This is a genomic window from Candidatus Leptofilum sp., assembly GCF_965223525.1.
GTDB lineage: Bacteria > Chloroflexota > Anaerolineae > Promineifilales > Promineifilaceae > Leptofilum.
Genome location: NZ_CBDCWX010000004.1, coordinates 1,209,529 through 1,267,199, shown reverse-complemented (window position 1 = coordinate 1,267,199; position 57,671 = coordinate 1,209,529). Strand labels below are relative to the sequence as shown.

Annotated in this window: 49 protein-coding genes, 1 tRNA gene and 1 other annotated feature (2 of these 51 only partly in view); of the genes, 28 read left to right on the top strand and 22 right to left on the bottom strand. The window is 51.2% G+C overall.

Annotated elements, in window-relative coordinates; all coding sequences use genetic code 11:
- From ACOQPM_RS05510 to ACOQPM_RS05500, 3 genes are all read left to right on the top strand, one after another.
- Nucleotides 1–776, top strand: partial view of a glycosyltransferase family 4 protein gene (locus tag ACOQPM_RS05510; protein ID WP_420628229.1) — the 3' portion only. Its footprint begins 373 nt before the window's first position; the window shows 776 of its 1,149 coding nt (coding positions 374–1,149); its start codon lies off the left edge, out of view; it ends in the stop codon at nt 774–776.
- 367 nt (nt 777–1,143) lie between these two features.
- A complete protein-coding gene (locus ACOQPM_RS05505) occupies nt 1,144–5,331 on the top strand; it encodes a phosphotransferase (RefSeq protein ID WP_420628228.1) in 4,188 nt (1,395 codons plus the stop codon).
- A 100-nt stretch (nt 5,332–5,431) separates the two neighbouring features.
- A complete protein-coding gene (locus ACOQPM_RS05500) occupies nt 5,432–6,727 on the top strand; it encodes an AAA family ATPase (protein ID WP_420628227.1) in 1,296 nt (431 codons plus the stop codon).
- A 58-nt stretch (nt 6,728–6,785) separates the two neighbouring features.
- On the opposite strand, the gene ACOQPM_RS05495 is transcribed toward ACOQPM_RS05500, so the two are convergent.
- Nucleotides 6,786–7,862 (bottom strand): TIGR00341 family protein, encoded by a 1,077-nt coding sequence (locus ACOQPM_RS05495; protein ID WP_420628226.1) that lies wholly within the window; start codon nt 7,860–7,862, stop codon nt 6,786–6,788.
- Between the two features lie 143 nt (nt 7,863–8,005).
- Between ACOQPM_RS05495 and ACOQPM_RS05490 the strand changes: the two genes are divergently transcribed.
- From ACOQPM_RS05490 to ACOQPM_RS05475, 4 genes are all read left to right on the top strand, one after another.
- Nucleotides 8,006–8,377, top strand: coding sequence for a 4-fold beta flower protein (locus ACOQPM_RS05490; RefSeq protein WP_420628225.1), 372 nt, complete (start codon nt 8,006–8,008; stop codon nt 8,375–8,377).
- Nucleotides 8,378–8,511: 134 nt separating this feature from the next.
- Complete coding sequence (locus tag ACOQPM_RS05485; RefSeq protein ID WP_420628224.1) at nt 8,512–8,988, top strand: acyl-CoA thioesterase; 477 nt, start codon at nt 8,512–8,514, stop codon at nt 8,986–8,988.
- The gene (locus ACOQPM_RS05480; RefSeq protein ID WP_420628223.1) at nt 8,985–10,115 is read left to right on the top strand and encodes an ATP-binding protein; all 1,131 of its coding nucleotides are present in this window, start codon (nt 8,985–8,987) and stop codon (nt 10,113–10,115) included. Before ACOQPM_RS05485 ends, ACOQPM_RS05480 begins: the two co-directional genes overlap by 4 nt.
- Before the next feature lie 57 nt (nt 10,116–10,172).
- Nucleotides 10,173–10,802 (top strand): hypothetical protein, encoded by a 630-nt coding sequence (locus tag ACOQPM_RS05475; protein ID WP_420628222.1) that lies wholly within the window; start codon nt 10,173–10,175, stop codon nt 10,800–10,802.
- Nucleotides 10,803–10,866: 64 nt separating this feature from the next.
- Here ACOQPM_RS05475 and ACOQPM_RS05470 read toward each other — a convergent pair whose 3' ends face one another.
- Nucleotides 10,867–11,106, bottom strand: a complete 240-nt coding sequence (locus ACOQPM_RS05470) for an acyl carrier protein (protein WP_420628221.1) — start codon at nt 11,104–11,106, stop codon at nt 10,867–10,869.
- Between the two features lie 204 nt (nt 11,107–11,310).
- Entirely contained in the window at nt 11,311–14,454 is a 3,144-nt protein-coding gene (locus ACOQPM_RS05465; RefSeq protein ID WP_420628220.1) for an O-antigen ligase family protein, read from the bottom strand.
- 139 nt (nt 14,455–14,593) lie between these two features.
- Between ACOQPM_RS05465 and ACOQPM_RS05460 the strand changes: the two genes are divergently transcribed.
- From ACOQPM_RS05460 to ACOQPM_RS05425, 8 genes are all read left to right on the top strand, one after another.
- Entirely contained in the window at nt 14,594–15,238 is a 645-nt protein-coding gene (locus ACOQPM_RS05460; protein WP_420628219.1) for a hypothetical protein, read from the top strand.
- 132 nt (nt 15,239–15,370) lie between these two features.
- Nucleotides 15,371–16,039 (top strand): AAA family ATPase, encoded by a 669-nt coding sequence (locus ACOQPM_RS05455; protein WP_420628218.1) that lies wholly within the window; start codon nt 15,371–15,373, stop codon nt 16,037–16,039.
- Complete coding sequence (locus tag ACOQPM_RS05450; RefSeq protein ID WP_420628217.1) at nt 16,023–16,931, top strand: diacylglycerol/lipid kinase family protein; 909 nt, start codon at nt 16,023–16,025, stop codon at nt 16,929–16,931. The genes ACOQPM_RS05455 and ACOQPM_RS05450 overlap by 17 nt, the downstream gene beginning before the upstream one ends.
- Nucleotides 16,932–17,109: 178 nt before the next feature.
- Nucleotides 17,110–18,168: a hypothetical protein gene (locus ACOQPM_RS05445; RefSeq protein WP_420628216.1), complete on the top strand. Its 1,059-nt coding sequence runs from the start codon at nt 17,110–17,112 to the stop codon at nt 18,166–18,168.
- 125 nt (nt 18,169–18,293) lie between these two features.
- A complete protein-coding gene (gene ltaE, locus ACOQPM_RS05440) occupies nt 18,294–19,358 on the top strand; it encodes a low-specificity L-threonine aldolase (RefSeq protein ID WP_420628215.1) in 1,065 nt (354 codons plus the stop codon).
- Nucleotides 19,343–22,627, top strand: a complete 3,285-nt coding sequence (locus ACOQPM_RS05435; protein WP_420628214.1) for a protein kinase domain-containing protein — start codon at nt 19,343–19,345, stop codon at nt 22,625–22,627. The genes ltaE and ACOQPM_RS05435 overlap by 16 nt, the downstream gene beginning before the upstream one ends.
- 77 nt (nt 22,628–22,704) lie before the next feature.
- Nucleotides 22,705–23,319, top strand: coding sequence for a DinB family protein (locus ACOQPM_RS05430; protein ID WP_420628213.1), 615 nt, complete (start codon nt 22,705–22,707; stop codon nt 23,317–23,319).
- A gap of 26 nt (nt 23,320–23,345) precedes the next feature.
- Entirely contained in the window at nt 23,346–23,972 is a 627-nt protein-coding gene (locus ACOQPM_RS05425; protein WP_420628212.1) for a hypothetical protein, read from the top strand.
- A 63-nt stretch (nt 23,973–24,035) separates the two neighbouring features.
- On the opposite strand, the gene ACOQPM_RS05420 is transcribed toward ACOQPM_RS05425, so the two are convergent.
- The gene (locus ACOQPM_RS05420; RefSeq protein ID WP_420628211.1) at nt 24,036–24,707 is read right to left on the bottom strand and encodes a winged helix-turn-helix transcriptional regulator; all 672 of its coding nucleotides are present in this window, start codon (nt 24,705–24,707) and stop codon (nt 24,036–24,038) included.
- 266 nt (nt 24,708–24,973) lie between these two features.
- On the opposite strand from ACOQPM_RS05420, the gene ACOQPM_RS05415 reads away from it, so the two are divergent.
- On the top strand, nt 24,974–25,792 hold the full coding sequence (locus tag ACOQPM_RS05415; RefSeq protein ID WP_420628210.1) for an alpha/beta fold hydrolase: 819 nt from the start codon (nt 24,974–24,976) through the stop codon (nt 25,790–25,792).
- Nucleotides 25,793–25,963: 171 nt separating this feature from the next.
- Here ACOQPM_RS05415 and ACOQPM_RS05410 read toward each other — a convergent pair whose 3' ends face one another.
- The 4 genes from ACOQPM_RS05410 to ACOQPM_RS05395 form a co-directional block, all read right to left on the bottom strand.
- A complete protein-coding gene (locus ACOQPM_RS05410) occupies nt 25,964–26,206 on the bottom strand; it encodes a sarcosine oxidase subunit delta (RefSeq protein WP_420628209.1) in 243 nt (80 codons plus the stop codon).
- A gap of 83 nt (nt 26,207–26,289) precedes the next feature.
- Nucleotides 26,290–27,498, bottom strand: coding sequence for an FAD-dependent oxidoreductase (locus ACOQPM_RS05405; RefSeq protein ID WP_420628208.1), 1,209 nt, complete (start codon nt 27,496–27,498; stop codon nt 26,290–26,292).
- The gene (locus ACOQPM_RS05400) at nt 27,491–27,895 is read right to left on the bottom strand and encodes a hypothetical protein (RefSeq protein ID WP_420628207.1); all 405 of its coding nucleotides are present in this window, start codon (nt 27,893–27,895) and stop codon (nt 27,491–27,493) included. Before ACOQPM_RS05400 ends, ACOQPM_RS05405 begins: the two co-directional genes overlap by 8 nt.
- Entirely contained in the window at nt 27,882–30,083 is a 2,202-nt protein-coding gene (locus ACOQPM_RS05395) for a glycine cleavage T C-terminal barrel domain-containing protein (protein ID WP_420628206.1), read from the bottom strand. The genes ACOQPM_RS05400 and ACOQPM_RS05395 overlap by 14 nt, the downstream gene beginning before the upstream one ends.
- Nucleotides 30,084–30,346: 263 nt before the next feature.
- On the opposite strand from ACOQPM_RS05395, the gene ACOQPM_RS05390 reads away from it, so the two are divergent.
- The gene (locus ACOQPM_RS05390; protein WP_420628205.1) at nt 30,347–30,934 is read left to right on the top strand and encodes a GNAT family N-acetyltransferase; all 588 of its coding nucleotides are present in this window, start codon (nt 30,347–30,349) and stop codon (nt 30,932–30,934) included.
- A 236-nt stretch (nt 30,935–31,170) separates the two neighbouring features.
- Here the strand turns inward: ACOQPM_RS05390 and ACOQPM_RS05385 are convergent, their stop codons facing one another.
- From ACOQPM_RS05385 to ACOQPM_RS05370, 4 genes are all read right to left on the bottom strand, one after another.
- Nucleotides 31,171–33,270, bottom strand: a complete 2,100-nt coding sequence (locus ACOQPM_RS05385) for a hypothetical protein (RefSeq protein WP_420628204.1) — start codon at nt 33,268–33,270, stop codon at nt 31,171–31,173.
- Between the two features lie 521 nt (nt 33,271–33,791).
- Nucleotides 33,792–34,754: an aldo/keto reductase gene (locus tag ACOQPM_RS05380; RefSeq protein WP_420628203.1), complete on the bottom strand. Its 963-nt coding sequence runs from the start codon at nt 34,752–34,754 to the stop codon at nt 33,792–33,794.
- Nucleotides 34,741–35,130 carry a MerR family transcriptional regulator gene (locus tag ACOQPM_RS05375; protein WP_420628202.1) on the bottom strand — a complete coding sequence of 130 codons (390 nt, stop codon included), beginning with the start codon at nt 35,128–35,130 and terminating at the stop codon, nt 34,741–34,743. The genes ACOQPM_RS05380 and ACOQPM_RS05375 overlap by 14 nt, the downstream gene beginning before the upstream one ends.
- A 197-nt stretch (nt 35,131–35,327) precedes the next feature.
- A complete protein-coding gene (locus tag ACOQPM_RS05370; protein WP_420628201.1) occupies nt 35,328–35,837 on the bottom strand; it encodes a hypothetical protein in 510 nt (169 codons plus the stop codon).
- Nucleotides 35,838–36,029: 192 nt separating this feature from the next.
- Between ACOQPM_RS05370 and ACOQPM_RS05365 the strand changes: the two genes are divergently transcribed.
- The 7 genes from ACOQPM_RS05365 (at nt 36,030) to ACOQPM_RS05335 (ending at nt 45,945) form a co-directional block, all read left to right on the top strand.
- On the top strand, nt 36,030–38,555 hold the full coding sequence (locus tag ACOQPM_RS05365; RefSeq protein WP_420628200.1) for a hypothetical protein: 2,526 nt from the start codon (nt 36,030–36,032) through the stop codon (nt 38,553–38,555).
- Between the two features lie 93 nt (nt 38,556–38,648).
- A complete protein-coding gene (locus tag ACOQPM_RS05360) occupies nt 38,649–39,398 on the top strand; it encodes a peptidylprolyl isomerase (RefSeq protein ID WP_420628199.1) in 750 nt (249 codons plus the stop codon).
- A gap of 6 nt (nt 39,399–39,404) precedes the next feature.
- Nucleotides 39,405–40,028: a class I SAM-dependent methyltransferase gene (locus tag ACOQPM_RS05355; protein ID WP_420628198.1), complete on the top strand. Its 624-nt coding sequence runs from the start codon at nt 39,405–39,407 to the stop codon at nt 40,026–40,028.
- Between the two features lie 81 nt (nt 40,029–40,109).
- Nucleotides 40,110–40,469, top strand: a complete 360-nt coding sequence (locus ACOQPM_RS05350; protein ID WP_420628197.1) for a YbaN family protein — start codon at nt 40,110–40,112, stop codon at nt 40,467–40,469.
- Between the two features lie 54 nt (nt 40,470–40,523).
- Nucleotides 40,524–40,800: a binding site (T-box leader), on the top strand.
- A 136-nt stretch (nt 40,801–40,936) separates the two neighbouring features.
- Nucleotides 40,937–43,618: a valine--tRNA ligase gene (locus ACOQPM_RS05345; protein WP_420628196.1), complete on the top strand. Its 2,682-nt coding sequence runs from the start codon at nt 40,937–40,939 to the stop codon at nt 43,616–43,618.
- A 148-nt stretch (nt 43,619–43,766) separates the two neighbouring features.
- On the top strand, nt 43,767–45,614 hold the full coding sequence (locus ACOQPM_RS05340) for a hypothetical protein (RefSeq protein ID WP_420628195.1): 1,848 nt from the start codon (nt 43,767–43,769) through the stop codon (nt 45,612–45,614).
- A 4-nt stretch (nt 45,615–45,618) separates the two neighbouring features.
- A complete protein-coding gene (locus ACOQPM_RS05335; protein ID WP_420628194.1) occupies nt 45,619–45,945 on the top strand; it encodes a gamma-butyrobetaine hydroxylase-like domain-containing protein in 327 nt (108 codons plus the stop codon).
- 64 nt (nt 45,946–46,009) lie between these two features.
- Here the strand turns inward: ACOQPM_RS05335 and ACOQPM_RS05330 are convergent, their stop codons facing one another.
- The 4 genes from ACOQPM_RS05330 to ACOQPM_RS05315 form a co-directional block, all read right to left on the bottom strand.
- Nucleotides 46,010–46,621: a CDP-alcohol phosphatidyltransferase family protein gene (locus ACOQPM_RS05330; protein WP_420628193.1), complete on the bottom strand. Its 612-nt coding sequence runs from the start codon at nt 46,619–46,621 to the stop codon at nt 46,010–46,012.
- Nucleotides 46,599–47,366 (bottom strand): SGNH/GDSL hydrolase family protein, encoded by a 768-nt coding sequence (locus ACOQPM_RS05325; protein ID WP_420628192.1) that lies wholly within the window; start codon nt 47,364–47,366, stop codon nt 46,599–46,601. The genes ACOQPM_RS05330 and ACOQPM_RS05325 overlap by 23 nt, the downstream gene beginning before the upstream one ends.
- 136 nt (nt 47,367–47,502) lie before the next feature.
- On the bottom strand, nt 47,503–48,774 hold the full coding sequence (gene lysA / locus ACOQPM_RS05320; protein ID WP_420628191.1) for a diaminopimelate decarboxylase: 1,272 nt from the start codon (nt 48,772–48,774) through the stop codon (nt 47,503–47,505).
- Nucleotides 48,761–49,285 carry a pentapeptide repeat-containing protein gene (locus ACOQPM_RS05315; protein ID WP_420628190.1) on the bottom strand — a complete coding sequence of 175 codons (525 nt, stop codon included), beginning with the start codon at nt 49,283–49,285 and terminating at the stop codon, nt 48,761–48,763. Before ACOQPM_RS05315 ends, lysA begins: the two co-directional genes overlap by 14 nt.
- 117 nt (nt 49,286–49,402) lie before the next feature.
- Here ACOQPM_RS05315 and ACOQPM_RS05310 point away from each other — a divergent pair.
- Nucleotides 49,403–49,475, top strand: a tRNA-Thr gene (locus ACOQPM_RS05310).
- 60 nt (nt 49,476–49,535) lie between these two features.
- Here ACOQPM_RS05310 and ACOQPM_RS05305 read toward each other — a convergent pair.
- From ACOQPM_RS05305 to ACOQPM_RS05285, 5 genes are all read right to left on the bottom strand, one after another.
- Nucleotides 49,536–50,006, bottom strand: a complete 471-nt coding sequence (locus tag ACOQPM_RS05305) for a DJ-1/PfpI family protein (RefSeq protein ID WP_420628189.1) — start codon at nt 50,004–50,006, stop codon at nt 49,536–49,538.
- Nucleotides 50,007–50,041: 35 nt separating this feature from the next.
- Nucleotides 50,042–50,557, bottom strand: a complete 516-nt coding sequence (locus ACOQPM_RS05300) for a hypothetical protein (RefSeq protein ID WP_420628188.1) — start codon at nt 50,555–50,557, stop codon at nt 50,042–50,044.
- A gap of 66 nt (nt 50,558–50,623) precedes the next feature.
- Nucleotides 50,624–52,090, bottom strand: coding sequence for a hypothetical protein (locus ACOQPM_RS05295; protein ID WP_420628187.1), 1,467 nt, complete (start codon nt 52,088–52,090; stop codon nt 50,624–50,626).
- 72 nt (nt 52,091–52,162) lie between these two features.
- Nucleotides 52,163–52,534 (bottom strand): hypothetical protein, encoded by a 372-nt coding sequence (locus ACOQPM_RS05290; RefSeq protein ID WP_420628186.1) that lies wholly within the window; start codon nt 52,532–52,534, stop codon nt 52,163–52,165.
- Between the two features lie 138 nt (nt 52,535–52,672).
- Complete coding sequence (locus tag ACOQPM_RS05285) at nt 52,673–53,269, bottom strand: hypothetical protein (RefSeq protein ID WP_420628185.1); 597 nt, start codon at nt 53,267–53,269, stop codon at nt 52,673–52,675.
- A 202-nt stretch (nt 53,270–53,471) separates the two neighbouring features.
- Here ACOQPM_RS05285 and ACOQPM_RS05280 point away from each other — a divergent pair, with 202 nt between their 5' ends.
- Nucleotides 53,472–54,878 carry an NB-ARC domain-containing protein gene (locus tag ACOQPM_RS05280; protein WP_420628184.1) on the top strand — a complete coding sequence of 469 codons (1,407 nt, stop codon included), beginning with the start codon at nt 53,472–53,474 and terminating at the stop codon, nt 54,876–54,878.
- Between the two features lie 122 nt (nt 54,879–55,000).
- Complete coding sequence (locus ACOQPM_RS05275) at nt 55,001–56,071, top strand: tetratricopeptide repeat protein (protein WP_420628183.1); 1,071 nt, start codon at nt 55,001–55,003, stop codon at nt 56,069–56,071.
- A 51-nt stretch (nt 56,072–56,122) separates the two neighbouring features.
- Here the strand turns inward: ACOQPM_RS05275 and ACOQPM_RS05270 are convergent, their stop codons facing one another.
- Nucleotides 56,123–56,272 carry a hypothetical protein gene (locus tag ACOQPM_RS05270; RefSeq protein ID WP_420628182.1) on the bottom strand — a complete coding sequence of 50 codons (150 nt, stop codon included), beginning with the start codon at nt 56,270–56,272 and terminating at the stop codon, nt 56,123–56,125.
- Nucleotides 56,273–56,511: 239 nt separating this feature from the next.
- Here ACOQPM_RS05270 and ACOQPM_RS05265 point away from each other — a divergent pair, with 239 nt between their 5' ends.
- On the top strand, nt 56,512–57,671 hold the start of the coding sequence (locus ACOQPM_RS05265) for a hypothetical protein (protein WP_420628181.1). 3,001 nt of this gene lie beyond the right edge of the window; 1,160 of the gene's 4,161 nt are visible here — the first part of the coding sequence; it begins with the start codon at nt 56,512–56,514; its stop codon lies off the right edge, out of view.

The window sequence follows — 57,671 nt, the reverse complement described above, 5'->3', positions numbered from 1 at the left end:
ACGTCTTCCCAGAAAAATTGGTGCGCTATCTCAACCAGGTGGTTCCCTGGTCTATTGGTCGCGCCAGCCACATTTTGGCTGATTCTGAGGCCACGCGGCAGGATTTGCTCACTATTTGGCAAGTGTCGGCAGAAAAAGTGACGGTGCTGTACAGTGGCGTGCATGAGCGGTTTCAGCCAGTGGCGGATGGAGCGAGGGTAACGGCCGTTCGCCAAAAATATCAGCTTGATGACTTTCCCTACATTCTCAGCGTCGGCACGCTCCAGCCCCGCAAAAATTACCAGATGCTCATCCGCGCCTTTGCGCCGCTTGCCCAGCAACTGCCCCACCACCTGGTCATTTCCGGCGGCAAAGGGTGGCTGTACGATGAAATGTTGGCCGAAGTTGAGCGGCAAGGGCTGACCGGGCGAGTGCATTTTGTTGGCTTTGTAGATGATGATGATTTACCAACGCTCTACAGTGCCGCCGAGCTATTTGTATTCCCTAGCTTGTACGAAGGCTTTGGCCTACCTTTGTTAGAGGCGATGGGGTGCGGAACGGCCGTGCTTACCTCCAATAGCTCCTCATTGCCAGAAGTTGCCGGAACGGCCGCTCTGCAGCTACCCCCAAACGATCAGGCTGGTTGGACAAATGCAATGCACACCTTGCTCACAGATGATGCCCAACGCGCCAAACTCGTAAAGGCTGGATTTGAGCAAGCCAAACGATTTTCATGGGAAAAATCGGCCCAGCAACTGCTAAAAATTTACCATCAAATGTTGGCACACGTTAGCTGAGTTTTTACATTTTAATATGCACCTTTTTTGTGCAGATTCGTGCAGCTTTTCACTTTTGCTGCCCAGAAAATCCAACACCCCAATCTGTAAAACGGTTAACACTTTGCCAAAATTGGTACCCTTTACCCATGTCCTCTGAACTGGATTAGTACCAACTTCTTATTATGTGAACTATGCAACTACAATAGTACCGTGCATAATGAGAACCAATATTAAGGTTTGCTCACCTTGAAGTACCTAACAGAATAGAGGGTTCCACAAATCCGCTGGCAAATCAGCTTTTGCCAGGTGGCGCGTCACAATAAACTGGTTCTGCATGCCAGCGTGACACGCAGGTACGACGGTGACCAGATTAGGAGGATACACAATGACATCTGGACTATTCCGTGGTGTCATGAAACTCAAAACACTTTGCGTTGCCGGTGCGTTTTCGCAGCCGCAAACAGATCGTCCACTCCCGACCTTTCCGACCAATGTTTTGGTTCATACACACATCTTCAAATATTACGTAGAAAGTGCTTTCGACAAAGCGCTAGACGTTGTTAACCTCAACCGAGATATTGATCTCATCTTCATTGATGCCGATCAAGACTCATTGCCTGAGATTGTCATGTTTATGACCCAGGCGCGTGAAATACGGCCGAAACTCCCCATCGTTGTTTTCACTAGCCAGGCCGATGACCGGATGCGAAACCTCATGCGTGCCGGAGCCACTTGGCACTTCCTAAAAGATTCTTCGCAAGTGGATGATCTGGTGCAGCAAGTGCAAAAACATGTGTTTTCGGCTACAAAATGGCACGAACTGTTTGAGCAGTACGCCAGCGAAACGGTTAAGCCACGCATTGAACCCGGTTTAAGCTACACTGATTTGGAAGCGTTGACCCAAAATCCAGAAGAGCGGTATATCATCAAGCGGCTGTTTGCTGGCAGCGACGTCGTGCAAATCTTCCGCATGGATGAGGGATTTAGCGGCTCCCGCATTTACACGGTTAAACCAGCACACCAGCTCAAGCGCATCCTCAAAATTGACGTGGCCGACAGGCTGGAAGCTGTGCAAGAAAAGCAAGAACGGCTCATTCAGCCACGCCTAAATCGGCAGGTGGGGCAAATTCAGGGCAAGATGATTCGGGGTGAGCATTTAGCCGGGGCCTGCTACACGCTGGCTGGCTCCAACAAAGATGCCATTACCCTCACCCAATTTTTGCGCGACCAAAACAGGGTGCGGAAAGAGCTAATTGACAAGGTGCTGGGGCAGCTGCGCCACAGCCTGGAACAGCTATACGCGGGCAGCTCAGACACAGAGCTGCGTTATTGGGCACCGCTGTATGCCCGTGTGCTGCCACCCGCGCTTACGCTGGATGACGCCGAGCTGGTTGATCCGGAAGCCAACGGGGCTGATTTTGTTATTGGGGCAGAAGAGCTAACGACGCTTTCGGCGGTGCCGGGCAATCCTGCCTTGCACCAAATTCATGAAGCGGTGCGGAAAGGCGAAACGCCCACCGTTGCCCTGCGCGGTTTTGAAGTTGCCGAGCTGGATACGCAGGAAGGCGTCATTTATGTGCATGATGATTTGATCTCTCGCTACCCAATCTCTAACTTGCTAAAGGATAAAAATCATCCAATTTTGCGCTTCAAAATTCGCTTAAAAGAGTCGCAGCGGCAAATGTTGACGCACCCGGTTTTCCGGCGAGGCAAGCGCATTAGCGTGCGCGGCCGTGTTTCTGCCACGGATGAGACGATTTTGGCGGAGAACATTGAGAAAATTACGGGGCGCGAATTTGATTTTGAGGATGATGCTTTTGAATTTGCCTCTGGCCGCTTTTTATCGCCAATTACGAATGTGCGTTGCTTGCTGTGGGAAATTGGGCGCGAGGACATGATTGTGCCAATTCCGCAAGTGTCGCCAGTGGTGCATGGCGATTTGAACACCAGCAACATTTTGGTTGAAGTGAGTGATGAGATGCCGGTCTGGTTCATTGATTTTTCAGATGCGCGACCAGGGCATGTGTATTTTGATCTGGCCAAGCTGGAGGTGGAGTTCCGCACGCATATTATGTTCCGGCTGTACAAAGAGATGGTGGACGAAGGGCTGTGGGATGAACACACGGCCACTCAGTTTGCTTTGCTTGTGGAAAATGTGCTGCTGCAAACGGCCGAATTCACCTTCGACGATTTCCTTTCAAACCTGCGTGATTTCCAGCCAGATTGGTACGACAATTTGTACACGCATTTCCCCATGTATTCGGAAAACTTGCTCTACTTTCTCTTCTCGCTGCGGCAGATTGCGGAAACCCATAGCCCGGAGCGATTCAAGTACCATTTTCCGGTGGCAGTCTTTTTCCACAGTATGGCGGCCTTGAAGTTCAAGGGGTTGGATGACGCGCCCTGGGCCAAGCGGTTGGCGCTCTGCTGTGCGTTGGTTTCTGGTAAGCAGGCCATTGAGGGTGGGGAACGGCCGTCTGAAATCACCGAAGTCCTGAGCAACCTGCGCCAGCGTAGCTCCTTCGCTGCCATCACCATTGGCAGTGGCGAAGAGCGCAAATATTTACTGCAATGGAACAGCAACTGGGGCATGTTTAACCTAGTGGGCGGCAAGGTAGATAACCACAAAGGCGACCGTGACTCCTTTGCCAGAACCATCCAGCGTGAGCTACAAGAAGAACTCAGCATTCGCAATCCCAAAGATTACCGCATTGTGCGTGAGTTTAAGCCCGTCAATCGGCGTCAATTTTCTCGTCGGGAATACGTATTTAAAGATTACGAATTCCGCATTTTCCAAATTGAGCTGCTGCCGCGCCACCCGCTAACCCGTGAAGAGTTCGATTGGTACGCACAGAGGTTTTCCACGGACCGCGAAAACGTGCTGGTAACACGCGCCGAAATTGAGCGGCTCCGCACCATTGACAACCGCCCCATTTCTGAAACCACCCGCATGATTTTGCAAGAGCTGGGCGAAATCACCTCCGTTGCCGGCTCAGATTTGATGATGTCGCTTGATTTTGAGCTGGAAAGCGAGGATGTCGTCGTGAGCCGGGGACGGGCAAACGTTTTGGCTCGACTCATCAACCCCCTGTTTGGCAGCCTGGTAGAAAACGTGACGCTAGAGGTGCTGCCTTCCAATGGGTATGAGACGGAGCGCGATTCGGCCGTTTTGCCAGTAGGTACGCTGGATGCGGGGCAGGAATTCCCGGTGTCAATTTGGCTACAGCCGCGAGAAAAGCAAACCAGCCTGACCCTGCGTGCCACTTATTACGATGTGCGCGGTCACGAATATCGTCAGCTCATCGAAAAACCGATTAACTTCCAGGCTCAGGAACGCTCACTCTTCCACATTGATAACCCTTACGTGGTGGGCAAGCCACTCACGCCCGCCTCTGAAGATTTGTACCAGGGGCGCGAAGATGTGTTCATGTGGATTGAGGAAAATTTGCTGGGCAAAACACAACCACACACGCTCATTTTGTATGGCCAGCGGCGCATGGGCAAAACCTCCACGCTGTACCAGTTGGTTGGTGGTCGCCGGGGCAAAACCATCAGGGAATATCCAGGCTACCCAATTTACCCGGTGTATATTGATTTGCAGCGGCTGGCAGGCTGCGAAATGCCAGAATTTTTTGCCCGCCTCAGCCAGCATATTATTCGCAATTTGCACAAGCGTGGCATTGTCATTGAGCCACGCGAAAATTGGTCTACAAATGGCACTTTGTTTAGCGAATTCGACGAATTTTTGGACGGAATTGAAGAGCGGTTGCCGCCGAACGGTTTGCTTGTGCTCATCATTGATGAGTTGGAGCAGTTGCAAGAAAGTGTTGAGCGGGGGCGGCTATCTCATGACATTTTCCCGTATTTGCGTTCGCTGATGCAGCATCGGTCACGCATCACGTTTATTTTGGCGGGAACGAATCAACTGGTTGAGGATTATTGGAGCATCATTTTCCATGTGGGCATTAGCCGGGAGATAGATTCATTAAGTCGTGAAGAGACGGAGACGTTAATTCGTGAGCCGGTGGCACCAATGATTCAGTATGATGATTTGGCGGTGGATCGCATCTGGCTGACGACACGCGGACATCCGTATTTTAGCCAGCTTATTTGCCATCGCTTGGTAAGTTCAACAAACTTGGAAGGACGACGCAGTAAGCTGATTACGATTGGGGACGTGCGTGAAACAATCAATCTAGTAATTGAAGAGGATGACAGCCATTTGCAGCATCTTTGGAACGAGAGTACGGCCGTCGAACGATTCGTAATGGCTTCATTAGCTGGTACGCACGACATTGGCGAGGAAAACGTATCACGAGCCGAAATCTCGTCGCGGCTGCGCGAAACCAGCTACTCTGAAGATGCCATCAATATGGCGCTAAAGCAGCTAGAGGTGCGCCGCTTGCTCACGCGCGTGCCGGTTGAGCGGCAAATTCAGCGGCGATTGGCACAGCACAACGGCTGGGAACCAACGCTCATTAGCAAAGATTACGCTTATGCCATCTCCTTCGACTTGCTGCGCCGTTGGGTGGCGCGTAAACATCCGTTGGGATCACTTTTATCCACGACCTGAAGACTGTAACTGAGTAATTAGGTAATTAAAGCGATCAATTACTTAATTACATTATTTGTCAGTTTGGGGCGATTTTACAATTTGGTGGAGCTTTACTTTTATGTCTTACATTGTTGGACATCCTATCAAACATCCGGCTGATTTTTACGGCCGTCATGAACAAACCACACGCTTCTTTGAGATCATTGGTGGCCGCCAGGCGCAGTCCGTGAGCGTGTTGGGGGTGCGCCGGGCGGGCAAGACCTCTTTTTTGCAATACGTGGCTCACCCTGCCACCATGTCTCACTATTTAGCCGACGCCGATGCGTACACAATGGTCTATTTGGATATGACCTCTTGCAAAACGCCGAGTGATTTTTACTATCGGCTATTGCAACGGTTGAAGATGAAATTAGGCAGCGTCAAGACAGACTTTTTATGGAAGGAATCCCCTCGGGGTCAAACCAAACTGTACGACGTGGAGGCATACCTGTGCCAATTTCCAGAAACGCGCATTGTGCTGCTGCTAGACGAGTTTGATCATTTGCGAACCGAGGCGTTTACGCACGACTTTCTGACTGAGCTGCGGGCCATGACCGGTGTGCTGGAATATGATTTGGCCTGCGTAACGGCCTCTTACTGGGATTTGTACACGCTGGGAACGCGGCTGGGGCTGCCGCCTACGTCTCCTTTCTACAACATTTTTTACCCGACGCCAATTTACATGTCTTCACTTGAGCCAGCGGAGGCAACCTCGCTGATTGATACGCCCGCGGCCAAAGGTGGGGTGCGATTCACAGAAGATGAAGTACGCAAAATTCAGGCACTGGCTGGCTCTTTGCCATTTTTTGTACAGGCAACGGCCGCAAAATGGTTTCGGCATAAGCGAGCAGGCAGCGTGCCTGATTCGGAAGCTGCCCGGCAGCAGTTGGCGGCTGATTTGGCTCCTTATTTTGACCAGTGGTGGCACAACTTCAGCCAAAATGAGCGGACTATTTTATTGGCGGTGGCGGGAGAACGGCCGTTAACCGACCTCGATGTCTCGCCATTAGAATTAGAAGGTGTTGTGCGTCGCCTGCACAGCTACGGGTTGCTGCGTCAAGCAGATGAACTGTGTGTTAACGGCCGTGTTTTCCACACTTGGTTGCGACAATATGCCCAGTTACAAGCCACCACACCGGCTATTGCCAAGCCAATCTCAGGGGCAGAACTGGCTCGCATTCGTCACGCGCTTGTAGATTCATTTGATCTGGATGAACTGCGAACCCTTTGTTTTGATTTGGGCATGGATTTTGAATCGTTGCCAGGAGAGAGCAAGCCAGCTAAAGCCCGCGAAATGGTAAACTATTGGCGCAATCGCCATAACCTAACCCAACTAACCCAGGCTATTCGTACTGAGCGTGGTAATATTATTTGATACTGCACCTCAGAAGTTCAACTTTTAGCAAAAGTTGAACTTCTGACGATTTTGGTAATTAAGGCTCGCTGTTGGGAATCATGAGCGGCTGCACCTCCTGAATTTTCAAGCTGGGGTTCTCAAAAATACTCAGGGTGGCTGGAATAACCTGGGCGCGCACAGTCACGGGTCCTTCAACTGCACTTTCTAACTGGCGGCGTATATCTTCTACTGCAGCTTGTTGGGCTGCTTCATCCCCAACTAGCTCCGGCTGGTAAAAATAGACCGTCATCCCCACCACAAAGCCATCCTCAATAGCTTCAACCACAACATCTTCTATTTGAGCAATGTTCGGATTGACCTCCTCTTCAAGAATACCCTTAACGGCCGCAAGCCTGCGCGACTGTGTAGTTTCCTGAAGCGTGTAAAAGGTCAGAGGAATGGTAACCAATAGCACAGCAAATAATGAAAAGTAGGTTGTTGCTTGAAACAATCTTTGACTTCTGGCTGAAGTGGGTCGGAAGCCAACTGCCCAAAACATAAAAATACTGGCGACAACAATGCTAGCTAGATTGGTCGTGAAGAGCAGTAGAGCTTCTAGGGCAATGCGCTCATTGCCCCGCCCAATCCCAAAACCTACCACACAGAGAGGTGGCACCAGTGAGGCCGCGATAGCTACACCCGGCAACGAGGCCGATACCTCTTTGCGACACAAGGCATACGCCCCCGCCAAACCGGAAATCAAGGCGATAAAAAGATCGAGCAGATTTGGATTGGTGCGCGCCAGAATCTCGTCTGTTACCGATTGGATGGGCAGGATGTAAGTGACCAAAGCTGTTAGACCCACCGCCAGTGAAATTCCGATGAGTGTGGCAACGGCCGCTTGCCTAAAAAGGGTCAGGCTACCTTTCACAATGCCGTAGCCCATTGCCATCATCGGGCTCATCAAAGGAGCCACAAGCATAGCGCCAATGATGACAGCCGAACTGTCCTGCTGCAAACCAAAGTAGGCAATCCCTGCTGAAAGTAAAATGAGCAGATTAAAATCAATATTGGCAATTGCATTTTTCCGCATGTCACTATCAACAACAGCTTGTTCATCCTTTGTTAATTTAGGCAGTAAACTGTCTCGTCTGTGCAAAATTTGTTGTATCATTTTTTGCCCTACGGTTTTCTATGTTGACTTTTTAATTAGCTCTCTCTCTATTTTGGTGGAGATTCTTGATTCTCCCTGTCCCCACAACTATAATGCAAACGGTGAATAAATTTAAGATAAAGGCTGCGTCCGTGTAAACGGCCGTGCATTACAAGGACAGCGTTATGATACCAATTTATCGTACAGATGGTGAATGGGTGGGCGTCTACACAAAAGGCAATCTTTTTAATGTGGATGGCGAATGGATTGGTTTTGCCGTAGGGCGAGACGTGTACGATACCGGCGGACTCTATTTAGGCTTTTTGAGCGATGACAAGCGATTGCTGCGTAAACGCACCCGCCCAACTGAAAAACTTCGTTTGGAACCGCCGCCTCGCCCGGAACGGCCGAAAATCCCCGCCAGTATGCCCCTGGCTCCCCTGCTGCGTTCGCTGCCGCACCAAATTATTGATATGTTTGAAGAGTATCCTGAGCGGCTCATTTATGTTTCTGAAACCCGCCCGGATATGGAATAGTAATTGCAATCTTACCAACGTGTCATGCCCGCGCAGGCGGGTATCTATCTTGTTTGCTTGAGTGGATTCCCGCGAATGCGGGAATAACAATTGCAAACATATTTGAGTAAAACGAGTAAAAGAGGAAGAAAAAGTTGGAAGGAAAACGGTCGTCTGACTCACAAATTACACTCACCCAACTAATGGGGCCAACCAATGCCAACACCCTGGGCAACGTGCATGGTGGCCTCATCATGAAGCTGTGCGATGAAGCAGGCGGCATGGCGGCTACCAAACACGCCCGCCGCCCCGCCGTCACCGTCACGGTGGATTCGATGAACTTCCATTCGGCTGTGAACATTGGTAATTTAATGACGGTACGTGCCGAGGTGACCTGGGTAGGGCGTACTTCTATGGAAACCCGCGTCGTGGTAACGGCCGAAAATGTGATCACGGGAAAAGTAACGCACACCAACACCGCCTATTTTGTGTATGTTGCTTTAGATACGAACGGCCGTCCTGCCCCCGTCCCGCCGCTCATTTTGGAAACTGATGAGCAAAAAGCCCGCTTTGAGCGTGCTGCCCAGCGGCAAGCAGTGCGGCTGCAAAGACGCCAGCAGGAAAACCTATGATCGAACGCCAATCCAAGCTGCTGGACATATTGCGCCAGGCATCTGCCACCACAATTACCGAACTGCCCGAAGTAGATTTGGGTCGTGCCGAGGGGGAACCATTCCCCTTTTTGGCGATTGTGGGGCAGGTAGAGATGAAGCTAGCGCTCACCCTGTCGCTGATTAACCCGGAAGTTGGTGGCGTGCTGCTCATTGGCCCACGCGGTACGGCAAAGACAACGGCCGTTCGTTCCCTCACCGATTTGCTACCCACCGTGCGCCACAGCCTGTGCGTTCATGGCTGTACCGAAGAGATGATCGAGCAGCTAGGCATGGACGGCGTTTGTAACGATTGTGCTACTAAATTTGGGCACGGCGAGCCATTAACGACGCTAGACAAGGCGCGGATTTTTGAGCTGCCGCTGAATGCCCGGCTGGATGATGTGGTTGGCGGCATCAACGAGCGGGTGGCGCTGGAGCAAAATCGGGTGCGGTTAGAGCGCGGCATTTTGGGCCATGCAGATCGGCACATTTTGTACATGGATGAAGTAAATTTGCTTGATGACGCGATTACGGACGCCATTTTAGACGCCGCGGCACAGGGGCATTACACCGTGCGGCGTGGCCCGCTGAAGATGACCTACAATGCGCGGCTGATGCTCATTGGCTCGATGAACCCGGAAGAAGGGCGACTACGGCCGCAGCTGATGGATCGCTTTGGTTTGCGGGCAGTGGTGCGTGGCTTGGATGACCTTGCACTACGTTACCAGGCTTACGAACGAGCCATGGCCTACAAGCGACAGCCAGAACTGTTTGCCGCCAGTTTTGCAGATGGCACGCTGGCTTTGGCAGAAGAAATCCAGCAGGCACGGGATCGCTTACCCACCGTCACGGTGAGCGACGCTGCGCGTGAACTGGGTTTGGCGTTGGTAGAAAAGCTGGCAATTGATTCAAACCGAGCCGAAATCACATTGTTTGAGGCAGCCCGTGCCCACGCTGCCGCCGATGAGCGAGAAGAGACGCTGCCAGAGGATGTGCAGGCGGTGGCTTTGTTGGCGTTGCGCCAGCGGCAGAGCCCGGAGCTTGCCCAGTTTTTTGCCAATCAAGCAGAAGAGGATGGAGTGTTGACGGCCGTATTCAAAGATTAACCCCCTCTCCCAGCGGGAGAGTTGGAGAGGGCTAAATTTCCACAAAAAGCATTTCCCATGACGAAACCCAAAACGCAAACATTGTTTCTGCTCAGCTTTACCATTATTTTGGTGGGCTACTTTTTGGTGTGGCTGCCGGGGCCAGCGGCCGGGCTGCAATTTTGGGGGCTTGAGATGGGGGAGTGGACTAAATTTTTGGGTCTGGGCGTTAAGCGCAACTGGTTTTATTTGCCGCCAATCACTTTAGCTCTGTGCCTGCTTTTTTTTACGGTGGGATGGGCAAACGGCCGTACCCAAACCTGGCTCTTTCGTGGTGTAGCCGTGGCGGTGAGCCTGCTGGCTTTCCCAGCGTTGGAAGATTTAACCGGGCCAAGCCAAAGCGAATATTTGTCGCGCATAGCGGGAATTGGCCTAGTCATGTTGGTTGCTGGTTTGCTCACGCTGATTGGTGGGCAGAAACGGCCGTACCTATCCCAGATTCGCTGGGGGGTGATAGCTGTCGCTGGCTTGGTCGGCCTCATTTTGCCGACGCTGATTTATTTGGAAGTACGGCCGTTTGCCAGCGACCTAATGCGCTTGCAGCTAGGGTACGGCCCTGGCTTTTGGCTCAATTTGGTGGGGCATACGGCCGTTACGCTGCTGGCAGCTTGGCAACTGGCAAAAAAAAGCACCCCCAACATGCGGTAGTTGGTGAGGTGCTTGGAAGATTTGTAATTAGGTAATTCAATTACCTAATTACTCAATAACGTTTTTATGCACGCATGTGCGTGTCAATGTAGCTCACAGCTTCCCCAACGGTGGTGATTTTCTGTGCTTCTTCGTCCGAAATTTCACCGTCAAACTTTTCTTCAAAAGCCATGATTAGCTCAACCAAATCCAACGAATCCGCTTCCAAATCTTCCCGAAAACGTGCTGCTGGAACAATCTGATCTTCCTCAACGCCTAACAAATCAACAATAATATCGGTTACCTGTGCTTGGGTATCGCTCATCCTAATCTCCTTCAAGGTTAAAGTTTCAATTTTATTTGGCGGGGCAATTGTAGATTTTCACCACGAATTGTCAAGCAATTACCGCTTGGAACTTGCCGTTTAGCAGGCTGCCCGTGCCACAGTAAAAAACACCGCTCATTTGGGGAAGTTACGCTAATTTTCCTCGAATTGCAGACCTGTCAGGTTTATTCGAGATGGAGATGTTTACTCTTGAAAACCGGATGGGTCTCTAAAGGCATTTTCTTGCAGCCAAACGGCCGTTCCCAGCAGCAAATAAAAGGCAAAGGCCAAATCTACCAGGAAGAAACTGTGATCTACCAGCCCGTGAAATACCATGTCTGCTAAAGCGGCAGCTAGGCCAACAACCACTGGCAGCCACTCTCCCGAGATGCGCGGGCGCAGTTGCCACAGCACCCGCGCCAACGTGCCAATAAGCCACAGCCCAATGAGCAGCCCCGGCAGGCCAAGGCGCGTAGCAAAATCCAGAAAGAGGTTGTGCGGATGGCTCAGATTGGGGTCGCGCCAGGCGGACTCTAAAATGTAGCGGCCACGATATTCATACAGGAAATTGTCTAATCCCACGCCAAACCAGGGGTGGTCAGCGATTATGTTGAGGCTGGCTTGCCACAGGCTTAGGCGAAAGACGCCTGTTTCCCCGGTGAGGCTGAGGCGGCCAGCCAACGCGGGAATTTGCTCGATGGCTAGCAGCCCGGCGACCCCCGTTGCCCCAAAAGCCAGCAGCCACGGCCAGGTTTTACGGCCATTCACCCGCTGCCATTGCCAAAAAATAACCACAAATGCGGCGGGCAGCCCCAAGAATAAGCCACCCTTGCTGAAGGTGAGCAAAAAGGCCAGCAGGGTGGGGATGAGAACGGCCGTATAGAGCCACCACCTTTTGCCGTGAACCTGCTTACTGCCGAGCAGCGTCATCGCGCCCAACAGCGGCACAAGTCGCCCCAGGTAAAGCGCGACATTGTTGGGCGAGCCATAGATAGATTTCAGGCGCAGCAGGCCACCCTCGGCGGTGATGAGCTGGTCGCGGGCAAACCCGATTTGCCACAGGCCATATGCGGCAACGACCAACCCACCCAGCACAAAGCCATCCAGGATGCGCCACATTTCGCTGGCTTTGGGCCTGGTTCCGCGCAGCACCCAGTAAAACAGGGCCGGTTCCAAAATGACCACGCGCCATTCGTTGCTGGCGACGTCCAGGCGGTTGGTGAAGAAGAGGGTGGCGGTAGCAATGGTTGTGAGTGCGATGACGCCGTAATCAGTGATCAGTATTCGGTAATCAGTAATTGGTAAACGGTTGTGTTGTTTGAAGCGTTGCAGGTAAGTGGTGAAGCGGTTGAAGGCGTAGGCGGCGAAGGTGACGAGGGTGAACACCTCAATCGGTGAAAAGCGGTAGTTGAGGATGGGTTTGGGCAGGGGTGGCACGTAGAACGGGAAGCAAAAGGCGATGAGCACCAATCCCCAAACAGGTCGCCAGTAGAGCAGTACGAATAAAACAACAAGGGCGGTGGTGTAAATAAAAAATGTTGGCGTGACGTAATAAATGGAGGCGACGGCCGCAGTTAGGGCCAGTTGGCTGCCATCTCCCAGGCGGCGGTAGAGGCCGCCCATCTGCTCGGCCCAAGTAAACCAGCCTGCCAGCAAAACGAGGGCGGCAGTAACGGCCGTTACTCCCAATTGCCAGCTTGCATTCAAAGCGGTAAATCGCTCTCGCTGGCGGCGAAACCAGGCGGGCCAACCTGCCCGCCATCCAATTCGTATAGCCAGTATGAATGAGAGAACGGCCGTACCCAGCAAAATCCCCATTCCCCAGCGATACCAGGCATCCGCGGGCTGGTAGCCCACGCTGAAACCGTTCAGCGCCCACTGGTCCCAGCCACGCGAGGCGACAATTTCGGCAGTATGTACGCCGGGCGGCAGGTTGCGGGCAACCCATTCGGTGGCGATGTAGTCGTCGCTTTTTACCGCTGAGGTGAGGATGAGCATCGCGCCGTTTTCGTCGCGGGGCAGGGCGTTAGCGGGTTGTCCATCTATGGTGATGTAGAAGCGGGCGCGAAAGTTGGCGCGGCGCACTCGCAGCCCCAAATCGGTGCCGTAAAAGGTAAAGGTCACTTTGTCGCCCAGCAGCACACCGTCTGGCTGCTGGCCAATGTCTGCACCAAATTCGGGCGAGAATTCCCAGTTGCCTTCGTAAATTTGGGCAGGATGGTTCGGTTGGGCAAGGTGGAAGCCGGGCTGGGCAACCGCTGGGTTTTGGGTGTTGAGGTGGTTTTGCAGGGCAACGGCCGTTTCTGACCCAGCCACGCTAAAGCCCCAAATTGGATCATCGGCTGGGGCATCTGGCTGCCAATTTTCTAAAAAGGCAACGCCCAGCCAGGGCCACTCCAGGCGGGCGCGTTCCAGGGCGGCGATGGTGTAATCTGCCTGCTGCGCCGCACTCACGTCTCCCCAGATGGAAGGATTGCCCGGCCAAGCGGCAGGCAGGCTGTTCCAGCCCCAATTGCCTGCCCAAATTGCTTTACGGCCGTCGCCGTTGCGTGTCATCACCTCCCGCAGCAAAATGACCCGGCTGAAGTTTAGTGTCTCATTATTCACAGTGCGATCATCTGGCGAACTGTCGAAGCCGTAGGGCTTGGCAGCGACAATGTCAAAAGCGTCGGCCACGCCCGTTTCGTATAGCTGTTGCAAGAAAAGGTGGTCGGCTAGGTTGTTGGGGCCGGTTTCTGTGGTGGGAGCCAGCGGCGCAGCCACAATCACGGCGTCGCTGTCCGCGCTGCGGATGGCGTTGGCAGCGGCGCTCAGGAGTGCGCCATAGTCGTCGGGATTGGGTGGCTGATTGCCCCAGTGGCTGGCCAGATTAGGTTCATCCCAGATGATGTAGAACTGGATGGCGTCACCGTAACGCTGGGCAAATTCGTTGGCAAACTGGGCGAAAACGGCCGTTTCCATCGGTGCAAAATCAGCAGCGGGGTTGCCGTCTAGCAGGGGGACGAGGGTGAGGTTGTGTTGGGAAACGGCCGTAACTAACCGATCCGCTTTCTCCCAATCAAAATCCTCGCTGAAATAAAAAGGCTGCTTCACAAACTGGATGCCCAAATCAGAAATTTGCTGCAGATTTTCGGCCAGAGCCGCATCGTCGTACTGGTTCAGGTAAACATTCAGGCCAGGCTGCACGCCGCCGTAGTTAATAGGCTCTGGCAGATCAGCAGTTAGCCCCCGCGTAAGAAAATTGTGCCGTAGCTGCAAGCCCCCCACCGACAGGAGGGCGACAAACCCCAAAAGGAGCCAGAACAAGGTAAGCCATCGGGCGCGTTGCGGATTTTGCACACTGTTCATGCGCCTGATTTTGCCATGCCTCTAATTTAGTGCAACTATGTTGCCTCAACGTTTTGGCTACGGGAACTTTAGCCTGCTTTGGCAAAATTCAACTTTCTCTACTAAACTTGTGTCACGTCAACTCGTAGAGTTCAGGCTTATGTATCCAGAAGATCACGTCTTGGTTGTGTATGTGCCACAGTCAGCAGACTTTGAAATTATACAAACCAGCGGATGGTATCGAATTCCTCAGAAGCACGCACCTAAAGGGCTTCATGCGGAATATTTTGCTTTTTACTTTGGACGGCGGTTTGGGCAGGAAAAGTGGGCCATCCATTATTTTGCGCCGCAGCTTGGCAACGAGCTAACCACGCGCCTGGCGCTCTTTCCAGATCAGCCAGACCATCCGCGCGCGCAAGAGATGTATTACAAAGTGCAGCTTGGGCCGTTGCAAAAGTTGCCGCAGCCCATCGTCAGCTTGCGCTGGCGTCGGATTACTTTTTTGCACAGTACCTGGGATAGATTTCAGGATGCGACTGAAATAAATGATCTGTTTGTAGATGGTGAGCCGTATGTAGATCGGCTGTACGCAACACTTAAAGAGAAGGGCATCCAGGCGGAGCGCAACTACACCATCCGTGAACGGGGGGTGCAGTATGTGCTGCCGCTGGTAGTATTTTGTAAGAACGGCCGTATTGACCTCACCCAGGCGCAAATTCAACAAAAACAAGACGATCCGGCACAACTTGCCCAGGAAATTGCCAATTTTGTTTCGGCTGTCGAAGATGAAGACCCGCTTCTATAACTGTAATAATCATCTTAATAGTTGCAATTCACTATTGAGGCATCGTTTAGCTACCCACAAAAAGCTTTATAATGTAGCGAATTACAGAAAAATCACACTTCTTTATTCTAAGCAGTTCTGTCTATAACCTTCATGTATTTACACAGCATCGTAAGCGATATTGACGATTTATTACCTGAGTCTCCCTTTGTGCGGGATGGCGGCAGCTTGTTGATGATGGTTGGCTTGCCCGGCACCGGAAAATCATCTGTGGTTGAGGGGTTGGCTCAATTTATGCCCTTTGTTGTGGTAAGCACAGACGGTATCCGCCTCCATTTACGCAATCAGCCAACCTATACGGCCGCTGAGATGATGCTTGTTTATGAAGTCTGTTACGCCATTATCGAGTCTCGTCTGCGCGAAGGGCAGCGGGTCATTTTTGACGGCTCCAACTATCTGGCGGCCCGCCGTGAACATTTGCTGAAGATCGGCAATCGGGCTGGGGCACCGGTGGCTGTTTGCTACGTGCAGGCGGCGCAGGAAACTATCCGGGAGCGGCTTTTTCGGCGGAACAGCGGCCAGCGGCGAGAATCCGATTTGTCAGATGCGGATTGGTCTGTGTATAAATGGATGGTAGAAGCTCAGGAACCTGTGGTGGGTGAGCATCTTATTTTAGATACAACCGATACGCCGCCGAACGTATTGGCGGAAAAATTATTTTACTACTGGCTGAAGTGTGAAGAGACCGGCGCAAGCGACCCTGATATACAATCCTCTAGCTGGGCCCGCCAATTTAGCAGCGCCGATGGCCTTGGTCGCTGACCTGTGGCAGGCGCGTGGCTGGCGCGTCAACATCCAGCCAACCCAAGCCCCCGGACACGCAACTGAATTAGCCCAACAAGCCGCTGCCGCTGGTGAGCAGCTCGTTTTTGCTGCGGGTGGCGACGGCACTCTGGGGGAGGTTGCCAATGGGTTAGCCGGTACAGACACGGCGATGGCACCATTGCCGGTAGGAACGGCCAACTCCTTTGCGCGGGAGCTAAATATGCCACTGCCGCTGTTTCGGGGGCGGCATCAGTTGCTCAAGGGAGCCAGCTTATTGCTAAACGGCCGTATTCACCGCATGGATCTAGGCTACACAACCAACGGCAAGGGAAACGGCCGTTACTGGCTGTTGTGGTCCGGGGCGGGGGCAGATGGCTATTTGGTGGAACATATCGAGCCGCGCCCCAAATGGTCCAAAAAGCTAGGGCGGGTGGGCTACATGCTGCAAGGCATTGCCCTCAGCCGCAAAGTGCCTGCCGTAGAAGCCAGGGTGGAGATAGACGGCCGTCTCTTCAAAGATCATTATTTGTTGGCGCTGGTTAGCAACTGTCGCCTGTATGCAGGTGGAGGTATCACCTTGAGTCCACAGGCCAAGCTGGATGATGGTTTATTTGAAGTGTGGCTCTTCCAGGGGGAGCGCATTTACAAAATGTTTCAGTATGGGGCACTGATGAAGGCTGGGCGGCGGGATTATCCGGGGATGGAAATGGTGTACGGCCGTTCCATCACCATTCACACCACGCCTACCATGCCTTGCCAAACTGATGGTGAACCGAGTGGCTATACGCCCATTACTTGCACCCTCAAGCCGGGTGCGCTGCGCCTTTTAGTGCCAGCTTCTGCCCCGCACGACTTATTCCAGCAGCCGGGCATTCCCCTAAAACTGTAAACAGTATTTGTGTCTACCACAGCATCACTGAAGAAGTTCAACTTTTAACAAAAGTTGAACTTCTGGTTTTCTACACTCTTTTTGTGCCAATTGCTTTACAAAACATAGACAGTATTGTAATATATTGACAATACCAAAACAAACGAAAGCAATTGTTCACTTGGTAAGGAGCAAGTTTGTGACTACAAACGTACAATCAAATAAAAAAACAACTGAAACTAAAGTGATGACTAGTTCCAAAGCCTTATGGGCTGGGGTCATTTTTAGCTTCCTATTTACTGGCCTAATCTGGCTGTTACGTGGTGCTTTGCCCCAAGTAGATTTTCTACCAGATACAGGGTTTGAACATTATTATTGGAAGCTCCCTGAGCCGACCTTTTGGACACGCGCAACCGCCTGGGGGGGCTATTTGCTGCATCAGGTAGCTATGTGGGGACTCATCTACTACGCTCAAAAGAACAAAGCAAAATACACAAGTGGCCTTCACGGTTTTAACGTGATAGCACTAGGTGTAAACGCTCTTTTCATTATGGTACATCTGTTTCAGACTATTTTCTTCTATGATGGTTTAGCACAAGACGTATCCATAGTAAGCTCTCAAGGGTCGGTTATTCTGATGCTCGTCATGGTTTTGCTAATGGAAAACCAACGCCGAGGTCTTTTCTTTGGTAAGAAAATTGGTTTTCTTAAGGAATCTGCTCGTGTTGCCAGAAAGTATCATGGTTATATTTTTACTTGGGCGGTCATTTACACCTTTTGGTACCACCCCATGGAATCTACGCTGGGTCACTTATTAGGCTTTATTTACACCTTTTTTCTGATGGTGCAGGGTAGCTTGATGTTCACTCGTGCACACCTGAATAAATGGTGGACATTTATGCTGGAATTTTCTGTTTTGGTACACGGAACGCTTGTTGCCGTGCAAACCAACACGATATGGCCCATGTTTTTCTTTGGTTTTGCCGCATTATTTGTGGTAACGCAAATGTATGGCTTGGGCTTCAACAAGTATTGGCGCTGGGGATTTATTGCGGCATACATTGCAGGAGTTGTGATTGTTTACAGCAGCCGGGGGTGGGCTAATGTGAGTGAGATCATACGGATTCCGGTTGTAGAATATTTGCTAGTCTTTGTGCTGGCGGGGATTATTTGGCTCATTATGCGATTGGTTGGCTTGTTTACGGGTCGCGTGCGGAACCAACGTATTTCGAGTCAAGCGACAGCTTCTGGCGATTAACCTTTAGCCGCTGCTGCCGAAAGTTTGCTGACGGCCGTTTTCTACACATTTGGGAAGCGGCCGTTTTTTCTTGCCACAACTCGTCTGCTGTTTGCTAAAATTGCAATATTACGTAAACTTCACGCATGGACAGGATTGACTTTCGCTCCGACACGGTTAGCTGGCCCACCCCAGCCATGCGCCAAGCGATGGCCAATGCGCCTATCGGGGATGATGTGTATGGCGAAGACCCTACCGTCAACAAGCTGGAAGCGTTAGCTGCTGAGATGGTAGGTAAGGAAGCCGGGCTATTTGTGGCCAGCGGCACGATGGGCAATCTAGCGGCTATTTTGGCACACGGCCGTCGCGGCGACGGCGCCACTGTGGGCAACGATTCTCACACCTTTCGCGCCGAAGCGGGTGGCATGGCGGTGCTGGGCGGCATCGTGCCGAACCCGCTGCCGACTGATCTGTACGGCCGTATGGATTTAGCAGCTGTCGAAGCGGCCGTTTACCCTGATGACCCCCACTACCCCAACAATCGCCTCATTTTGGTAGAAAATAGCTACGGAGCCAAAGGCGGCTATCCCATCGAACCGGACTATTTCCAGCAAATTCGCCACATTGCAGACCAAAACGGGTTGATTGTGCACATGGACGGGGCACGTTTGTTTAATGCGGCCGTTGCGCTAAACCTGAATCCCAAAGAAATTACCCAGCACGTTGATTCTGTTACCTTTTGTTTGAGCAAAGGGCTGTGCGCCCCGGTTGGCTCCGTGCTGTGCGGCTCGGCAGAATTCATTCAACAGGCCCGCCGTGCTCGCAAGCTGGTGGGCGGGGCGATGCGGCAGGCTGGCGTGATGGCGGCTGCGGGCATTGTGGCCCTCACCGAGATGGTAGAGCGACTGGCTGATGACCATGCTCACGCCAAAATGCTGGCTGAGAGGCTGGCAGAAATGCCCAGCCTGATTGTGCAACCAGAGCTGGTCAAGACCAATATGCTCTATTTTGAGCTGGCCGAATCGGCCCCTGTGACTCCAAAACAGTTTGTTCGGCGGCTGCGCGACGAGGCCAATATTTGGCTGTCTGATGGCTATTCCCGTCGTTTTCGAGCCGTGACACATTACTGGATTCAGGAAGCTGACGTAGCGTTATTTGTGCGGACTGCACGCGCCATTTTGCAGGTGGAGGGAAGATGTCTAACACGCTGATCGGTCACACAATAAACGGCCGTTACCGGCTAGAATCCTTGCTTGGCGATGGCGGCATGGGCACCGTTTACCGCGCCTATGATGTGAACCTGGATCGCCAGGTGGCACTTAAGCTGATGCACGCCCACTTTGCCCGGCAAGAAGAGTTCCGCAAACGCCTTATCCAAGAAGCCCGCACTGCTGCCCAGCTAGACCATCCCTCCGTTGTGCAAATTTACGACTTTGGCGACTCCCCCGAAGGTCTGTTCATCGCCATGGAATTTGTGAACGGCGGCAGCTTGCGTGACCATTTGCGGCGGCTGCAGCGGATGCGTAAATTTTTGCCGCTGGCCCAAAGCCTGCAAATTGGTGCCCAAATTGCCGAAGCCCTCGACTACGCTTACCGGCGTGGCATTGTGCATCGAGACATCAAGCCGGGCAACATCATGCTCAAGCGGCTCAACCGCCCCGACGAGCCAGACGAACAGCCATTCCGCGCCCTGCTCACCGACTTTGGCCTGGTGAAGCTGCAAGAAGGCTCTCGACTGACCCAAAGCGGCACCACTTTAGGCACGCCTACCTATATGTCCCCAGAGCAGTGCAAGGGAGACCCATTAGACGGCCGTGCCGATTTGTACGGGCTCGGTGTGGTGTTGTACGAACTATTCACCAATCGCCTGCCGTTTGAATTCAAAACCTTGTCAGATGCTATTGCCGTGCATTCTCGTGGCGAAATGCCCACTCCCGCCCGCGAAATCCGCAGCGATATTCCGGCCATCATTGATACCATTTTGGTGCGTTCGCTAGCCAAAGAGCCAGATGATCGGTACGCTGATGGGGCCGAGATGGCCGATGGTTTGCGTAGCGCGATGGTGGCTCTGGAAGGTGCGCCCACGCAGGTGATGTTGCGTGAAGAGATGAACATTTTGGAGCGCGTGGCCGAGCCTCCGCCGGGGCATGAACTTATTATCAACACGCCGGGGCATCCCGCCAGCACCGTACCGCTAACGCAATCGGTCATTACGCTGGGTCGCCACGCCGATAACGAGATTGTACTGCCCGCTGAGGGCGTTTCGCGCCACCATTCACGGCTGCAAGCCACGGCACTGGGTTGGGAACTAGTGGATTTGGGCGGCATCAACGGCACCTTTTTGAATGATCGTCGCCTACGGGCCGAAGATCCCACGCCGGTTGCGCCCGGTTCGCGCATTCGCATTGGGCCGTATGAGCTCACGCTGCAAGGGCCAGAGATTGCCGTTTTTGAGCAAGAGGCGCCAACGTATCAGCAGGAACGGCCGTCCCTCGGCGGCACGACCCCGCAAATGACCCCCACCCAAATTGCCACTGCCGAACCGCTGGGGCTTTTCTTACCCACCGACCAAATTACGGTGGACCCAGGCCAGCAGGTGCAGTTTAAGGTGGAAGTGGTCAACCGCAGCCCGGTGGATGACCGGGTGAGCGTGCGCGTTCAAGGATTGCCGGGCAATTGGGCGATGCCGCCGGGCGAGTTCCGTGATTTGCCAGCCGGCGAGACGATTCAGCTTGACATTACCATACGGCCGCCCAAGCACCGCAGCACCCCCACTGGACGGCAGCGGTTCCGCATTGAGCTGGTTTCTCAGCAGCATCCCACTGTGAAGACCGGCACATCTGCCTCACTTATCATTGGCACATTTGTGGCTTTTGAAGCCAACATGCAGCCAAACCAGGTGCGATTGCCGGGTAGCGTGACGGTGTCGGTGCACAACACGGGCAATGCGCCGGGCGATTTCAGCGTGGTGGCACGGGATCGGCAGAGCAGCTTGCGCTTTAAAGGAGAGCGTGGCCGCATTCGGCTGCAACCAGGGCAGGTGGCCAATGTGGAGCTGGCACTAGAGGCAGAACGGGCTAGCTGGCTGGGCAGTGGTGAACTGCATCCTTTTGAAGTGGCAGTGGCTTCGGCCGCTGGTGGACGGCAAACGATGTCTGGCGAAGCGCAGGCGGGGTCTACCATTCCGCCTTGGCTGATGTACGCCTTTATTTTCATCGTGACGTTTGCTTGCTTCATTGGCTTTTTGGCATTGGTTTTTGGCGACAATGGCTTTTTTGGACGCACGAGTGGCGCGACGGCAACGGTGACTGTGGATGTGGCAGGGACGGAAACGGCCGTTGCTGGTAACAATTTCCAAACAGTGACGGCCATCGCCGCCACGGCTGCCATTGAAGGGGATGCCGATGGAGATGGGTTGAGCAATGCTCAAGAAATCAACATCGTGCAAACAGACCCGAACAATCCCGACACCGACGGGGATGGCCTTAACGATGGAGATGAGTCTCTAACATATGGAACCGAGCCGCTTCAGCCTGATACAGATTCTGATGGGCTTTTAGATGGTGAAGAGATTGATTTAGGGACAGATCCTAAAAATCCAGATACAGATGGAGATGGGGTTCTAGATGGTGTTGAAACCATCCTGAATACGGATCCATTAGCAACACCTATCGTGACAGAGACACCATCTGCTACTGCGACCCCGTCCACCCCAACCGTTACGTTTACGCCTTCCAACACGCCGCAGCCCTCCACAACGCCAACATCTACCCACACCCCCACGCTGACGAACACACCGCCACCGTCGTCTACACCCACCAACACGGCAACGCCAACCAGTTCACCCACGCCAACGCAATCGCCGACGGCCACCAACACGCCCACAATTACCCCCACGGCCACCAACACGCCGCTGCCGAACCCGCAACTAAGCTGCATTGTTACGCCACCAACCATTGACGGCATCTTTAATCCTGCCGAATGGACAAGTACCCCGCTTATTGAGTTCTTCCCGCCCGACAACAGCAGTGATTTGGTGCAGGTTTACTTTACCCGGGATGCCACAAATCTCTATTTGGCATTCCTCATTAACGATCCGACTGTGGATCAGTCGGACGCTATGCGTCTCTACTTTGACACGACGGGAAACCAAGGTGATCCGGATACGGCCGATCGCTTCTTCTTTGTGGTGCGAGACGGTACGGCACAGGTGCAGGCTGGCATTGGCTCTAACAGCGATGGCAACGCTTGGGACACCAATTACAGCAGCAGCAACTGGACGGCCGAAATTGGTGAGCAGACTGGCCAATGGGTTGTCGAACTGCAAATTGATGCTTCGGCAGAAATGGGCTCATTGGGCAATCCCTTTGGGATGATGTCGCAAGTGTTGTTCATTGGCGATATAGCCGTTTGGCCAGAGGGTGGTGGCTCTAACAACCCAGACACCTGGCAATTTGTGGATAACGTGAGCTGTCAATAAGGATTTTGTAGCTTTCCCTACGTTTAGGAATAGGTTGAGTGGTACAATTTGAACATGCGATTTCTTCAAGAAATCGCATGTTTTTTTGGAAACTTGAAGACAAAGGATATGAATTGATGCTAGATTTTACCCCAGTTCGGAATAAAGAGGTGAGTTACGCGGAGTTGGCGGCTGATTTAACGGTGGCCGATTTGCGCGCGTTGACAAATGAAATTATTGATTACCAGCTTGGTTTGCTGGCAGATTGCACGGATGCGGATGTGGTTTTTGAGCCGATTGACTCTAATGCCGACGATCCCTATGCTGAGGACAAGGCAGACACCGATTTGGCCTGGAATTTGGGGCATCTGGTTGTGCATGTCACGGCTTCTTCGGAAGAGGGGGCAGCGTTGGCGGCAGAGATGGCGCGGGGGGTGGTTAGAGACGGCCGTTCCCGCAGTGAAGTCCCCTGGGAAACCGTGAAAACCATCGCACAATGCCGCCAACGACTAGAAGAAAGCCGCCGGATGCGGCTGGCCAGCCTGGATATGTGGCCAGATGAACCGTATTTGGACAACAAGGTAACGCCCTGGGCGTCGGTGGGCGAGATTGATGCGTACGGCCGTTACATTCTTGGGTTGGCGCATGAGCAAGGGCATCTGCCACAAATTGAAGATGTGATTGCCCAAGCAAAGGCCGCGCGCGGCGCGTAATTTTTTACCGCAGAGGACGCGGAGGGATGAAATCGCGCTGGTTGGCGTTCGCTCAAGGTTTGGGAATTGAAGCTGCTGCTGAGGAAGTTTGGCTCGGTTTGGCGGCGGCATATGGGGCAGACGGACGTTTTTACCACAACCTTCAGCACATCGAACACGCGCTAGATGTGGCGACGCAGTTGCAGGATTTGGCTGGGGATTTTACGGCCGTTCAGCTTGCCATCTGGTTTCATGATGTGGTGTACGACCCGCGCCGCAGCGACAATGAAGCGGAAAGTGCCGCTTACGCCGAACGCGTTTTGCCACCACTGGGCGTGCCAGACGCGCTGCTGACCAAAGTGCGTGACCTCATTTTAGCGACAAAAACACACGAAACGGCCGTTGCCAACCCGGACGTGTGGGTAATGCTAGACGCAGATTTAGCTATCTTGAGCGCACTGCCTGCCCAGTACGACGCCTATGCTCAAGCGATTCGGCAGGAGTACAGTTTTGTGCCGGATGAGGCGTATATGGTGGGGCGAACGGCCGTCCTGCAAAAATTCCTGGCGCGCTCACCGTTTTACTTTACGGAGCAAATGCGGGCGTGGGGGGATACGGCCGTAGTGCGTAACCTGTCATGGGAAATTGAGCAGCTAGGGGAGGGGAAACCCTAAAAATATTGCGTATTTCGTATTGCGTAGAAGGCTGATACGCAATACGAAATACGCAATAGAAATTCACATCGGCTCAAATTCAGCAGCAAATTGGTCGAAAAAAGTGGTAGCCTGCTCAACCATGCCTTGTTGAATTTGTAGTTCCTCATTGGCCAACGCATCTGCGACGGTGATGTAGCCGACGATGAGACCCATATAAACGGCCGTTTCTGCCAGCAATACCAGCTCCGCCTGCGGCCAACTGCCAAAGCCAAGCGCCGTCATTTGCCCGTTTTCGATGGCACAGTGGAACACATCCTGCTGGGTGCGGAACTCAACCGCGCCACTGTAGCTGCTCACGGCTTCCCGCTTGAAGAATTTGCTCAATGCGCCCATTGTGGAGCTGGCAGGGACAAACTGGTCTTCGTCTGGGGGGTAGCGTAGGAACGCCACGCCCAGATTGGTGAGGGCGCGGATGATGGGGATGAGGCTGAGACGGCCGTATTCCGTCAATTCATACACCGAGGAGGCGGCCGGAGGAGGCAGTTTGCGCTGTTGAATCAGATTTGCGGCTTCCAGCTCCTTCAACCGCTGTGCTAATAAGTTGGTTCCCAACCCCGGCGTGCCGCGCAAAATATCAGTGTAGCGTCGTTCCCCAAAAATAAGCTCCCGAATAATCATTAGCGTCCAGCGTTCCCCAATGAGGTCTAACGAGGCCGATAAAGCGCACACCTGATTGTATTTTCGCTTGTTCATGTGCCAAAGTATAGCTCCCTTGCCCACAAAATACAATTTATCGTAGTGGAAAAAACGAATAAATTAGTACTTGCTTTAATTGTATATAGTAAATACAATAAATGTCATTCCGAGTGCAACGAGGAATCTTTCATCTTTGTGTGGTAGAAAGATTCCTCACTTCAGCCTGCCCTGAGCGAAGCCGAACGGGTTCGGAATGACATCTTTAAGAAACTTCTGTAACAGAGTATTGAGCCGCGAAATTGTGATTTACGCAGGAGGCAGGAATGAAATTTCACCTAAAAGATTTGTCGTTGCATTATCGTGTGGAGGGTGAGGGGGTGCCGATTTTGCTGCTGCACGGCCGTCCCACCGATCATGAGGCGATGGTGGGGGCATTTGAGCCAATTTTTAGCGAGCGAACTGGTTATCGGCGCATTTACGTGGATTTGCCGGGGATGGGACGAACCAGCGGCGGTAGCTGGCTGATGGGCAACGACGATGTGGTGGACGTGCTTCTGCAATTTATGGACAGTTTAGTGGGGGAACGGCCGTTTCTCATCGCAGGCTTTTCTTACGGTGGCTACATTGCCAGGGGCATTTTGTACAAGCGCATGGCGCAGGTGGCTGGCCTGATGCTACTCGTGCCAGCGGTAACGCCCGGTGAGGATATCCAGCTACCAGAGCCGCGTATCTTTGGCCATGACACAGCCCGCTTCAACCAATACCCCCAGCCGCTGGTAGACCGCTTTGCGCCGCTGGTGGTGGCGCATGATACGGCCGTCATAGATCGTCTTGGCGAAATTTTGGGTGGCCTGCAAAGGGCTGACCAGGTGACCTTGGCGCGAATTGGCGAAAATTACAAATTTCCCTTTGCAGTAGACGATCTGCCTGAACCGTTTGAGAAACCCGTGCTGATTTTTACAGGCAGGCATGATGCCGTCATTGGCTACGAAGAAGCAGGCGATCTGGCTAAAACCTATCCCCGCGCCACCTACATCACGCTGGATCGCGCCGGACACGCCGCCCATCTGGAACAAGCGGCCGTTTTTAATTTGCTGGTTCACGAATGGCTAGATCGGGTTGAGGAATCCTTGAGAAGTTGAGGGCGGATCACGGCCGTTCTGCCATCCTCCTCCTCTGTTGTAAAAAATAGAGTGGTGGAACGGCCGTTTTCTTTAGGTTGCTAATTTATGAACACAGAGGGTTTGAATTTCCCTGTGTAACTCCGTGTTGACTCCGTGAATCTCTGTGCCCCAAAAAAATTTCAAAATCACTTAATTTTCAGATAGCACTTCGTCAGTGCAGGTGTCGCGGTGGAGGTAGACCCAGCGGCGGCAGCCATAGGTGTGGAACCACGCCTCGCGCTGCGGGCCTTCTGGGTTGTTTAGCATAAATGCCCGGTCAATATCCCGCTCGTCTGGGTCAGTGATGCTCTTCGGCACGTCGAACACCTCACCGTAGGCAAACTCTTCAAGCGGCCGTTCGCCGCAATGTGGGCAGGGAATTTGGATGCTCATTTTTTTCTCCGTAAGCAAGTTGGCGAGTTTGCCAGTAGGCAAGTTTTTGAATCTACTCGCCACTTGCAGACTCACCTACTCGCTCAATGCGTTCCCGCCGAGCCGCGATCGGCCATGGTGCGGTCTTTGGCGAAGCGGTCTAGCGTGAACGGGGCGATCAGTTCTGGCGTTTTGCCTGTGGCGATGAGTTGGGCCATCTGCTCGCCACCTGCGGGGATGGCCTTGAAGCCCCAGGTGCCCCAACCCGTGGTGATAACAAAGCCATCCACTCCTGTGAAGCCCATGATGGGCGAATAATCCGGGCTCATGTCGCAGATGCCGGTCCATTGGCGCAGGATGCGTAGCTGGCGCAAAAAGGGCAGCATGGTCATGGCGCGATGGGCGCACGTTTGCAAAAAGTGATGGCCAGAACGGTAGGAGTAGCTCGGCTGGCGATCAATCTCTGCCCCAATGAGCATTTCGCCCCGGGCGGTTTGCGACACATAAGTCAACAGGCTGGTGGAGGCGACGATGGGGTGGAAGGTGCGCTCGTAATGGTTGGTGACAAAGGCTTGCAGTGGATGGGTGCGAATGGGCAGACGCAACCCAGCCATCGCCGCCAGGCTAGTAACATGCCCACCAACTGCACTCATGACGATGTTGGCGTGTATGGGGCCTTTGTTGGTTTCTACCCCAATAACGCGGTCACCGGATTTGATGAGATTGGTAACGGCCGTTCGTTGGTGAATATGCACGCCCCGCTTCATCGCGCCCTCGGCCAACGCCCAATTGACGCGATCGTGCCGCGCCGTAGCCGCTTCGGGATGGTAGGAGCCGCCCATTACGGGCCACACGCCGCCGCCCGTTAAATCAACTTCCGGGGCGATTTCCTGAATCTCTTTGGGGGTGACAAACATTGTTTTGGCGCCAAAAGCAGTATTAAGGGCGGCGCGGGCTTTTTCGGCACGGATGCCCGTCTCGCTGTGCGTCATCCACAAAATGCCCTTCTGCTTGTGCATGATCCACCGCTCGGTTTCCGCCTCCAGTGTTTGGTAAAGCTCCACGCTGTGCTGGTAAAAGCGCACGGCTTCCGGGATGCCGTAGTTGGAGCGGATAACGGTGGTGTTACGGCCAGAGTTGCCCCCGCCGATATATTTGCGCTCCAGCACGGCCACGTTGGTGATGTTGTGGCGCGTGGCCAAATAGTAAGCCGTCGCCAGCCCATGCCCACCGCCGCCAACGATGATCACATCGTAGCTTTTCTTTGGCTCGACCCATTTGAAGTTGACTAATTTTTCTTGGAATTCATTCATTATTAGCTTCCATTCGTTCGGCGAATTCGGCGGCGTAGGGGGCGGGGACGATGAACAGCACCTGGTCGTCGTCCAGCCACAGCTTGGCGGGGATGCCTGCTATTGCCCCCTGAGCAAATGTGGGACGGCCGTTCGGAATTTCCCACTCACAGCTATGCGCTAAAAATGCTGCGGCTTCGGCAGCGGGCAGCCACGTGCCAGCAAAGCCCCCCTCGCGGACGAGAATAGCATGTGGATCGTGCGCCGTGATAATCGTCTCATCTTGCAGCGGTGGGGTGATAAATAGCTCGTCGGCGGCAAAGCGGAGCGCCAGAGAGCTTTGCGGAATATCGGCACTGTCTAGCGCGTGGGGTGTGGCCACGATGCGCGTGGCGGCGATGCGTTTAAGCTCTGGCACGGGTGGCCTCCTTGTCGTAAAAGGGAACGGGAACGCGGCGGGCGGGACGGCCGTCTATCGTCACCTCTTCTGGTAAAATGCCATCAAAATAGTAAAGCCACCCCAGCATCACCACCTTGCCCAGCACGGGGGAGTAGGTGCTGGAGGTCACATGCCCGGCAAAGTCGCCCTCGTGCCACATCACCGCGCCCTCGATGGGAGCGGGGCCGTCTGGCATCTCCAGACCCACCAGCATTTTATCTAGCTCAATTTTGTTGGTGCGGCCTACGGCATGGCGGCCAATGAATTCGGGCTTGTCCAGCTTCACCGCCCAATTGTGGTGGATACGCCGCGCCGTCGAGTCAAAATCGGTGTCTTGCCCGACGATGATGTGTCCTTTTTCCAGGCGCAGGCGGAGGAGCGTTTCCAGGCCGTGCGGCCGTATGCCAAATTCTTGCCCCAGTTCCAGCAGCGTGCGCCATAGCGCCACCGACTGTTCGGCGGGATGGTGCAGTTCGTAAGACAGCTCGCCCGTAAAGCTAAGACGGAAAATCTGGCAAGGCACGCCAGCTACCTCTGCTTTTCGGTGGCCTAGCCAGCCGGGTGGATTTTCTAGCCCCGCTTTTGCCAGCAGCTTTTTGGCCAGTGGCCCCGTCACGTTAATTGCGCCCAAAGACATGGTTTGGTGCAAGATGCGCACGTCCATCCCCCAACTGGCTGCCCAATCGCGCAGCCACATCTCCGAATGACTCACGCCTCCGCTGGTGAAGGTAAGCGTGTAGCGCGTGTCGCTCTCTTTGCAAATCATGCCGTCGTCGAAGACGTAGCCCCGTTCATTGAGCAGGAGGGCGTAGCGGGAACGGCCGTCCTTAATCGTGGCAACCTTCGTGGGGTACATCCGCTCTAAAAATGGCAGCGCATCGGGGCCGGAGATGATCATCTTGCCCAGCGTGCTTACGTCCATGATGGAGACCGCTTCGCGCACGGCCCAATATTCGCCGTCCGGGTCGCCGTAAGTCCAGGGTCGCCACCAGCCGCCGCTGCGCTCCATCTGCGCCCCCAGGCGACGATGTTCTGCGTCCAGCGCGGTGCGGGCCATGGCGTGATGGTGTGCGCCCGCCGACACCTCGCCGATGGTGAGCTGCCGGGAGACGGGGCGCGCCGTGAACGATGGTTGGAGCGTTTTCCCCTTTTTCAGCAAAAAACTGCGTAAATATGGCAGGCAAACCGACCCCTGGCAGGTGCCGGTTCCGGCCAGCGTGGCCCGCTTGACCAGCTCCATCTCGTGGAAGCCCTGCTCCCAAACCGCTTCTAAAGCAGCGACGGAGACGCCTTCACAGGGGCAAACCATCCCCTCGCTGGGGCAGGTGGGGATGTCGGAGTTGCGGGCGGCATCGCCGACGGCGCGCACGGGCAAATCGTGTCCCATCCGCAGCAGGGCATTGCGGGGATGCAGGCCGAGTCCGAGAACGGCCGTATCGCATTCATACCTGTGTTCTTGCCCGTCTTCGGTTTGGGTGATGACGGTGTGGAGACGGCCGTTTGTTCCCTCAAAGCGCAGCAGCTCACCGACTGCCACCTCGCACGCGATGCCCGTGGGCGGTGTACCAACGGCCACCACGCGCCCCAAATCGAGACCTGCCTGCGCCAGCTTCTCGGCGGCGCGGCTGGTGAGCAAGCCTGCCAGGTCAGACCCTGGCACGATGGGCATGATCTCTGCCGCGCCCGTGGCCACGATGATTTCGTCGTGGGCGTGAACATGCAGCGTTTCCGTCTCGGCGCGAGCCACCACCAGTGGCCCGGCGTAAATGCCAATGGCTTCCTGCCCGTTGGCCGCTTCCAGCACAATCACGCGCTTGCCAGCGGCTGCGGCCGAGGCAGAAGCCGCCTGCCCTGACGCGCCCCCGCCGATGACAACCACATCGCAAAACAGATTGCGGGCTGGCACAGCGGGTTTGGCGCGATCTTCCTCTGGCAGCGGCGGGTACTTTTGCAGATGATGACGCTGTATGACTGTGCCGGGTTTGGCGGCCGTTTGGCAGGTACGCACATAGCTCACGCCATCCACCGTGGCCAGGCAGTTGTTGCAGTCGCCGCCCAGACACAAACAACCACCTCCCGTCGGCTGAATGCCTGCCCGCAGCATGGCGATCAGCAGAGAGTCACCGGGTTCGTAGGGGAGCGGCCGTTCATCTACAATCAGTCGCATACGGTTGTTCCTTCAAGTTTGGGTTGGGTTTACGAATTTGCGCGTATGTTACCACTTTTGCCGGGAGGACGCGATGGTTTATTGTTGCTGAGTGGGTTAAACTGCGGCACACAATTCACTGTTTTGCATTTTTCCGTAAATTTATGTTGGAAGGATCATAGGTAAAAAGTGTGCATCAATGTGACAGTCACTTCAAAAGTGACTGTCACTTACTTGCCAATTCGCACACATTTCATAGATGAGCCATTTGGAGTCGCATGATTATGACAGAACTCAGGAACTTGTCGGTTGGGGAACATCATTTAATTGGAGACATCATCGGCGACAGCTTTGCCGATGACCCGGTCAATCAGTGGATATTTAGAAGCCAGACGAGTATTGCTAACTTTTACAGGATGGTGGCTAAAAAATTGTACCTGCAGAAAGGGTACGGGCACGTCATGGAAGATGGCAGTGGCGGTACATTGTGGCTGCCACCGGGCGTAAAGAAATTTATTCCTGTGTGGAACAGTGTTGATATAGCCGCCTCTATGATTTGGCACGGCGGGCTTTATACGCCGCTACGTGGCATGGGTGTTGATGATGCTTTAGCTGATAAAAAGCCCACAGAGCCCCACTATTTCTTGTTTGCCATCGGCGTTCGTCCCGCGCTACAGGGTCAGGGAATTGGCACAAAGCTCATGCAGGTGGGCTTGGAGCAGGCAGATTCAGAACGGAAGCCTGCCTACCTGGAAAGTAGCAAAGAGAGCAATATACCATTTTACAATCAATTTGGTTTTGAGGTTGTTGAAAAGATTGATCCTGGTAAAGGGTGCCCCGCACTCTGGTTAATGTGGCGAGAGGCCAAGTAAATGGTTTGGAACTTAGGTGCAGCAATAATTCTCGCCTAGCTCCGTTTCGCGTCATCTACAATCAGTCGCATACAGTTGTTCCTTCAAATTTGGGTTGGGTTTACGAATTTGCGAGTATGTTACCATTTTTGCCGGGAGGACGTGATGGGTTGATTAAGTTCTTGACCACATCTGACGTCTGATAAAGTAGTAGTCTGAGCGGGGTCACACTAAGCTTTTAACCTTTCCCCACGAATTTAAGATAAGTCTTTTAACAAGTCACTGCCTGACAAAGTATAGATTTTTGTTTTTGATTGAAAATTGGATAGCTCTAACTGTAATTGCTCGATTTCGTTAAGCACTTCGTCTGCAAATTCTGCCACTGTACAAAAATAAAATTCTGCAAATCCTAATTTGGCTGCAAGTTTCGCTGTCTCAAAATCTTTAGGTGCAAGCTGGCTTCCAGCTTTACATTCGCCTGCATATAGTTTCTGATCGGAGACGAACAAAAAATCAAAATCGGTTATTGGTTTATCATCTTGCCGTAACTCTAATCCAAAAACTTGGCAGGAGGTTGTCTTCTTTTCTGATAGGTGATGTAATGCTAACAAACCGACCAAAACATCTTGATCTACTGCACGATTAACCAACGTATTTAGCCTATATCGCCATTGCATTTCAATGTTTGATTTATCAGGTTCCCGAACAGGCAATATAAATCTATGTGAGCAACCAGGACATGTAAGATATTCACTTATGGTCTCTAATGGGTACCAATTAGGTACTCCACAGTTGGGGCATGATATATTAAACCCACGCTTTAACACTTGCGCTGTTACTAACTCATCTAAAAGCTTTAGTAAAGCATGTGACCTTAAATCTAAACGTTGGTCATCGCGTAGTTCACCAAAGGTACGAGGAATTTTTTTTAGTTCTGGTGGAACTTCTAAATCCTGAAAAATGTGAGTGATCTCATCTATATTCGTATTCTCAAGACCGAGAGAATTTACAATCCTCTGCGCTATTTTCTTAGTACTTTTTTGGGCGAGTATGTTCAATAATTGATAAGCGGGTTTAGTTGCCAATAACTTCAAGTTACTTAAACCTCCAACTAAATCCACCACCGCGTTCGAGTATTGTTCTACTTTTGAAGTACGGCTCTTGAAACCCTTTCCTTCAAAATATAATCTTAAACTTTCACGCTCCTGAGGTAAGTTTATGGTTCTAAAATGTGGTCTACTGGAAAGTCCAATAGCCATGCTCAAACCATATCGAGAGAACCAACTATTTTTCTCAATAGCTTCAGCAACTCGATGACATTTAGGGAAACGTTTCCAAACATCACATTCTAAATCTAAAGCAACCGTTCCTGAATGGCGATTATAAAAACTAGAAGGTGGGTCAATTCTAAATTCGTTTCCGCCGTGATTTAAACTAATTAAACTGGAAGTACTACCAGAAACACCTTCAAAATACGCTCTTGGACTTGCTATAGAACAAAACATGTAGGACAGAGGGCGATCTACTATATCTTTATCTGCTACTTTTTCATCCCCTCCAAAGCGGATCGGATTGCCATGAATAGTTTCTTCGTTGAATGGTTCTAACATTTCAAGATTATTGAAAACAACTCGTACTCTGTCTGCAAGTTCTTTACCTGACGCGTAAAAACGTAGATCCAAATTTGCTTGACGACCAGGAAAGAAGAGCTTTTCTTTAATAAGTTTAAATGCAATTTTCAATGAACTTACTTTTTCGAGTAGTTTCAATGGCAAACATAAGGTACGTCGCTCTACTCCTGCATTCTTCTTGAAGTAAACTACTTCTCGTAGAGCTCTGATATTCCAGTAGAGACATATATCAGACAGAGAATCAACAAGTACTATGTCAAAATGATCAAAGCCTGTTAAGAGTCCAAATCCACCATCCACAACCTTATACGCATTTATGCCATACGTGGTAAGGTTGATAATTGATGAAAAGGGATCGATATTAAATTGATTTCTCCAGAAGGATTCTGTACCAATTTCGACTTCTTCTTCAATAAGATCTATATTTTGTTGATAATGTTCTTCTTGCCCTGGATATATCTGACCAAATAAAGCAACTCCTAATAATTCATTAGCAATAGGTAAAATCCTATGACATAATAGGTGATTTTCCCTCAGTATATTGTCCTCAACTAAGTGCAATGTGTGTGATGTATTGTCGTGGTTTTCAAAAAAACTCCCCTTTTGGACGTTGACATTTCTAAAAGGAAATAACGTTCTTAGATAGGTTAATAGTTTGCTATGTAATTCAGTATTTTCTTCACCTTTGAAGTCCCAATAACTTACAAACCAGTCTGGTTCATGCAATTTGAGTAAGTCATCGTAAATTGGGGAAATTGATGCGTCATTGTTGACAGGAATTATTAAATGGCGCAGTCCTCCCCATTGAGTATTTATTAGACGGAGAATGCTAAGTAAGTTAGCAGAATCGTTATGCTTAACAAAATATGCAATCTTTAATGGACGGATGTTTGCTCTAAGCTAGAATAATTCTTTAGGTAAATTTTGTTGCATAGAATCACTTGTCGGTCTGCACTTGCCTAAGAAGTAGGCAAGTATTAATTTGGCATATCACAAAATAAGGAAACATAAAGAGAAAAATTCAGTATAATTTTCCAAACTTCCGATTAGGGAGGGTATCTTGAGTCAGTATAAGATTTTGGGGAAATTTTTGCAATTCAGGGTAATTTGTTGGGCAAGCTGTCGAAGGTGAGGACAGTCGCCGAACAGACCAAAGATGACGGTGGTAATTTTGCTAATCTTTCCAACGACGGCCGATTGCTCTGGCCTGGACAATGGGTACGGCCGTTTCCCTACATTATTCGTAATTACTTCTTTGCGTTAGCGATGGTGTTCATCGTTTCTTGATCGAGCATTCCGTGTTGGAGGGCTTTGGCGGATTGCTCAACCTGTACGGCCGTCCGAAAACCAACCACAGGTATTGTAATCTCGTGCCACGCCCACAGCCAGGCCAAGGCGCCTTGAACCATTGTTCGTCCGCCGCTGGTGAGGAACGGCCGTAACAATTCAACTTGCTGGCGTACCTCCGCCAAGCATCCCGCGTCTAAATTCCAGTTGGCGCGCAAATCTTCCGTGTCAAACTTAGTTTTGGCGGAGTAGCTGCCCGCGAGCAGTCCCATAAACAACGGTACGCCCGCCAGCAGAGCCACCCCGTTGGCTGCCAAAAAGTCCAGCAGATCAGGGGCATCCATCAACACATTGTGGTTGGTGATAACGGTGGCGCAGTGGGGGGCTTCTACGAACGGCCGTAGCTGTTCAATGTTTCGTGTGCCATAACAGTAAGCGCGAATCTTCCCCTCATTGATGAGCGCGTGCAGCACGTCTATAATTTCGGGCAGTTGCTCAATTGGATAATTTCCGCGCTGAAATTGGAAAATGTCAATCACGTCTGTTCGCAGTCGGCGCAGGCTGCCTTCCAGCGACCGCCGAATCATTGCGGGCGTTATTTCGCCGTCGTAATCAATTTGCGCCCGCGTTACCTCGTCAAAGGAGGCACCAAATTTGATGTGCAAAATGGCTTCGTGCCGCCGCCCAACTAAGGCACGGCCCAGCATCCGCTCGGCATGGCCTGCCCCGTAGATATTGCCCACATCAAACAGTTGAATGCCCGCAGCCAGAGCCGCGTGAATGGCTCGAATGCTTTCATCATCATCCACTTTGCCGCGTGAGGCCACCTGACCTGCGCGGGTATAAAATCCACCAATTGCCGCACAGCCAAAGCCAAGCGGTGTGATCCACTCATCCAGCTTACCCAGCTTACGTTTTTGCACGACGTGCCTCCTGTTGGGCGATGCCTTGGTGGAAACGGCCGATTTTCTTCTCGATGAATTCAAGTGCCTTCGCCAATTCTGCCTGCTGCGCCTTCATTCGCTGTTGGTGCTCAACCAGAATCGCTAAACGGCCGTGTGGGCTACCGTTCCCAAAATGCAGCTCGCCAAAAGCCCGGATGGCACGCAGCGGCATTCCCGTCTGGCGCATACAGTTCACAAAGTTGATCCACTCAATATTTGCTTCTGAATAGCGGCGGTGTCCGTGCTGGTCTCGTTCAATTGGGGGCGTTAGGCCAATTCGCTCGTAATAACGCAACGTTGACCGTGAAAGTTGGGTTCTCTCGGCACATACCTGGATACTTACTGTTTTGTCCATGTGCCAATTTTACTGGTTAAACTATGGTTTAAGTCAAGTCCTTTCGATGAAGAGGTGCTTTGTTTTTCAAAATTAGGACTTACGTAATTTGCAAGCTGTGGCCGGCGTCTCGCCGTGCCACCTGCCTGGCTCGGTCAGGAGACCGGCCAGAGCGACTGCGTAAGTCCTGAAAATATTTGCAGCGAAGTGAGGCATGATTATTCGTAGAGCGGTTGCTCTTCAGTTGCGCGTACTTGCCACTGCCCAGAGGGGATGTAGTTGATGATGACCCAGGTTTCTGCTTGAATTTGCAAGGTCTCGCTGTAGCTTAAACCTCGGGCAACATCTTCCAACTGTAGCAGTAGCTCCCCCGCTGGCCGGTTCAGCCTGAAACCATGCTGTTCACCTGTAATTGGATCGGGCAGGATATTTTGGCAGCGGTACATTTCTGCATCGTCAACGGATATAGAAAGCATATCCTGCATTCCTTCGACCAATATCCAGACAATAAATTCATCTTGTCCTGGTTCTGATGCTTCTGGTGGCAATATCTCGCAATCGGCGTGGGGATATTTGATGTCGGTTGCGACGGGCACTGGCGTGGCCGCGGCAATTGCAGTTGGTTGAGTGTCTAGCGGTGCTTGTGCCTGGCAAGCTGTGCCCAAAAATAAGATAAACAGGAGCAAAATTCCCTTTACTAATTTTCCGTTGACTTTGTTGTCATTCATCCACATCATATGCCTCCCAGTCTGTAAAGTTGCTAAACTATTCGCTCCAGCTTAACGTGACTGACGGCGATTTACTCTACTGCTTTCCAACGTTTGCTTAATGTTCTTTGTCCTGGATCATGTATAATGATTTGGGTTTGTATCATCACTTGAAATTACAAAATTTGTGGATAATTTTGCAACGGTGTGGGTATGTCGTTTGAATGGCAAACCGATGAAGAATATAGTTGGGATGAGGAGCCGATTCTCCCAGAACCACCCCAGCCTCGGCGACGCTGGCGCTTTCTTCTGGTGCTGCTGCTGGGCTTACTTGGTGTTTGGTGGGTAGTGCGATGGCAAATTGGCCAGCAGCTCGCTGAAGCAACCAGCACGATTGAAGAAGATATTCTGGCCACCCACAACTTTCTTTTGCAAACGGCCGTTTCTCAAGATGAATCTCTTTTTACAGCCAATTTGTCTGGGCGGAACCCCGACTGGACGGCACTGCAAAAAACGTTGCTTAATGACGGATTACTTCTGGCCCGCCCCATGTTTGGTTGGCAGCACGAATCTGACAGTGAGCGATTGACAGTTGATGACGTCACGCTTCAGGTCGAGCCGGACTTGCAGGGTGCGGTGTTGCTTTATCCCCAAACGCATGCAGTGCAAACCACTGCTGCCGGCCTCACAGAAACAGTTCGCTTGCAGCATACGGCCGTTTACCGGCAAGGCACACGTCGCTGGTTGTATGCACCTCCGCTGACTGATTTTTGGGGTGATTGGGCCGTGTGGGAAGGCGAACGCCTGAGCTTGGCTCATACAGAGCGAGAGGCAGAATTAGTCGAGCAGTTGGGGGCAGATTTGGATTTGTTGCTCCAGAAAATGTGCCGTGATTTGGGAGATTTGAACTGCAGCGAAGAGATGCGCGTGAACCTGCGGATGTCTACCGATCCAGACGTTTGGCTGGCAATCAACGACATCGAGACGATGCTGACAACCGGGTTGCGTATTGAGCTGCCCACGCCCACGCTGGTAGGCCTGCCCACCGATGAGGCCAGCTACCAAGTTTTGTACCGAGCGTATGGGGTGCAGGTGGCAACAGCCGTACTCGCCCACCAAATTGAGTATGATTGTTGCCGCCACGAACTATTCTTTCGCGCCTTGCGAGATTATCAGTTGGCGCAGCTAGACTTGCAGCCCTGGCCCCTAACCGCAACCATGTACCAGCAGATGTTGGACTGGGGCTTCAATAGCAGCATGGTGCGCCATTGGACGCGCCGCTGGGAAGAAGCCCCGCCCCAATTCCTCCAGGTGTGGATGGTTGAAGACCCAGACCCCATCTGGCAGCAAGTTTACATGCTGGTTGAATTTTTAGCGGCGGAAGAAACGGCCGTTTCCCCTACAGAAATGATGCGTCTGATGGATCGCAACAGCTACAATGGCTGGCTGGCCGATGTGTTGCAGGGCGAGGCCAATGTCTCCACACTAGAAAGCCGGCTTCTCCAACACGTTTATTCACAAACCAACGCTGGGCAGCAAGCCGAACCACCCATCCCACTGCCAGATGGAAAAATTACCCTCGTCTGCCAGGGGTACGCCTCCAGCAATGGCGGTCACGTCTATACATACGATCTGGCTCGGAAAACCTGGACGGAGCCATTTGCAGATCTGTTTGATCCCAACAGCATTCACACTGCCGATGGGGAGCTGTTTGTGATGACCGAAATAGCATTTGCTGAGCTTGAGACCACCTTTAAGTTTTGGCTGGCCGGTGAAGATGAATTTGTGTTGATTGAAGAGGCGCAAATTGCAGCAGGCAACCAGCATTGGATTAACTACTTTGTTGCCGATGAAAAGTCTGAATATTTGCTGCGCTATGAACATTTAGAAGGGGAGACAAACCTTGCCCTGCTGCCCACTGCGTGTGCTGGAGGCAGCTGCCCCGCTGTGGCTCTGGATGGCTGGACTGTTTTTGCCCCAAACAACGAGCATCTGCTAATACAAGGACTACCCTCCGAGCCAAACGACTTTGACCCAGACACGCCATTTCGGTTGCAGTACCTGCTCCATGTAATGACGCCAGATGGTGAGCTGCGCCAATTTTTGCACCAGGGTGGCGCCCCGTTTTGGCTCAACGACGCGGTATACGGTTATGTGCAAATCGTAGAGGGCGGCTGGGAATTGGTAACGGCCGTTACTGACCAAAACCAACCTCGATACATCCTTAGCCAAACAGAGATGCTGGCAGAATTCCCCGTCGCCGAACGCCCGGGCAACCTATTCTTGACGCAAGTGGTTGTCAATCCATACAATCCGCAAGAGTTGCTGTTGCAGTTGAGTCTCCCGGAAAACCCTTCAGAATTTGAGCCAAACATACCCAGCTACCTCTTCAAGCTGACGCTCACGCCAGATTTCACCGGGATCGAATCTATCCACCTGCTGCGCGAGGAGACGTTTAGCGGGACGATTGACTTTTCCGCAAACGGCCGTCACATTATTCACGGTCATTTTAACCAGTACAGCGTCAGCGTTACCTGGCATTTTTACAATGAGGAGACAGGCGAAACAGAACTTTCATTTGACTCCCCGTACTTACTGGCGGGCACCGATGATGGGCAATGGTATGTGCAACTGACCGAAGATTATGTTCTGCTGCGCGCGCCGCTGTACGATTACCAGGAATTTATCCCCCACGGGTTTGGCGAATGCCACCAGGCACTCTTGTCGGTTGAGGAATGAAGAGGATAATTTACTTGAATAGTGGCTCGTGCAAACAACCAGCTACTAACAAACTAACAACCAGCAACTACTTACACAAGGAGAACCAAATTCATGGCAAAACATCGTCGTCAAACCCCGTCACGCGCCGCACGGCGGGAGGCATTTGCCCAAAAGAAAGCTGCCCAGCGGCGGCTGTACCTGACCATCGGTGGCGTGGTCGCCGTTTTGGTCATTGCCCTGATTGTGTGGCAACTTTGGCCGGAACCGGAAGCAGAGCCAGCGGCGGAATCTGTTGCGGCCATAACTTTGGATGGGGAACGGCCGTTGGCCAATCTCACCCCCCCTGAACGCAACAACTACTACAATGCCCCGCCAGAAATGATCATTGATACCAGCAAAACCTACGAAGCGATCATCGTTACCGAACAAGGAGAAATGCGCCTCCGCCTTTTCGATGACGAAGCCCCGATAACCGTGAACAACTTTGTTTTTTTGGCCAACCAGGGTTTTTATGACGGCACGGTTTTCCACCGCGTTTTGGCAGATTTTATGGCGCAGGCGGGCGATCCCACAGGGACGGGGCGTGGTGGGCCCGGCTATCAATTCCAAGACGAATTTGACAATGATTTAGCGTTTGATCGGCGCGGCTTGCTGGCAATGGCCAACTCTGGTGCCAATACAAACGGCAGCCAATTCTTCATTACGTTTAATGCCGAAGGGTCTGCCCATTTAACAGGCAGGCACACCATTTTTGGTGAACTTGTTGAGGGAGATGACGTTTTGAGTGCCATCACGCTGCGCGATCCGGGTTCTGCCACGCCCGCAGACGTGATTGAGCGCATAGACATTGTGGAGCAGTAGCTCACTGTGAGCGTGCAACAAGCGTATGATTTGTGGTCGGCGAGCTACGACGCCGACCACAATCCCACACGGGATTTAGATCGTGCTGTCATGACCCAGGTGTTAGGGGAGCAGCGTTTTGGCATCATTTTGGAAGTTGGTTGCGGAACGGGCAAAAATACGGGGCTATTGGCAGAAATTGGGGAAACGCTAACGGCCGTTGACTTTTCATCTGGCATGTTGGCCAAAGCAAAGGCCAAAATTACCGCCCACAATGTCACTTTTCAGCAGGCCGACATCACCAAACCGTGGTCAACGCCCGCCGCCTCCTTTGATTTGGTTACGTTTAACTTAATTTTAGAGCATATCGAAGATTTGGACTTTGTGATGGGGCAGGCCAGCCAGGCTTTAGCGACCAACGGGCTGCTTTTTATTTGTGAACTTCATCCCTTTAAGCAATACCGGGGAAGCCAAGCACAGTTTACCCAAGACGGTGAGGTAAATTTTGTGCCAGCCTTTACGCATCATACGTCTGATTTTCTGGCTGCAGCGCAAAAGCATGGCCTGAAATTGCAGAGTTTAAATGAATGGTGGCATGAGGATGATGGTGATAAGCCACCTCGATTGATCTCTTTTCTGTTTCGCAAATAGCCAATTGTCATATGATTTTGATGACAAAAATTGAGCTAAATTCTTTGCAAATCTATGTAAAGTTGTGCTAATCTTGGCAGCATGAAGCTATGGTTTGTTTTAGGCACTTTCTTTTTGGGAACGGCCGTTCTCGGCATTATCCTCCCTGTCTTGCCAACAACCCCATTAGTGCTGGTAGCGGCAGGTTGCTTCGCTAAATCGTCCCCCAAAACGTACAATTGGTTGCTAGAAAGTGAGCAGTTTGGCCCCCTTATCAAAAATTGGGAAGCAAATCGCTGTATCCCCCTAAAAATCAAGCGATTGGCAATGACTATGATTGTGCTGTTTGGTGGTTCATCTGTTATCTTCTTCGTTTCAGTCATTTGGGCTAAGGTAGCCGCCTTGGCATTATTAGCCTACGGTGGCTGGTACGTTTGGCAAATTCCTTCTTGCGTCGAATAATCTCTCTTTGTCGGTATTTAGTCACTTTGCTATACTTTTGCCCAGTTAAAAACATAAAAGATGGTGAATGGGAGTAGTAAGAAGCAGCCCCACGAGAGAGCCAGAGCAGTTGTTGGTGTGAGCTTTGGTGGAAACGGCCGTTTCTGAAGTCGCCCAGGAGTTGTTTCAGTGAACTATCGTGCGTGCGCGATTTAATAACCGAAACCGGGAAAGCCCGTTAACGCTTAACTGAGTGCCGTTTTCTGTAGACGGTGGTTTTTAACCGATTACCGATTACTGATTACCGGAAACAAGGTGGTACCGCGTGAGATTCCAAGCTCTCGTCCTTGAATGGGATGAGAGCTTTTTATTTGCATGATACGAAAAACAGGACACGGAAGAACACAGATTGGCACGGATAAAACAACAAATCAGTGAAAACCCGTGTTTATCAGTGTCCTATAAAAAAATGTATGGAAGGAAAAATTATGACCGACATGCCCAAAGCCTACGACTTTAGCAGCACCGAAGAGCGTCTTTACCAATGGTGGGAAGAAAACGGCTGGTTCAAGCCAGAAGCTCGCCCCGCCAACGCGGAGCCGTTTGTCATTTCTATCCCGCCGCCCAACGTGACGGGCGAACTGCACATGGGGCACGCCATGTTTGTGGCGCTGGAAGACCTCATGATTCGCCGAGCGCGGATGCAGGGACGTGCTGCCCTGTGGGTGCCCGGCACCGACCACGCAGGCATTGCCACGCAGCTCCAGGTAGAGCGATTGCTGCGTAGCGAAGGCACCTCCCGCGAGGAAATTGGCCGTGAGGCATTTTTAGAGCGCACCTGGGCCTGGAAGAAGAAGTATGGCGGCCACATCACCAATCAGTTGCGCCGCCTTGGTGCTTCCTGCGACTGGGACCGCGAGCGATTTACGCTGGATGAGGGATTGTCTGAGGCGGTGAAGGAAGCGTTTGTGCGTCTTTACCGCATGGGGCTTATTTACCGGGCGGAATATTTGGTGAACTGGTCGCCTGGATTGCAAACGGCCGTTTCAGACCTAGAAGTTGAATATTCCGAAGAGCAAGGGTTGATGTACCACTTCAAATATCCCGTGAAAGGGGGCGGCTTCCTGCCCGTGGCTACCACGCGCCCGGAGACGATTTTGGGGGATACGGCCGTTGCCGTCCACCCTGACGATGAGCGATACACCCAGTTTGTAGGCAAAACCTGTCTCGTCCCCATGCTCAACCGCGAAATTCCCATCATCGCCGATGAGTACGTAGACATGAGCTTTGGCACAGGCGCACTCAAAATCACACCCGGCCACGACCCCAACGACTTCGAGATTGGCCAGCGGCACGGGCTGGCGATTATCAACATCATGAACAAAGACGCCACGCTAAACGACAACGCCGGGCAATACGCCGGGATGGAGCGTTTTGAAGCGCGCGAGAAGCTGTGGGCAGACATGGAAGCCAATGACCTGACCATTGAAACGAAGCCACACACGCTCAGCGTGCCACGCAGCCAGCGAGGCGGCGAGGTGATCGAGCCGCTGGTGTCTCGCCAATGGTTTGTCAATGTGGAACCGGCTGCCCAAATGGGGCTGGACGCCGTCCATCGTGGGCGTGTTCGCATTGTGCCGGAGCGGTTTGTGAAGGTGTGGGACAACTGGCTGGAGAACATCAAGCCGTGGTGCATCAGCCGTCAGCTTTGGTGGGGGCATCGCATTCCTGCCTGGTATGTGAATGATGATCCCGAAAAAGTGATTGTGGCTCACAGCGAAGAAGGAGCGCTGGTTGAAGCCAAAGCCAAATATGGCGACAACATAACCCTCACGCAAGACCCGGACGTGCTGGACACCTGGTTCAGCAGCGGCCTTTGGCCGTTTTCCACGCTGGGCTGGCCAGAAAACACGCCCGATTTGCAACGTTTTTATCCGACTGACGTGATGGAAACTGGGTACGACATTTTGTTCTTCTGGGTGGCGCGAATGGTGATGTCGGCGCTGTTGTTTACCAACGATATTCCCTTCCACACGGTGTATTTGCATGGGCTGGTGCGGGATGAACACGGCCGTAAAATGTCCAAATCATACGGCAATGTGACCGACCCGCTGGTGGTGATGGGCGAACTGGGCACCGACGCTCTCCGCTTCACGCTGCTCACCAGCGGCACTCCCGGCAACGATCTCAATTTGGCACTCTCCAAAGTGGAAAGCAACCGCAACTTTGCCAACAAAATCTGGAACACGGCACGCTTTATCACTGCCAACCTGAACAAAGCCACGAAGTCTGACGCTACCGATTCGCCCAGCTACACCGCCGCCGACCAGTGGATTTTGACGCGGTTGAGTGAAGTGACGGAAACGGCCGATCGGCTGATGGATGGCTACAATTTTGGCGAGGCGGGGCGGCAGGTGTACGATTTTTTGTGGGGCGACTATGCCGACTGGTATGTGGAATTGGCGAAAGTGCAGCTTCGCGAGGGTGGCAGCCGCGCCTGGACGACGCTTTCCATACTGCGGCAGGTGCTAGACAACTGTCTACGGCTGCTCCATCCTTACATTCCTTACGTCACGGAAGAGACATGGCAGCAGCTAAGGCAAGTGTTTGAAGCCGCTGACCTGGATATTGCCCCCGCAGGTGGCTGGCCTGAGGCGCTCATCATCGCCGACTGGCCAGCAATCGGTGAAAAATATCCAGAGGCAACGGCCGATTTTGAGCGGCTGCGGGAGCTGGTGCGGGCGATTCGGGCGGCGCGGGCTGAAAATGGTGTTGCACCGGGTAAATGGATTACGGCCGTTCTCAGCACAGGTGACAAAACAGCGTTCATCAACGAGCAAAAAGCAATCCTGTGTGCTTTGGCGCGGTTGAGTGAGGAGGAGCTGGTGGTGATGGAAACGGCCGTTCCCCCCGAACAAGCCATCACCATTTCGCTAGGGGAAATTAGCTGCTACCTGCCGCTGGCTGGCATGGTTGATCTCGACAAAGAGCGAGAACGCCTCACCAAAGAGCTGGCCGAGCTGGACAAGCAAATCAAGCGGGTAACTGGCTTGCTCAACAGCCCCTTTGCCCAAAAAGCGCCCGAAGCCGTCGTGCAAAAAGAGCGCGACAAATTAGCAGATTTACAGTCCAGTCACACAGAACTTTCGGAGCGACTCACCTCTTTGTAAGCGCGTGTAGTTAGGTGACAGGCACTTCAAAAGTGCCTGTCACCTTCGAAGCGATTCGTCACCTATCTGTTTGGTGACTGTCAGGTGGTTTGTGCCGGGTAGCTATATTATGTATACTCCAAGATTGAATTAGCCAAAGGAGTATCATATGCCTCATCGAATCGCTGCCAAGGGATACACCAGCGTGGTGCTGGTGCTAAATATGAAGCGCTTTGTGGCTGGCCAAGCTGCCCAAAAGCGTTTTGAAACGGTTCGCGGCTCACGAGAGTTCGCCGAGGCTCTACAGCACGATTGGACTCGAAGTTTACCGCAACCAGCGCGGTTTCATCCTCTGAATGATTCAGACATGACAGTTGAAGATGTTGGTTTTGCCACTGGCGTCTTCCGCTCTTTGCTTCTGGATCGGCATACAGCCCCCACCTATTTGCTAGACAAAGAGAAAGTTAAGTTTTCCTCTGGGTTAGAGAGCAATTTTCAGTTCAAGACCCTGTTCAAAAGAGCTTGGGATCGCTGGGAAATTTCAATTCGACCCACGATGACGGGCTTTTTCATCATCCGGCTTATCTATCGTTACCAGCAATCTCCTCGCACGGTCATTGATTTGGCCAAGGATGCCATTAAGCTGCAAGAGCCGCTGGACGTGCCCAGCGCGGTTCGTTGGCTCAAATACAACCGAGAGCGGTATGAAACGCAGCCAGAAAAGCTGGCAGAAAAAGAGCGTTCTGTGAAGGAATTGCTGGCCTGGCTGGGGGCGGACGTGGAGAATCCGCAAGATAGTGAGACGTTGTACTACCCTGTGCAGTGGAAGCTGGCGGTGGAAGCGCTCAACCTGTTTGTGGCAGACGGCCGTTTCCAAATCCCCCACAAAGACGGCAACATTGAATTACGGCCGTGCCCCCCTCACTACTCGCTGCCGCTGCATGATTCCTACATTGTGTACCATTTTGATGAGCTGCTGGCCGAACCAGGCGTCATTGACCGCGCCAAGCGAGGCACAGCCAAAGCAGGCGTCAAAGTGCCCGTCTCGCTCAACAAAATTCGCCAATCGAACCGACTGCGGAACGCCATTGTGAGCCTGCTGGAAGGCACGGTGCTGCGTGACCCCAATAAGCCAGACGAGGAGCTGGATGCCAATGGCTACTTCCCCTCCCCGCGCTGGAGCCATGCCGATGCCCTGTTTACCGATCAGGAGATGAATATGGCTTCGTGGAGTGATGAACTGTGCCTGTTCACCGCCCGCACTGCCCTCATCATGCCCTCCAAAAAGTGGCGCAACTATGAAATGGCCGTTTCTACCGTGCCGAGTGCCACGCTGAAAGTGCAGTACGCCCGCTACTGGGAAGCCATTGAGCGGATGATTGAGTTTGTGTTGGAAGTGCGCGTTTTGGTGCAGCTCATCGAAAGTGACTCATACCGCCTGCTGGCGCAGATTGCCAACACCATCGAGGAAATGCGGGCCGATATGTTCGACGGCGACATTGTGATTGAAGGGGAGCTAAAAGAGCAAATGGCGCAGGCAGCCCATTTGCGGCGCATGGCGGCTTTGGCACAAAGCGTGAGCCACCCGCCGTTTTGGGGGCGGGCGGAATATGCCGTACAAAAAGCAGAGCGATTATTTGGGCTGCTAGACGTGCCCCGCATTTTGAAGCACGTCAACCGCAACATCGAAAGCATCAATAGCGTGGCCGACCATGTGGATGAGCTTTACATCGCCGACTTGTCGGAAAAGAGCAATGATAAGGCAACGGTGCTGTCATTGGGGTTAGCGGCCGTTTCCTTCATCGTCACCTTGCTGGCCTTGCCCTCATTTTGGTATGATCTGGCGGGGCTAAACGATGAATGGTGGCAGCATGAAACGCTTTACAATCTTGTCTTTTTTACAGGCACATTCTTAGGGATAAGCGTGGTTATTGCCGCCATTGTGCTGTCGGCAAATGCCCTGCGCCGCCGCGATACCCGGCGTATGATGCGCCATCTTTTTAACCAAGACAGGTAGCACAATGCAAAAATTTAAACCAACTGGCGTAAAAGCCGATAGAAATGAGCGCGTTTTGAAAATTAGCTGGGACGACGGCCGTAAAAGCACCTACCCCTTCGCTGGTCTGCGCGCTGTTTGCCCCTGCGTGGAGTGCAAAGGTGGCCACGACAACATGGGTGGCCCCGCTGACCCGGCCCAAGTGCGCTACGCGCCCGATAACGGTGTCACCGTTACAAATTTACAGGCAGTTGGTGCCTATGCCCTCCAATTCTTCTGGAGCGACGGCCACGACACGGGCATCTACACCTGGGATTATTTGCGTGAATCTGATCCAGCTTTGGCCAAGTGATCGGTATTCGATAATCGGTGATCAGTTCATTGGGGGCTTCTAGCACCTTATTTCCATTTGCGGATTACCGTTTACTCCTCTGGCGAATGCGGTAAGCATGAAATATAGTAGGCACATCATGCGTCCAGCTGGGGAGGAGAATAGAAGCGGCCAACCCCTCCATGTTGGTGAGGATGCCCACGACAATGGGCAGCCGAAAGAGCCAACCAGAGATACCAAACCCCATCAGTCCTGTCAAAGCGGCAAACAAGGTGATATTCCACCCTTTGGCACTCCACATATGGTAACTGGCCTCGCGGCGGAACTTTACGAAATCGGTGGTGACACGAATCGCTTCCAGCCCGGCTACCAGCACTATCCCCAGCCAATTCTGTACAACTACTTCAGGATAGACTAACCAGACAGCCGTCAAGGCCGCTACGTAAAAAATAACGTCGGCTGCGCTATCGTAGCGTCGTATAGTTGCTGTAGCCACATCCAGCTTTCGTGCCACTACGCCGTCAAAATAGTCTGTTACAAAAGCTAAGATTAAACAGAAAACGTAGGGGAGCCCGGCCCGGCCGTTTCCAGCCCAAACCAAAATTAGTGGCGCTAAAACGACGCGAATTGTTGTCAATCCCAGAGGCAGCGCCACACGGAAACGACTAAGTGTGTCACGGTGTGAGTTCTTGAACATCTATAAATTCTATCAATTTCTCATTGAGATAGATATAGCCGATTTCATTTAGATGGAGTTCGTCGCGGGCATATTCTTGACTTAAGAGTCCACGCTCATCAACAAGAATTGCATGCGTGTTGAAAACAAAGACGTTTTGGCCGGCTTTGGTGTGGATTTGTTCGTTCACGGCCGTTACCGCTTTAGCAATGTCTGGCGACCAAACGATTCTCCGTTCTAATGGCACATCTCCCACTGGAAACACAGTCGTCAGGATGACCTTTGCCCCCAAATTCTCGGCTTCAGCCAACACCTGATCAATATTCGCTAGGCAGTTTTGGATAATCGCCTGCTCATTTTGTGGGAAAAGCGGAATCGTTTTCAAATCATTGATGCACATTTGCACGATGATGAGGTCTGGCTGCAAAGGCGCAACGTGCTGTTGGAATCTGGCTGCCACCTGAACAGAGGTTTGCGAGCCGATGCCCCGGTTGATGAACTGATACCCATCCATGCCTGTCGGGTTTGGCCACTGTGCTGCCCGTGAATCGCCGAAGAATACGGCCGTAATCTCTCCCTCTTCCTTCACCACCGCCTCACCTACTGGATAAGTCCTCAGCCCCAGGGGGTCTAGCCGAGTACCGTTCAGATCCAGATAATATTGCCTGGTTTTGAGAAAAAGGTAGCCATTGAGTGCGAGCGATCCGAGTAAGAGAATGATAAGTAGAATGGGTACGGCCGTTTTCAGCCGAAAAGTTCGCTTCATGGTAGATGCCTCCAACTAATCGAAACTATTCAATTTTTTTTCAAAATGAGTAAACGATTTGAGGCAAAGATTTGGACGATTTAGGTGCTTGACACAGTTAAGCCAGAAATGAGCATAATGCTTAAATAATTCCACATTAGCAGGTGCCTTCCAGCAAGTGCTCATAGGTTTGGCGCTGGCGGATGAGCTGGGCGGTTTCGTCATCCACCAAAACCTCAGCGGGGCGGAGACGGCCGTTGTAATTATTGCTCATCGCAAAGCCATACGCCCCCGCATGGCAAACTGCCAGTAAATCACCGGGAGAGAGCAGGGACAACGGCCGTTCCTTACCCAAAAAGTCCCCAGTCTCACAAATCGGCCCCACCACATCATAAGTGACAGGCACTTTTAAAGTGCCTGTCACTTTAGTTACTGGCAAAATTGCGTGATGGGCACTGTACAGTGTTGGCCGTAGCAAATCATTCATCGCCGCATCTACAATGGCAAACTGCTTGCCTCCCTGCGGCTTCGTGTAGACAACTTGAGTTAACAACACCCCAGCTCCTGCAACAATTGCGCGTCCTGGTTCCAAAACCAGCCTGTAGCCAGCGGATTCAACTGGTGTGGCGACAGCACGAATCCAATCTTCAATTTTGGGAGACTGGTCTCCAGTCTCGTAATTCACGCCCAGACCACCGCCAACATCAACATACTCAAGATGAATGCCACTGGAAGCCAATTCATCAGCTAGGCCAACCAAAAAGTCTGCCGAGGTGGCAAAGGGGGCAACCTCCTGAATTTGGGAGCCGATGTGGGCGGCGATGCCAACGGGTTTGAGCCAGGGGTGGCTGGCGGCAAAGTGAAGGAGGGTAACGGCCGTTTCCGCTGAAACCCCAAACTTATGCTGCGCTGCCCCCGTGCTGATGTACGGATGCGTCCCCACGGGGATGTCTGGATTGACACGCACCCCGATGGACACCACTTGCTGCCGCTGGCTGGCAATGGCTGCAATCTGCTCCAGTTCCATGGCCGATTCCACATGCAGGGCGCAAATATTCGCATCCAGGGCGGCTTCAATTTCGTGGCGCAGCTTGCCCACGCCGGAGTAGATTATTTTTTCAGGCGGAAAGCCTGCGTGCAGTGCCAGAAACAGTTCGCCACCGCTGGTGACGTCTGCCCCCAAACCAATTTCGACCAGCAGGCGCAGAATGGCCGGGTTGCCGTTAGCTTTGACGGCGTAGCACACCAACGCGCTGGCCGGAGCTTGCGCCAAAAAGGTGCGGGCATTTTCCAAAATAGCGGCGCGGCTGTAAACGTAGAGGGGAGTGCCGTAGCTTTTTGCTAATTCAGCGAGGGGGGTATTTTCGCAATGGAGTTGCTGGTGATGGTATTGGAAACGGCCGTAGCCTACAAACTCATTCCCGCTCATAGAGAATGGCCCCCGTCAGAGAGGGATCAAAATCTTTGGCTGGCCATTTTGTTTGGCTATTGTACCGCGCCCAGCGCAGGTCAATCCCAGTAAAATCGCTATCTTCAAAGTTTGCGTCCCGCAAATCGGCGTAATGCAGTTTGACCTTGCTCAAATCTGCATTTTTCAGATTCGCAAAACGCAAGTTGGCTTTGCCTAAGTACGCTTCACTTAAATTGCAATCTTCTAACTCGGCCCGGCGTAAATTGGCGTTGAAAAGCTTTGCGCCTGAGAGATTAGCTTCTTTCAGATTGGCTTCTTCAAGATTTATCCACTCCAGCGTTGCCTCGGACAAATCAATACTTTCCAAATTGCCACCTTGCAGGTTAACGCGGGTAAGGTTCGCCTTGCTGAGTTCAAATTTAGACAAATCTTTGCCTTGCAAATTTTCGCCAGTGAGGTTGACTTTGTCTGCACCAACTGTATCAATCGTTGCCTGAATCTGGTCTAAAAACGTTACTTCCTCTTCCATGTGACCCTCTCTGAAGTTTGTCTTGTTGCCGCTGCTGGCATAGTTGATGAGGAAAACTATAAGCGGGAACTGTTGTTTGTCAAGCAGGTGCGAGATTGCTATAATTTCATCCGCATCGCCAGCTTAGCTCAGTTGGCAGAGCGACGCATTCGTAATGCGTAGGTCAAGGGTTCGACTCCCTTAGCTGGCTTGCAAAATGAAGGCTGTGGCAACTTAGTGCCACAGCCTTTTTTTTAGAGGGATAAAGCTGTTATGAATTGAGATGTGCGAAAAGCGTTTGGATAAAGTCTTGCATGTTCTGTGAGCTTTTTGTAAGAAGCCTAGGCGTTGTGTCTGATTGTATTAAGCCAATGCTTGACAATATTTGAGGCACGATGGGAGATGATGTCGCCACAAAACCACCATTTTTGAAATTATCTTGAATAACTTGATGAACTCTGGGATCAGATAGCAGGTTGGTTGCACAGGTAGCTTTACCAGGAATAATAATAAGTTGCAGGCGTTGATTGGCTATCGTGTGTAACTGTGCTAACGAGTAATCTGGTTGTACAACGAGTCCGGCTGACCCAACAACTAAATTTGAGGGTGTACCTACGAGATCAACGGCCGTTCCTCGCTGCCGCATCTGGTACAAACAATTCACAACCATTTCTTCATCAAACTTAGGTGCAATCAGGACAATCGCCCGCTTTTGCGAAAATGATTTACTAGTCGTCTTCATTACATTTGCTGCTTTCCCACATAGTTACTATCTGATCATTCAAAAGTGATGTCAATAGCCTCAATTTCAGGGAAGAAAAGGCGAAATTCAGTGTATTTATCATTTGGCCATTCCCATACAAATGTGTCCGTTCGAGTTCCACCTGGGTCTAGATAGTTGACCAAAGATTCATCAGTAAGGTCTACAATTTGGGAAGTGCCTTCTGCTCTATAAAGAGAAGCTGTTCGACCCCATCCTGAAAAACCTTCAGTGCCTGTATGCACCAAAGTAATACTTTCAGGTAGAAAGAGTTCCCGATCCTGGCCATGATATGTATATTCTATCGTTAGTATTACCATTATATTTTCGCTGCCATCGGGGAAATGCCAGGTATCGAACTCCTGTGCGGCTTCAGATGAAATAATTTCCACTTCCCATCGAGCTGGTATTGCCTCAACAGTCGCTTCTGCCGAATCTGCAATTCGAGTAGCTATTTCTTCTTCGCTTGGGCCACAGCCTACTACGAGGGTAAATATAAATATGCAAAGCATAATGAATAATTTTCCCTTCATTTTTGTTCTCCTTTTGTTTAAAGATTGAAACAACTTTACAGGGTGTAATTATGTCCTTCTTTAAGATCACTGTAACGGTTGGGGTGAAATCTGGAACGTTTGAACCGCAGGGACAGCATTTTGCATAAATGCGCTGCAAATCGTGTCTAATGATTGCTTAAATTCAACAAAATCGAGACCTGTTAACATACGGCTAGAGCGCAATACAATGGCATTGTTGGCACTAAAAATACAGAAATAGACGCCGATCATCATGGAATTAAGCACCATTAAGTGACGCAAAATGGCCTCAGCATTCATTGATGGCGCATAGCCAATCATGAATTGAAACATGAGCATCTGCTCGTTATGAATTTGGAGTTCAACTTGCAAACCCATATAAGTAGCCGTTGTTGATCGCAATCCAGTTGTTCCGGGCAGATTTACAAAAGGGGTAGCGGGGGCACCAAGTTGTTGCAAGTATTGAGTGATTGTTCCTTCAGATGACATTGCTTTTTCTCCTTGTGTAGGTGTTTCTTGACTGCTTTGAACGGTAGACAGATCTTTTTCTCTTGTATCATTAGAGAGGTGAACATTTCCAGGTAACGATTTATTAGATTCAGTTAAATTTTTATCTTTTGGGGTGATTGCAAGCCCCAATTTTTGCTGCTCTTCTAAGGTCAAAAATTCAATGGGTACAAATATTTCGTTAAAGGGTGCTGGCTTTTTAACTGGGAAAATTGCCATATGTATCCAGTTTCTATTGTTAGGCGAGAGGCCATAAATTATGTGACACCATACCGAGCTGTCTATTTTGGGCAGCAATGAGTCCCAGGCATTTTCAAGCAGGTTCGTATAGCCTTGAGCCGTTTTCCAAAACCAATCTTTGGCTTGCCTCATGTCAACAGGAAGTGTTGAAATGTGGAATACAATATCCCCGCGTACAAGCACTGAACTGTGTTGTTGATTGTCAGACTGAGTAAGTTGCATTTTGTCGGTTGCTGTTACGGCAATTTCAGAGATTGCAGCATCATTGAGATAGTCATCAAGAAAATTTGTAACGTTGGGTGAATGATGCCGAAGTCGTTGTAAATGAAGGTTGAGGATATTTATAAAGCGACTCATATCCTCAGATATTTCTGTTTGCTCAGGGAGGAGAAGCACACTTCCCCAAACCTTCATAGGGGGGATTTCGCTTTGTGCAATGAAGAATTCCTTATAATGTGCCCTGTGGTTAAGTTTCGTTTCAGATACGATTTGTTGCAGCATTTTGAGAAGTTTTGCTCGGGCCTTGCTTTCCTCACCTTTAAAGCCAACCTCTGCATTGATGCGTTCTCTTGGCGGCAATTCCAGCCCTGGATATTTCGACTGAATGACATTTTGAACCCAACTATTGAATGTGTCATCACTGTCAAACGTTAGCCACATATCTGTAACTAGGGCGATGGCACCTATTTGGACAGTGCCCGCTTGTATGCTGTGCTTGCTAGATGATAGTTGGTGCTTCTGGAGTTTATTTTGTTTTTTCCTGCTAAAGAATTTCTTTAGATTCATGGCAACCATCCCTTCTATTCATTAAACTATTTCAGTTGCCCTTCGTTTTCGATGGGACATCAATTGTTGAATTCATACAAAGGCATCTAATAAAGTACCTAAAAAGAAAGGGACGAAATTAATTGCAATGCCGATATAAGCTACGATCCTTGCCTTCTGTTCTTTGGCTTTTAAGGCCACAAAAATACAAAGAGGTAGTGAGATAAAACACAGGAATGGAAAAACAAGGTCGAGGAGACCCAGGACGGTACCCAGGATAGCCATTCCTAAGCCTGGAGAGGCAAGGCGCGGAACTCCAGGCACACGCACAATTGAATTGCACTTTGGACAGCGATGGTTATTGGAAATAAATTCAGATTTGCCCCCGACATAGCTACAAGAGTTACACTTAACGCCGGAAATAATAGCAAGACAGCTAGGGCATCTATCTAAGGGCTTGCTCATTGTTGAACCACAATTACTACATCTGTACATTCGATTTTCCTCGGTAGGTTTGTCAATTCAGGTTAGTGAAAAAATTGAATAATGGGCACGAGAGAAACGACTCAGCTAACGTTACTGGCAAACGACCTCCTGGCGATTCTAAATTTCCATTTTGCCTGAACCAAGTATTATGTTGATTGTTCCTCGACAGCTCTCGTTTTGTACACCGCAGCAATAGCATTCCCTGACGAATGTACCAGGCTGAGTCTCTACTGGGGACTGATAACCACAGTGACCACATTCCAATAGCAGAATAAGCTGGGCGTATTCACCGTTATTTTTCAGATGAGCTACGGCCGTTTGGTTGGCGACCATATCCCCAAAACTTTTGAGACTAAGCGCTTTGACGGTTTCAGATTTAATAGGCTTCGATTCAATTACAAGATTCTTAGTTTTTAAAGGAGCTTCTGTGAAATATCCGTTCATGTCACGGCCTAATGAGCCATCGGGGGTATCTACCGTGAAATATGTGAGCTGGGGAATAGAAGCGATCTTTTTTAAAATCTCGACCGCGTGCAGCAAACTATTTGCTTGTTGCGAGTAATATTTATAGGGACCATTTTGGCTCAGCTCCCACTGCCCTTGAGGAGCCTCAATACGCAATACTCGGCCATTTTCGCTAAACGCTATTTTGCATACCGCTTCCTGCGTTCTTTTCGATTGCTTTGTGCCAAACAGCCTATTTAGAAAACCCATAGCCTTACTCCTTTTCTTTACGCTTTTGCTTTCTCAATACTTTTACTTTAGTTGATTGAATACCATTTTGGGAAGATACCAGTTAGTACGACCAGGTGCGCTGAAATGCTTATGGGTGCGCTTTGGTGCGCGAAAACGGCCGTATGTGCGACCTTATGCGAATTTAGTGAAAGATTGGTTTGTTTCAGCTATTATTTGGAAGATGAGCGTCCAGTTAGCAGTAGACGATTGGAAAACGGCCGTACACTCCGCTCTAAATGCTTGGAATCAGATAGACGGCAATTCTCAAGATTTTTTAGACAACTTACTCTTAGTCCAAGAAAATCGCGCTGATACTTCAACGACTACCCCTGTGTCTTTGCGTTTGGCAACCAATACAGTATTGCTAAATTGCTTGGAAGAGCTAGCCCAGCACGACCAAACCAGTGCCGAAATTTTGCGGAGGCGATATCTGGATGGCGAGACCGTGCAGGCTGTTGCCAATCAAAATGGTTTGGGGCGACATCAATTTATGCGGCGGCAGCGAAAAGCGATTGCTGCTCTGACGAAAGTGATTTTGAGTAAGGAGACTGCCGTACGTGAACAGCGTGCCCGTCTCGTTGAATCTCAATTGCTGCCGCCTAGCTACGGCGTGTTGTTTGGTACGGAGGCGTGGGTTGCCGAGTTGGAGGCATTGCTGTTGCGTCCAGAAGCCCCCTGGATTGTAGCGCTTACAGGGCTAGGTGGGATAGGCAAGACATCGCTAGCTAATGCGACTGTACGACAAATTGTTCGGCACTTTTATTTTAAGCAGCTTATTTGGCTTTCGCTTGAGTCTCCTTCTGAGCCGCAAAAAGAGCCGACTCCGCTGCGGTATGAAGATGTTTTGGCTCAATTGGCGGCGAAGGTTTGCCCCCAGCTCCCACCGCCCTCACAGCAAGAGGTAGCTGTGAAGCAAATGCTAAAAGCTTTTCCCCATCTTATTGTCATTGATAATTTAGAGGTGGAACTGAATTCAGAACTGCTTATTCGCCTTCACGCTCTGGCCAATCCCAGCCAGTTTTTGTTAACCAGCCGGATACGGCCGTCTAGCCCCGTTGGTGTGTTCAATTTTCCACTGACCGAGTTGCCGGAAGATGACGCTCTGGCGCTATTACAACATCAGGCAGAGATTATTGGTGCAACGGATCTAGCAAATGCCCCGGACGCGATGCTGCAAGCTATTTTCGAGAAGGTTGGAGGGAATCCGTTGGCGCTCAAACTTATTGCGGGCTTAAACTATGAGTTAGCAATCCCCCAAATTCTAAACACCTTGATTCAGGTAAATGTGCAGGAAGTGAACAATATGTATCAGCACATTTATTGGCAATTGTGGCGAGCTTTGAGCAAAGATGCCAAAAAGTTGTTGGAAATCATGCCCCTGTCGTCTACCGAGGGCATGGGGCAGGCACAAATACTGGCGGTTAGTTCCCTTCCAGAGATGCAGCTTTTGGCTGCTATTCAAGAGTTAAGCCGCCGTTCCTTGCTTGAGATACGGAGTACGCCAAAAGAGAAGAGATACGCGATTCACGGTCTGACCCGAACCTTTTTGCTGAGTGAAATTATCCATTGGTTTGAGATTGAATCATGAACCAGAAGCAGCCCAGCGAGCATTTTGTTCAGGGCATTATGGCCAACATTAATTTTTGGCAGCAGCAATTTGAACAACCCTCTAATGAATTGGCGGGACTATTTAAACGGGAGCAGGACAATGTGTGGACGGCCGTTCATTTGGGGGTAGCGGTAACGGCCGTTCAGGAAGATGCTGCGTCCCTACTGCTACAAATTTTCCCTACAATTGAGCGCAGTGGTCATTGGGAAAAGTGGTTGGTTCTGTTTGAAACACTTCGAACGTTAAACTTATCCCCTGACCGTCGCATTCAGCTACTTAATCGCCTTGGGCAACTGTTGCGTAAAATGCGCCGCTTACAACAAGCAATTCCTGCTCATCAAGCAGCGGAGAAAGAAGCCAAAACAATCAACAATCCCCAGTTAATTGCCGAAGCCTGGTTTAACCTGAGTGCAGATTACCGAAACCAGCACGACTATGAATTGGCTAGGCATTATGCCCTCCAAGCCTTAGGCATCTTTGCCCAATCTCCTGAACAGAGCAAATGGGAGGCCGCTGCGCTCAATACGTTAGGACTTATTGAGTTAAGCTGTGGCAATTTGGATGATGCTGAGGAACGGCTTCGCCAGTCGCTAAAATTGTGGCAGTCAATATATGATCCAATGGAGCAGGCACGAGTCCTAAATGGATTGGCGTTGACGCTGCACCGAAAAAAGGAGTTTGAAGCCTCTCTGTATTTTTATCAGCAGGCAGCCACGCAATTGCAAGAATCGAGCAGCGAGTTGGACAGGATAGAACTCGATTTAAATCTCGGAGCACTTTATTATGATTGGTGCAAGTTTGATCAGGCAGAAATCTGTTTTTGGCGGGCACACGCTGTGGCTTTGCGTTATCCAGGTCACGTCTACTTCCACGCTATGATTGCCAATAATTTGGGAAACGCGTTACGAAAACAGAACCTTCTTGATGAGGCGGAGGGCCATTTGTTGCGTGCAAAGATGCTTTGGAGTCAGTTATCTGACTTGCTGATGGAATCGAATACGAATGGCACGCTTGCGGCGCTTTACGCACAGCAAGGGGATAACGATAAGGCACTTCAATTGTATGATCAAGCACTGGCTTCTCTAGATAAATTTGAGCAAAGTGCCTGGGCCAGAAAGTTAAGCGCGAAGTTTTCTCAAGCGCGAAAAAATATATTAAAAGCAGCAAGTTAATAACAAAGAAAGGGAGGACCCCGTAGGATCCTCCTCAGTTCAAAATGTTGTTTAGCTGGGGCTAACGCAGTTGTCAGATGCGCTGGTAGCGCAATCGGCGTGTGCTGGTGGGGCGGTGGGTGCGGCGATAAGGATAGTGGCTACGGCCGTAATCCATAAAAAACGCACAGCTTTCTTGGGTAACTTCTTGCAAAACATCATCTCAGACCTCCATAGTGGAATTGAAGGATCATGAGTGGCGCCGGGTTATGAACCCTCTAGATGCTCAAGAACCAAAACCTTTTGTAAAAGAGCCTACCGGTTAGCTCATAGCTGGTTTCAACATACGCGATGCAAGGCTCCGCGTCTAGTCGGCAAACCCGGCATTTACATAATGCGAGATAAATTTGATGTCAAATACGCCAAAACAACCGCCTGATCCTTATAAATTAAGTGTGTTAGTGTGGCTTCGAAGTGAGCGCGGCATTACCCAGACTGATCAGGCACAAATTTTTGGTTTAACCAAAAAGAAAAGCCGAGACACAATTGCCTTGTGGGAAAAAGGCAAAGTGATTCCCCCAGAAAACAAGTGGCGACAACTATTTATCTCTTATTTACTTGATACGCTTGGTCTGCGTGAAGATCCTGCAAAATTTTTGGAAGTATGGCATGTTCTGGAATCGGAATGGGGTTGGAGTCAACTAGATCATGATCAGGATATATCTTTACAACCAGACATTGACCAAAATCCTTATCGGGGGTTAGAAGCATTTACCGAAGCAGATAGGTATAATTTTTTTGGTAGAGATGACCAAGTTGATGAGTTAGAGAAGGCAATTCAGCAGCAGCCACTCTTGATTTTGTTTGGCTCATCCGGTAGCGGTAAAACTTCCATTATTCAGGCTGGCCTCATTCCGAGGTTGCGGCAATCTGAATGGACAATTGTACAAATGCGGCCTGGGCGACAACCGTTTCAAGCATTAATAGAAGGCTTGTTGGCAGTTGCATACCCAAATCATAGTGAAAACGGCCGTCGGGTAAAAGCGACTCAGCTGGTTGAAAAATGGCTACAGGACAATTTATCTCTAACAAAAATTGTGCAAACCCTGCCGCGCTTCTCTAGTATAAAACAGTTGCTAGTCATAGTAGACCAATTTGAAGAACTTTTCACCACCTACCCTGATTCAAAGCTGACGAAACAGTTTGTCAGCAGCCTGCTCTCACTCTTAGAAAAGTCCGGCTTGTCCATTAACTTACTCTTTGCCATTCGTGCTGATTTTCTAGCTGAAACAATGGAACTGCCCCATCTAGCTGAGAAACTCAACAAGCACCAATACATGCTGCCAGCCATGAGTCATGAGCAATTGGAAGCCGCTATCTTACAGCCAGCTTACACATTGTTTACCCGTTTTGAAGAGGGTTTACTTAGCCGAATTTTGCTAGACGTTGGCGATTCACCGGGCAAATTGACATTACTTGAATTTGCTCTGACAAAGCTGTGGGAACACCATGCTAATAAGTCTGGCCTTCTTACCATAGCTGCTTACGAAGCAATTGGTCGCGTACAAGGTGCTTTAATCAACTATGCAGAAGCTGTTTTCAACGATCTGGATACAACAGA

Excerpts from the sequence above, each read along its gene's own strand:
- ACOQPM_RS05505 (WP_420628228.1), top strand. The coding sequence starts at position 1,144 with ATGACATCTGGACTATTCCGTGGTGTCATGAAACTCAAAACACTTTGC.
- ACOQPM_RS05500 (WP_420628227.1), top strand. The coding sequence starts at position 5,432 with ATGTCTTACATTGTTGGACATCCTATCAAACATCCGGCTGATTTTTAC.
- ACOQPM_RS05495 (WP_420628226.1), bottom strand. The coding sequence starts at position 7,862 with ATGATACAACAAATTTTGCACAGACGAGACAGTTTACTGCCTAAATTA.
- ACOQPM_RS05480 (WP_420628223.1), top strand. The coding sequence starts at position 8,985 with ATGATCGAACGCCAATCCAAGCTGCTGGACATATTGCGCCAGGCATCT.
- ACOQPM_RS05475 (WP_420628222.1), top strand. The coding sequence starts at position 10,173 with ATGACGAAACCCAAAACGCAAACATTGTTTCTGCTCAGCTTTACCATT.
- ACOQPM_RS05470 (WP_420628221.1), bottom strand. The coding sequence starts at position 11,106 with ATGAGCGATACCCAAGCACAGGTAACCGATATTATTGTTGATTTGTTA.
- ACOQPM_RS05465 (WP_420628220.1), bottom strand. The coding sequence starts at position 14,454 with ATGAACAGTGTGCAAAATCCGCAACGCGCCCGATGGCTTACCTTGTTC.
- ACOQPM_RS05460 (WP_420628219.1), top strand. The coding sequence starts at position 14,594 with ATGTATCCAGAAGATCACGTCTTGGTTGTGTATGTGCCACAGTCAGCA.
- ACOQPM_RS05455 (WP_420628218.1), top strand. The coding sequence starts at position 15,371 with ATGTATTTACACAGCATCGTAAGCGATATTGACGATTTATTACCTGAG.
- ACOQPM_RS05450 (WP_420628217.1), top strand. The coding sequence starts at position 16,023 with ATGGCCTTGGTCGCTGACCTGTGGCAGGCGCGTGGCTGGCGCGTCAAC.
- ltaE (WP_420628215.1), top strand. The coding sequence starts at position 18,294 with ATGGACAGGATTGACTTTCGCTCCGACACGGTTAGCTGGCCCACCCCA.
- ACOQPM_RS05435 (WP_420628214.1), top strand. The coding sequence starts at position 19,343 with ATGTCTAACACGCTGATCGGTCACACAATAAACGGCCGTTACCGGCTA.
- ACOQPM_RS05430 (WP_420628213.1), top strand. The coding sequence starts at position 22,705 with ATGTTTTTTTGGAAACTTGAAGACAAAGGATATGAATTGATGCTAGAT.
- ACOQPM_RS05425 (WP_420628212.1), top strand. The coding sequence starts at position 23,346 with ATGAAATCGCGCTGGTTGGCGTTCGCTCAAGGTTTGGGAATTGAAGCT.
- ACOQPM_RS05420 (WP_420628211.1), bottom strand. The coding sequence starts at position 24,707 with ATGAACAAGCGAAAATACAATCAGGTGTGCGCTTTATCGGCCTCGTTA.
- ACOQPM_RS05415 (WP_420628210.1), top strand. The coding sequence starts at position 24,974 with ATGAAATTTCACCTAAAAGATTTGTCGTTGCATTATCGTGTGGAGGGT.
- ACOQPM_RS05410 (WP_420628209.1), bottom strand. The coding sequence starts at position 26,206 with ATGAGCATCCAAATTCCCTGCCCACATTGCGGCGAACGGCCGCTTGAA.
- ACOQPM_RS05405 (WP_420628208.1), bottom strand. The coding sequence starts at position 27,498 with ATGAATGAATTCCAAGAAAAATTAGTCAACTTCAAATGGGTCGAGCCA.
- ACOQPM_RS05395 (WP_420628206.1), bottom strand. The coding sequence starts at position 30,083 with ATGCGACTGATTGTAGATGAACGGCCGCTCCCCTACGAACCCGGTGAC.
- ACOQPM_RS05390 (WP_420628205.1), top strand. The coding sequence starts at position 30,347 with ATGACAGAACTCAGGAACTTGTCGGTTGGGGAACATCATTTAATTGGA.
- ACOQPM_RS05375 (WP_420628202.1), bottom strand. The coding sequence starts at position 35,130 with ATGGACAAAACAGTAAGTATCCAGGTATGTGCCGAGAGAACCCAACTT.
- ACOQPM_RS05370 (WP_420628201.1), bottom strand. The coding sequence starts at position 35,837 with ATGAATGACAACAAAGTCAACGGAAAATTAGTAAAGGGAATTTTGCTC.
- ACOQPM_RS05365 (WP_420628200.1), top strand. The coding sequence starts at position 36,030 with ATGTCGTTTGAATGGCAAACCGATGAAGAATATAGTTGGGATGAGGAG.
- ACOQPM_RS05360 (WP_420628199.1), top strand. The coding sequence starts at position 38,649 with ATGGCAAAACATCGTCGTCAAACCCCGTCACGCGCCGCACGGCGGGAG.
- ACOQPM_RS05350 (WP_420628197.1), top strand. The coding sequence starts at position 40,110 with ATGAAGCTATGGTTTGTTTTAGGCACTTTCTTTTTGGGAACGGCCGTT.
- ACOQPM_RS05345 (WP_420628196.1), top strand. The coding sequence starts at position 40,937 with ATGACCGACATGCCCAAAGCCTACGACTTTAGCAGCACCGAAGAGCGT.
- ACOQPM_RS05340 (WP_420628195.1), top strand. The coding sequence starts at position 43,767 with ATGCCTCATCGAATCGCTGCCAAGGGATACACCAGCGTGGTGCTGGTG.
- ACOQPM_RS05335 (WP_420628194.1), top strand. The coding sequence starts at position 45,619 with ATGCAAAAATTTAAACCAACTGGCGTAAAAGCCGATAGAAATGAGCGC.
- ACOQPM_RS05330 (WP_420628193.1), bottom strand. The coding sequence starts at position 46,621 with ATGTTCAAGAACTCACACCGTGACACACTTAGTCGTTTCCGTGTGGCG.
- ACOQPM_RS05325 (WP_420628192.1), bottom strand. The coding sequence starts at position 47,366 with ATGAAGCGAACTTTTCGGCTGAAAACGGCCGTACCCATTCTACTTATC.
- lysA (WP_420628191.1), bottom strand. The coding sequence starts at position 48,774 with ATGAGCGGGAATGAGTTTGTAGGCTACGGCCGTTTCCAATACCATCAC.
- ACOQPM_RS05315 (WP_420628190.1), bottom strand. The coding sequence starts at position 49,285 with ATGGAAGAGGAAGTAACGTTTTTAGACCAGATTCAGGCAACGATTGAT.
- ACOQPM_RS05305 (WP_420628189.1), bottom strand. The coding sequence starts at position 50,006 with ATGAAGACGACTAGTAAATCATTTTCGCAAAAGCGGGCGATTGTCCTG.
- ACOQPM_RS05300 (WP_420628188.1), bottom strand. The coding sequence starts at position 50,557 with ATGAAGGGAAAATTATTCATTATGCTTTGCATATTTATATTTACCCTC.
- ACOQPM_RS05295 (WP_420628187.1), bottom strand. The coding sequence starts at position 52,090 with ATGAATCTAAAGAAATTCTTTAGCAGGAAAAAACAAAATAAACTCCAG.
- ACOQPM_RS05290 (WP_420628186.1), bottom strand. The coding sequence starts at position 52,534 with ATGAGCAAGCCCTTAGATAGATGCCCTAGCTGTCTTGCTATTATTTCC.
- ACOQPM_RS05285 (WP_420628185.1), bottom strand. The coding sequence starts at position 53,269 with ATGGGTTTTCTAAATAGGCTGTTTGGCACAAAGCAATCGAAAAGAACG.
- ACOQPM_RS05280 (WP_420628184.1), top strand. The coding sequence starts at position 53,472 with ATGAGCGTCCAGTTAGCAGTAGACGATTGGAAAACGGCCGTACACTCC.
- ACOQPM_RS05270 (WP_420628182.1), bottom strand. The coding sequence starts at position 56,272 with ATGATGTTTTGCAAGAAGTTACCCAAGAAAGCTGTGCGTTTTTTATGG.